Source organism: Virgibacillus alimentarius (assembly GCF_000709085.1).
Classification (GTDB): Bacteria; Bacillota; Bacilli; order Bacillales; family Amphibacillaceae; genus Virgibacillus_B; species Virgibacillus_B alimentarius.
Map to the genome: position 1 here is coordinate 1 of NZ_JFBD01000010.1, position 57,671 is coordinate 57,671.

Annotated in this window: 53 protein-coding genes and 1 pseudogene (1 of these 54 running past the window's edge); 21 read left to right on the forward strand and 33 right to left on the reverse strand. The window is 39.5% G+C overall.

The window, feature by feature from the left end:
* Positions 1-117: 117 nt before the first annotated feature.
* Positions 118-1,008, forward strand: a complete 891-nt coding sequence (locus GZ63_RS0101885; RefSeq protein WP_029266318.1) for a LysR family transcriptional regulator — start codon at positions 118-120, stop codon at positions 1,006-1,008.
* A 97-nt stretch (positions 1,009-1,105) separates the two neighbouring features.
* On the opposite strand, the gene GZ63_RS18570 is transcribed toward GZ63_RS0101885, so the two are convergent.
* The 6 genes from GZ63_RS18570 to mmgD all read right to left on the reverse strand — a co-directional run bounded on the left by GZ63_RS18570 (position 1,106) and on the right by mmgD (position 7,967).
* Positions 1,106-1,747 (reverse strand): APC family permease, encoded by a 642-nt coding sequence (locus GZ63_RS18570; protein WP_264175915.1) that lies wholly within the window; start codon positions 1,745-1,747, stop codon positions 1,106-1,108.
* Positions 1,695-2,447, reverse strand: coding sequence for an APC family permease (locus tag GZ63_RS18575; protein ID WP_264175916.1), 753 nt, complete (start codon positions 2,445-2,447; stop codon positions 1,695-1,697). Before GZ63_RS18575 ends, GZ63_RS18570 begins: the two co-directional genes overlap by 53 nt.
* 45 nt (positions 2,448-2,492) lie before the next feature.
* On the reverse strand, positions 2,493-4,148 hold the full coding sequence (locus GZ63_RS0101895; protein WP_029266319.1) for an amidohydrolase: 1,656 nt from the start codon (positions 4,146-4,148) through the stop codon (positions 2,493-2,495).
* 300 nt (positions 4,149-4,448) lie between these two features.
* Positions 4,449-5,357 carry a methylisocitrate lyase gene (prpB, locus tag GZ63_RS0101900; protein WP_029266320.1) on the reverse strand — a complete coding sequence of 303 codons (909 nt, stop codon included), beginning with the start codon at positions 5,355-5,357 and terminating at the stop codon, positions 4,449-4,451.
* Positions 5,358-5,372: 15 nt separating this feature from the next.
* The gene (locus GZ63_RS0101905) at positions 5,373-6,809 is read right to left on the reverse strand and encodes a bifunctional 2-methylcitrate dehydratase/aconitate hydratase (RefSeq protein WP_029266321.1); all 1,437 of its coding nucleotides are present in this window, start codon (positions 6,807-6,809) and stop codon (positions 5,373-5,375) included.
* A 48-nt stretch (positions 6,810-6,857) separates the two neighbouring features.
* Positions 6,858-7,967 (reverse strand): citrate synthase, encoded by a 1,110-nt coding sequence (gene mmgD / locus GZ63_RS0101910; protein ID WP_029266322.1) that lies wholly within the window; start codon positions 7,965-7,967, stop codon positions 6,858-6,860.
* A 231-nt stretch (positions 7,968-8,198) separates the two neighbouring features.
* On the opposite strand from mmgD, the gene GZ63_RS0101915 reads away from it, so the two are divergent.
* On the forward strand, positions 8,199-9,068 hold the full coding sequence (locus GZ63_RS0101915; RefSeq protein ID WP_029266323.1) for a LysR family transcriptional regulator: 870 nt from the start codon (positions 8,199-8,201) through the stop codon (positions 9,066-9,068).
* 50 nt (positions 9,069-9,118) lie between these two features.
* On the opposite strand, the gene GZ63_RS0101920 is transcribed toward GZ63_RS0101915, so the two are convergent.
* A complete protein-coding gene (locus tag GZ63_RS0101920) occupies positions 9,119-10,015 on the reverse strand; it encodes a c-type cytochrome (RefSeq protein WP_084178910.1) in 897 nt (298 codons plus the stop codon).
* A 40-nt stretch (positions 10,016-10,055) separates the two neighbouring features.
* The gene (locus GZ63_RS0101925; RefSeq protein ID WP_029266327.1) at positions 10,056-10,973 is read right to left on the reverse strand and encodes a c-type cytochrome; all 918 of its coding nucleotides are present in this window, start codon (positions 10,971-10,973) and stop codon (positions 10,056-10,058) included.
* A 370-nt stretch (positions 10,974-11,343) separates the two neighbouring features.
* Between GZ63_RS0101925 and GZ63_RS0101930 the strand changes: the two genes are divergently transcribed.
* Genes GZ63_RS0101930 through GZ63_RS0101940 form a run of 3 tightly spaced genes read left to right on the forward strand, consistent with a single transcriptional unit; the run spans position 11,344 to position 13,934 of the window.
* A complete protein-coding gene (locus tag GZ63_RS0101930) occupies positions 11,344-12,087 on the forward strand; it encodes a metal ABC transporter ATP-binding protein (RefSeq protein ID WP_029266329.1) in 744 nt (247 codons plus the stop codon).
* Positions 12,088-12,948, forward strand: a complete 861-nt coding sequence (locus GZ63_RS0101935; RefSeq protein ID WP_029266331.1) for a metal ABC transporter permease — start codon at positions 12,088-12,090, stop codon at positions 12,946-12,948.
* A 38-nt stretch (positions 12,949-12,986) separates the two neighbouring features.
* Positions 12,987-13,934: a metal ABC transporter solute-binding protein, Zn/Mn family gene (locus GZ63_RS0101940; RefSeq protein WP_029266333.1), complete on the forward strand. Its 948-nt coding sequence runs from the start codon at positions 12,987-12,989 to the stop codon at positions 13,932-13,934.
* A 57-nt stretch (positions 13,935-13,991) separates the two neighbouring features.
* On the opposite strand, the gene GZ63_RS0101945 is transcribed toward GZ63_RS0101940, so the two are convergent.
* The 7 genes from GZ63_RS0101945 to GZ63_RS0101980 all read right to left on the reverse strand — a co-directional run bounded on the left by GZ63_RS0101945 (position 13,992) and on the right by GZ63_RS0101980 (position 23,073).
* The gene (locus GZ63_RS0101945) at positions 13,992-15,452 is read right to left on the reverse strand and encodes an APC family permease (RefSeq protein WP_029266334.1); all 1,461 of its coding nucleotides are present in this window, start codon (positions 15,450-15,452) and stop codon (positions 13,992-13,994) included.
* A gap of 367 nt (positions 15,453-15,819) precedes the next feature.
* Positions 15,820-17,307 (reverse strand): aldehyde dehydrogenase family protein, encoded by a 1,488-nt coding sequence (locus GZ63_RS0101950; protein ID WP_029266336.1) that lies wholly within the window; start codon positions 17,305-17,307, stop codon positions 15,820-15,822.
* Between the two features lie 136 nt (positions 17,308-17,443).
* Positions 17,444-18,337, reverse strand: a complete 894-nt coding sequence (dapA, locus tag GZ63_RS0101955; RefSeq protein WP_029266338.1) for a 4-hydroxy-tetrahydrodipicolinate synthase — start codon at positions 18,335-18,337, stop codon at positions 17,444-17,446.
* An 83-nt stretch (positions 18,338-18,420) separates the two neighbouring features.
* Positions 18,421-19,845: a Na+/H+ antiporter NhaC gene (gene nhaC, locus GZ63_RS0101965; RefSeq protein ID WP_029266340.1), complete on the reverse strand. Its 1,425-nt coding sequence runs from the start codon at positions 19,843-19,845 to the stop codon at positions 18,421-18,423.
* 83 nt (positions 19,846-19,928) lie between these two features.
* The gene (locus GZ63_RS0101970; protein ID WP_029266342.1) at positions 19,929-20,849 is read right to left on the reverse strand and encodes a proline racemase family protein; all 921 of its coding nucleotides are present in this window, start codon (positions 20,847-20,849) and stop codon (positions 19,929-19,931) included.
* Entirely contained in the window at positions 20,850-21,890 is a 1,041-nt protein-coding gene (locus GZ63_RS0101975) for a proline racemase family protein (protein ID WP_029266344.1), read from the reverse strand.
* 1 nt (position 21,891) lies between these two features.
* Positions 21,892-23,073 (reverse strand): NAD(P)/FAD-dependent oxidoreductase, encoded by a 1,182-nt coding sequence (locus GZ63_RS0101980; RefSeq protein ID WP_029266346.1) that lies wholly within the window; start codon positions 23,071-23,073, stop codon positions 21,892-21,894.
* A 160-nt stretch (positions 23,074-23,233) separates the two neighbouring features.
* Between GZ63_RS0101980 and GZ63_RS0101985 the strand changes: the two genes are divergently transcribed.
* The 6 genes from GZ63_RS0101985 (at position 23,234) to GZ63_RS0102010 (ending at position 29,941) form a co-directional block, all read left to right on the forward strand.
* A complete protein-coding gene (locus GZ63_RS0101985) occupies positions 23,234-24,958 on the forward strand; it encodes a sigma-54 interaction domain-containing protein (protein WP_029266348.1) in 1,725 nt (574 codons plus the stop codon).
* Positions 24,959-25,037: 79 nt separating this feature from the next.
* A complete protein-coding gene (locus GZ63_RS0101990) occupies positions 25,038-25,295 on the forward strand; it encodes a (2Fe-2S)-binding protein (RefSeq protein ID WP_084178912.1) in 258 nt (85 codons plus the stop codon).
* Positions 25,292-25,633 carry a (2Fe-2S)-binding protein gene (locus tag GZ63_RS0101995; protein ID WP_029266350.1) on the forward strand — a complete coding sequence of 114 codons (342 nt, stop codon included), beginning with the start codon at positions 25,292-25,294 and terminating at the stop codon, positions 25,631-25,633. The genes GZ63_RS0101990 and GZ63_RS0101995 overlap by 4 nt, the downstream gene beginning before the upstream one ends.
* Positions 25,626-26,843, forward strand: a complete 1,218-nt coding sequence (locus GZ63_RS0102000) for an NAD(P)/FAD-dependent oxidoreductase (RefSeq protein ID WP_029266352.1) — start codon at positions 25,626-25,628, stop codon at positions 26,841-26,843. The genes GZ63_RS0101995 and GZ63_RS0102000 overlap by 8 nt, the downstream gene beginning before the upstream one ends.
* Before the next feature lie 419 nt (positions 26,844-27,262).
* Positions 27,263-28,246 (forward strand): N(5)-(carboxyethyl)ornithine synthase, encoded by a 984-nt coding sequence (locus tag GZ63_RS0102005; protein ID WP_084178902.1) that lies wholly within the window; start codon positions 27,263-27,265, stop codon positions 28,244-28,246.
* Between the two features lie 228 nt (positions 28,247-28,474).
* Positions 28,475-29,941: an aminoacyl-histidine dipeptidase gene (locus GZ63_RS0102010; protein WP_029266356.1), complete on the forward strand. Its 1,467-nt coding sequence runs from the start codon at positions 28,475-28,477 to the stop codon at positions 29,939-29,941.
* Between the two features lie 89 nt (positions 29,942-30,030).
* Here GZ63_RS0102010 and GZ63_RS0102015 read toward each other — a convergent pair whose 3' ends face one another.
* Positions 30,031-31,326: a purine/pyrimidine permease gene (locus GZ63_RS0102015; protein ID WP_029266358.1), complete on the reverse strand. Its 1,296-nt coding sequence runs from the start codon at positions 31,324-31,326 to the stop codon at positions 30,031-30,033.
* A 125-nt stretch (positions 31,327-31,451) separates the two neighbouring features.
* On the opposite strand from GZ63_RS0102015, the gene GZ63_RS0102020 reads away from it, so the two are divergent.
* Both GZ63_RS0102020 and GZ63_RS17790 read left to right on the forward strand, forming a co-directional pair.
* The gene (locus tag GZ63_RS0102020; RefSeq protein WP_029266360.1) at positions 31,452-32,318 is read left to right on the forward strand and encodes a LysR family transcriptional regulator; all 867 of its coding nucleotides are present in this window, start codon (positions 31,452-31,454) and stop codon (positions 32,316-32,318) included.
* Positions 32,319-32,419: 101 nt separating this feature from the next.
* A complete protein-coding gene (locus GZ63_RS17790) occupies positions 32,420-32,587 on the forward strand; it encodes a hypothetical protein (RefSeq protein ID WP_156947660.1) in 168 nt (55 codons plus the stop codon).
* A gap of 169 nt (positions 32,588-32,756) precedes the next feature.
* Here GZ63_RS17790 and GZ63_RS0102030 read toward each other — a convergent pair whose 3' ends face one another.
* Entirely contained in the window at positions 32,757-34,316 is a 1,560-nt protein-coding gene (locus tag GZ63_RS0102030) for a BCCT family transporter (RefSeq protein WP_029266362.1), read from the reverse strand.
* A 372-nt stretch (positions 34,317-34,688) separates the two neighbouring features.
* On the opposite strand from GZ63_RS0102030, the gene GZ63_RS0102035 reads away from it, so the two are divergent.
* The 3 genes and pseudogenes from GZ63_RS0102035 to GZ63_RS0102045 all read left to right on the forward strand — a co-directional run.
* Positions 34,689-35,273 carry an LOG family protein gene (locus tag GZ63_RS0102035; protein ID WP_029266364.1) on the forward strand — a complete coding sequence of 195 codons (585 nt, stop codon included), beginning with the start codon at positions 34,689-34,691 and terminating at the stop codon, positions 35,271-35,273.
* A 237-nt stretch (positions 35,274-35,510) separates the two neighbouring features.
* A complete protein-coding gene (locus GZ63_RS0102040; protein ID WP_029266366.1) occupies positions 35,511-35,789 on the forward strand; it encodes a DUF3219 family protein in 279 nt (92 codons plus the stop codon).
* A 163-nt stretch (positions 35,790-35,952) separates the two neighbouring features.
* Positions 35,953-36,170: pseudogene (locus tag GZ63_RS0102045) on the forward strand (BCCT family transporter); the annotation flags it as partial.
* A gap of 102 nt (positions 36,171-36,272) precedes the next feature.
* Here GZ63_RS0102045 and GZ63_RS0102050 read toward each other — a convergent pair.
* Positions 36,273-36,614 (reverse strand): DoxX family protein, encoded by a 342-nt coding sequence (locus GZ63_RS0102050; RefSeq protein ID WP_029266369.1) that lies wholly within the window; start codon positions 36,612-36,614, stop codon positions 36,273-36,275.
* Between the two features lie 129 nt (positions 36,615-36,743).
* On the opposite strand from GZ63_RS0102050, the gene GZ63_RS0102055 reads away from it, so the two are divergent.
* The 3 genes from GZ63_RS0102055 to GZ63_RS0102065 all read left to right on the forward strand — a co-directional run bounded on the left by GZ63_RS0102055 (position 36,744) and on the right by GZ63_RS0102065 (position 37,814).
* Positions 36,744-37,091 carry a winged helix-turn-helix transcriptional regulator gene (locus GZ63_RS0102055; RefSeq protein WP_029266371.1) on the forward strand — a complete coding sequence of 116 codons (348 nt, stop codon included), beginning with the start codon at positions 36,744-36,746 and terminating at the stop codon, positions 37,089-37,091.
* A gap of 54 nt (positions 37,092-37,145) precedes the next feature.
* Complete coding sequence (locus tag GZ63_RS0102060; protein WP_029266373.1) at positions 37,146-37,346, forward strand: SHOCT domain-containing protein; 201 nt, start codon at positions 37,146-37,148, stop codon at positions 37,344-37,346.
* An 81-nt stretch (positions 37,347-37,427) separates the two neighbouring features.
* Positions 37,428-37,814, forward strand: a complete 387-nt coding sequence (locus GZ63_RS0102065) for a reverse transcriptase-like protein (RefSeq protein WP_029266375.1) — start codon at positions 37,428-37,430, stop codon at positions 37,812-37,814.
* Positions 37,815-37,894: 80 nt separating this feature from the next.
* Here GZ63_RS0102065 and GZ63_RS0102070 read toward each other — a convergent pair whose 3' ends face one another.
* From GZ63_RS0102070 to GZ63_RS18030, 14 genes are all read right to left on the reverse strand, one after another.
* Positions 37,895-38,599, reverse strand: a complete 705-nt coding sequence (locus tag GZ63_RS0102070) for an RluA family pseudouridine synthase (protein ID WP_029266377.1) — start codon at positions 38,597-38,599, stop codon at positions 37,895-37,897.
* A gap of 120 nt (positions 38,600-38,719) precedes the next feature.
* A complete protein-coding gene (locus tag GZ63_RS0102075) occupies positions 38,720-40,432 on the reverse strand; it encodes a sulfate adenylyltransferase (protein WP_029266379.1) in 1,713 nt (570 codons plus the stop codon).
* Between the two features lie 458 nt (positions 40,433-40,890).
* Positions 40,891-42,126, reverse strand: a complete 1,236-nt coding sequence (locus tag GZ63_RS0102080) for a Zn-dependent hydrolase (RefSeq protein ID WP_029266381.1) — start codon at positions 42,124-42,126, stop codon at positions 40,891-40,893.
* 19 nt (positions 42,127-42,145) lie between these two features.
* On the reverse strand, positions 42,146-42,376 hold the full coding sequence (locus GZ63_RS0102085) for a hypothetical protein (protein WP_029266383.1): 231 nt from the start codon (positions 42,374-42,376) through the stop codon (positions 42,146-42,148).
* 90 nt (positions 42,377-42,466) lie between these two features.
* Positions 42,467-43,891, reverse strand: a complete 1,425-nt coding sequence (gene hydA, locus GZ63_RS0102090) for a dihydropyrimidinase (RefSeq protein WP_029266385.1) — start codon at positions 43,889-43,891, stop codon at positions 42,467-42,469.
* A gap of 59 nt (positions 43,892-43,950) precedes the next feature.
* Positions 43,951-45,222, reverse strand: a complete 1,272-nt coding sequence (gene preA / locus GZ63_RS0102095) for an NAD-dependent dihydropyrimidine dehydrogenase subunit PreA (protein WP_029266387.1) — start codon at positions 45,220-45,222, stop codon at positions 43,951-43,953.
* 37 nt (positions 45,223-45,259) lie between these two features.
* Entirely contained in the window at positions 45,260-46,633 is a 1,374-nt protein-coding gene (locus GZ63_RS0102100; protein ID WP_029266389.1) for an NAD(P)-dependent oxidoreductase, read from the reverse strand.
* A 221-nt stretch (positions 46,634-46,854) separates the two neighbouring features.
* Positions 46,855-48,204, reverse strand: coding sequence for a sodium:solute symporter family protein (locus tag GZ63_RS16290; RefSeq protein WP_226374291.1), 1,350 nt, complete (start codon positions 48,202-48,204; stop codon positions 46,855-46,857).
* Positions 48,205-48,677: 473 nt separating this feature from the next.
* Positions 48,678-49,820 carry a M20 family metallopeptidase gene (locus GZ63_RS0102115; RefSeq protein ID WP_029266394.1) on the reverse strand — a complete coding sequence of 381 codons (1,143 nt, stop codon included), beginning with the start codon at positions 49,818-49,820 and terminating at the stop codon, positions 48,678-48,680.
* A 123-nt stretch (positions 49,821-49,943) separates the two neighbouring features.
* The gene (locus GZ63_RS0102120; protein WP_029266395.1) at positions 49,944-51,290 is read right to left on the reverse strand and encodes an aspartate aminotransferase family protein; all 1,347 of its coding nucleotides are present in this window, start codon (positions 51,288-51,290) and stop codon (positions 49,944-49,946) included.
* Between the two features lie 23 nt (positions 51,291-51,313).
* Positions 51,314-52,774: a CoA-acylating methylmalonate-semialdehyde dehydrogenase gene (locus GZ63_RS0102125; protein ID WP_029266397.1), complete on the reverse strand. Its 1,461-nt coding sequence runs from the start codon at positions 52,772-52,774 to the stop codon at positions 51,314-51,316.
* A gap of 104 nt (positions 52,775-52,878) precedes the next feature.
* Entirely contained in the window at positions 52,879-53,373 is a 495-nt protein-coding gene (locus GZ63_RS0102130) for a hypothetical protein (RefSeq protein WP_029266399.1), read from the reverse strand.
* Positions 53,370-54,941, reverse strand: a complete 1,572-nt coding sequence (locus tag GZ63_RS0102135; protein WP_029266401.1) for a sodium/proline symporter — start codon at positions 54,939-54,941, stop codon at positions 53,370-53,372. Before GZ63_RS0102135 ends, GZ63_RS0102130 begins: the two co-directional genes overlap by 4 nt.
* A 1-nt stretch (position 54,942) precedes the next feature.
* Entirely contained in the window at positions 54,943-55,083 is a 141-nt protein-coding gene (locus tag GZ63_RS18030) for a hypothetical protein (RefSeq protein WP_198020897.1), read from the reverse strand.
* 204 nt (positions 55,084-55,287) lie between these two features.
* On the opposite strand from GZ63_RS18030, the gene GZ63_RS0102145 reads away from it, so the two are divergent.
* On the forward strand, positions 55,288-56,895 hold the full coding sequence (locus tag GZ63_RS0102145; RefSeq protein ID WP_029266403.1) for a PucR family transcriptional regulator: 1,608 nt from the start codon (positions 55,288-55,290) through the stop codon (positions 56,893-56,895).
* Positions 56,896-57,082: 187 nt separating this feature from the next.
* A complete protein-coding gene (locus tag GZ63_RS0102150; protein ID WP_051681356.1) occupies positions 57,083-57,412 on the forward strand; it encodes an ATP-binding cassette domain-containing protein in 330 nt (109 codons plus the stop codon).
* Positions 57,413-57,624: 212 nt separating this feature from the next.
* Here the strand turns inward: GZ63_RS0102150 and GZ63_RS0102155 are convergent, their stop codons facing one another.
* Positions 57,625-57,671, reverse strand: the end of a protein-coding gene (locus tag GZ63_RS0102155; RefSeq protein WP_029266407.1) for a 4'-phosphopantetheinyl transferase family protein. 685 nt of this gene lie beyond the right edge of the window; 47 of the gene's 732 nt are visible here — the last part of the coding sequence; its start codon lies off the right edge, out of view — the gene reads right to left on this strand; the stop codon is at positions 57,625-57,627.

A 57,671-nucleotide genomic window follows, 5' to 3' on the forward strand; every position in this document is an offset into this window, starting at 1 on the left:
AAAGCGTCCGCCAGTAGTGAAGGTAACGTAGTTATCAACAATGAGATTTTTGTGAATTTGTATGAGTTAATAGGCTGAAAAGAAAAGCCTAAATATACTATACGAGGAGCTTAAGATATGGAATTTAACCAGCTTAGGTATTTTACAACACTTGTCGAAGAAGGAGCATACATAAAGGCAGCCAAAAGATTGCATATAGCACAGCCTTCGTTAAGTGCCGCTGTGAAAAAACTGGAAAATGCAGTTGGGTTTTCATTACTAAACAGAACAACAAGGCATTTGCGTTTAACGAAAGAAGGGGATATTTTATATCAAGAGGCTACAAGACTCGTCCATCACTTTGACCATGTAAAACAAGAAATGATTCGTCTCAAAAAAGAAGGACCATCGGAACTGACAATAGGTATCATTGAGTCGTCCATGTTCTGGACGCCAACGATTTTAAAGCAATTTAAAGAAAAATATAAAAATGTTCGTATTCAATTAACAGAAATTTTAAGTTTACAGGATGTCGTAGCCGCCCTTAAAAATTATAACATTCACCTAGCGATTACTAATCAATACATGAATAGCAATGAAATGAATGCCTTTCCCATCTACGAAGAGCAATTAGTTGTTCTTTTGCCGCCAGATCATCCTTTGCAATATGAGGAAACACTTCAGATGGATGCATTAAAAGATGAGGAACTAATCATTTGTAAAGAAGGGTTGCAGTCTCGAACGGATATCCTTACCGCCTACTGTAAAGCTGGTATTAAACCGAATATACAGTATGAAGTAGAGCGATTTGAAACTGCTTGTAATATGGTAGAAGAAAATTTGGGAATTACCATTCTTCCGGAAAATTATGTGAAGCAATATAAAAATGCAACGTATCACATCAAAGAAATTTACGATGCCGATCTTCGGCGAACCGTATATGTAGCAGTAATGAAAGATCGATACCTGCCACCACTGGTAAAGCACTTTATTGCATTGATACGGAATTATTTTGGAGCGGTTTATTGAAGGGGACATTTTTGAGGACTGATCCTCACGTTGGATGATACAGTCCCGACCACTTTAGCACATTGACGTGGTGGGACTGTCCCCTACATATCGCTTCCTACATAGCCTCGTCTTTATCCATTCCTGGTAGTTGCTGTTTTAATCCTTTTGTTAAGAATAGTAGATATAAAACACCAAGTCCGAACCAAATGCTACCCAGAACCTTTGATGGAGTATCAAGGTTAAAAAGTAACCACATCGTTAATGCACTTCCAATTAAAGGAATCAAAAAATAAAGGATAATTCCTTTAAACGAACGCTGTTTCTTTTTGCCAAAATATAAAACAATAACGGAGATATTGACAAAAGTAAACGCGATCAATGCTCCAAAATTAATAAAAGATGCTACCAAAGTTAAACTTAAAAACAATGCTGATAATGATAGAAAGCCAATTAGTAAAATATTATTCACTGGTGCTTTTGTTTTTTTACTCAACTTCCCAAAAAACGTTCTTGGTAGCTGTCCGTCTCTCCCCATTGCATATAATACACGCGAAGCACTTGCCTGCGCAGCGGAGGCAGAGCCAAAAACAACAAATGCCGTTACAGCTAAAAAGCCTGCTTCTAATGCATTGCCACCAACTAGTGCCATTATTTCATAAGATGCAGAATCCGGATCCTTAAATTGCATATAGTTTGGCCAAACATTATGCGCTAGATAGGATACGATTGTAAAAATGATACCGCCAATGACGGTCACTAAAATAATAGCTCGCGGTATATTTTTTTTTAGGATTCTTTACTTCTTCTGAAAAGGTCGAAACAGCGTCAAACCCAAGAAAAGAAAAACAGAGTAATGCTGCTCCAGCAACTACATATTCAAACGATTCATTTGGATTGAAAAAAGGTTCTATATTTAGAAGCATTCCCGTACCTGTACCTTGAACAATGGATCGTATAGATAACATACAAAATACAGTCAGAAACAATAAGGATACACCAACGACAAGTAAATTAGCACTAGCACCCACTTTAATCCCTCGAACATTAACATACGTAACGATCACGATTAAGGCGAATATCCACACTTGCATAGGCACTTCCGGAAATGCTGCTGAAAAAAATACACCGAATAATAAAAAGTTAACCATTGGTATAAAGAGATAATCCATTAATATAGCCCATCCGATTAAAAATCCAACCTGGGGTCCAATAACTTTTTGCGTATACGTATAGGCAGAACCTGAAATTGGAAACTCTTTGGCCATTTGGCCATAGCTATAAGCAGTAAACATCATTACAACTAAAGCTAAAATATAAGAACCTGCAACCATTCCATGTGAAATTTGAGAAGCAACACCATAGGTACTAAATACTGTTGTTAGAGCCATGAATGCAAAACCATAAGCTATAACAGAAAGTAAAGAGAGTGATCTTGATAATTTAATATTTTCGTTCACTTTATCTCCCCCTTGTCCTGTGTTTAAATCTCCTGCTAAAATCTATTAAAAACCTTTTAAAAGCATTGAATTCTCTGCAACACGTAATTCATTTTCACTAAAAATTATCTCTCCATCAACCATTGTTAAAATTACTTTCATATCATCTATATTTTTCGCAGGTACCTCGAAAATATTTTTATCCAGTACGATGATGTCCGCAAGTTTCCCTCTTTCTAGCGTTCCTAGTTCATTTTCTCTGAAAACACTGTATGCTGAACCAATGGTATATGCCTTTAGAGCTTCTGCAATGGAAATTTTCTCTTGTCCATTCCAAACGTTTTCTCCAGTATAATCAAATCGATTTACAGCATAATAAATTTCCAGCATTGGATTTAGGACAGTTACCGGGAAGTCGGTGCCAAATGATACCTTTATGTCTTCCCCCTGCAATGATTTACACGGATATAAGTAAGGATGTTTTTCTTTTTTCACCCGTGTCGTATGACTTTCTTTCGGCATCAGAGCTAAGTGGGAAGGTTGAATGGAAGGGATGACTCCTAACTCTTTTAGTTTAGAGATGTCGTTTGGATCAATCACTTCAATATGCTCTAAGGCATGTCGCGAATCTCTAACCCCGTTTACCTTTTGTGCCTCCTCAAAAATATTTAATCCAAAGTTAACAGCCCCGTCTCCTATGGCATGAAACCGTATTTGAAATCCTTCCTTATCCGCCTGTAGTGCTCGCCTTTTTATCACTTCTTTTGGTAAAGCAGTGCTTCCTCTTGTTTTTGACTTATCTACGTAAGGATCTAACATATAAGCAGTATGACTAGTTACAACTCCATCAATAAATTGTTTTAATCCCACAAACTTTAGCTTTTCTGAATCAAACGTATTTTTCATTTCTTTAGCGTTTTCAATGTTGTCATCTAAAATTGGATAAAGATGAATGCGGGCAGATAGCCGTCCTGTCTCATCAAATTGTTTAAACAAACGGAATAGGTCAGGCCCATGCAATTGCTCCACGCTATTAACATATAGATCATTTACTGAAGTAATACCTAATCTCGCAGCCTCTTCCAAAAAAGACTCAAGTAGCTCCGTCTTATCTTGATTAGTCATTGTTAACGCCTTATCAGCTACCAGGCCTGTTGCAGTTTCAATCAATATTCCGGTCAATTCTCCGTGTTCATCTTTTTGAATTACTCCATTAGACGGATTATTGGTCTGATTCGTAACCCCAACCACTTCGAGTGCCTTACTATTCACCCATGAATAATGAAATTCCGCATGGAACAAGAGCACTGGCCGGTCATCAACCATCCGGTCGATTTCAAACCGATCTGGGAAGTCTTCTCCCCACCCTAGATGATCCCAGCCATAACCAATAATCCAATCATTATTTGGTCTTTGATCAGCAAATTCTTTTACTTTTTTAATCGCATCTGCTGATGAAGTGGAACCTGACAAATCAACACTGCCATGTGTTAATAATGCACCGAGCATTAAATGTAAATGAGCATCATGAAAACCAGGCATAATCGTTCGATTTCCAAAATCATATTCTTTTGTATTTGGTCCAATGAATGACTTTATTTCCTCTATAGATCCTACAGCTATTATTTTATTTTCTTTAATTGCAACTGCACCAGCCTTGGTATGCTCCTCTACTCCGGTAAATACGGATTGACTGAAAAATATTTTATCTGCTAGCACCATGTTAATTTTCCTCCTATTATTCAGTAATTAAAGCGCTTACATTTAAGATGCAATTTGCATGCCACCTGACCAAGAATCAATAAAGTTTTCTCTATAAACCGATATAACAGGCCTGCTCATTTATTTAATATTTTAATATTGCGTAATATTTCATTAACTTTTATGAAGTATTGCATATTTCTATTCAATAATGCATAAATGATATTCTTCAACCAAATAGCTTCTATACCAAAAAAAATCCTCCTCACGCCGGCTAAGGTGTGAGGAGGTTCTTTCTATTCTAATGGGCTGCCTTCTATTCTACGAATCACTTGGCAGAATTGTTTTTGCAATGTCTTGATCCAGGGATTCAAAGTCTTCTAAAGAGATCGTTTCATATAATTCTTTTCTTGTTTGCATGTCGGCTACAGCTTCTTTTTGTGTACCTTTTGTTTTGATTAGGTCAAACACGCGTTCATACGCTTTAGCTGCTACACGCATGGAGGTCACCGGGTAGATAACCATAGCGAATCCCATGCTTTCAAATTCTTCAGCGGTAATATAGGGTGTTTTCCCGAACTCAGTCATATTGGCAAGTAGCGGAACTGTTACTTTTTTGGCGAATACACTAAATTCTTCATCTGTTTGTAGTGCTTCAGGGAAAATGCCGTCTGCACCTGCTTCCATATAAGCTGCAGAGCGCTCAATCGCTGCATCCAGTCCTTCTACTGCTCTTGCATCCGTACGTGCGATTACGACGAGAGACGGTGCTACTTCTTTAATTGCTTTAATTTTTTGGGCCATTTCCTCTTTTGTGACAAGTTGTTTGCCATTTAAATGACCACATTTTTTTGGAAGTTGCTGATCTTCTATTTGTACGGCTGCTACATTTGCTTCTACCATTTCACGGGCAGTCCGTGCCACGTTTAATACTCCGCCAAAACCTGTATCAATATCAACAAGAACTGGTAAATTGGTTGCCCGTACGAGATCCCGAGCTCGCTCAGCTATTTCCGTTGAAGTTACCATGCCAAGATCAGGGATACCCTTGCTTGCTGTATAAGCTCCTCCGGATAGATAAAGTGCTTTGAATCCTGTATTTTTTGCGACAAGCGCAGCCATTGCATCATGCGCTCCAGGGATTTGCAGGATAGATTTCTCATTAATTAAGGCTTGAAATTGCTTTGCTAATTTTTCTTGCGATGATGGTTGATCCACGATCCACGCCATACTTGATGCACTCCTTTATTCATTCACAAATAAATCCATAAATTCATGAACACCCAATGTGTTGATTTTTTCTTCCGCACACGCTTCTTCGATTTTCTTTCTCTGTTTGGCTGTATACTTGGTAGCAAGATTTGCTGAAAACTTTTCCACAATTCTTGGGTATGCCTCTTTTCTTCTGAAACGGTGTCCAAGTGGATATTCACATACGATTCTATCAGTTGTCGTTCCATCCTTAAAGTAAACTTGAACAGCATTGGCAATGGAACGTTTATCAGGATCCAAATAATCTGCTGTATATTCTTTGTCTTCCGTAACAATCATTTTGTCGCGTAAGTGATCAATTCTTGGATCACTTGCTACTTCATCTTCGTAATCTTCTGCTGTAACATTTCCTTTCAGCAGGCCAATCGCTGTAATATACTGTAAGCAATGATCGCGGTCAGCCGGATTATGAAGCGGTCCTTTTTTATCAATAATGCGGATCGCTGATTCATGTGTCGTAATTTCTACTTTATCAATTTCATCGATGCGATCCTTAACCTCTGCATGCAGATCTACTGCTGCTTCTGCTGCTGTTTGCGCATGGAATTCAGCAGGATAAGCAACTTTAAATAAAACATTTTCCATCACATAAGCATCAAGCGGACGGCCTAATGTTAATGTTTGCTTGTTAAATAAAACGTCCTGAAAGCCCCATCCTGGTGCAGTTAATGCACTCGGATAACCCATTTCACCTTTTACCGCAAGCTGAGCAAGGAATACTGCTCTGCTTGTAGCGTCACCAGCTGCCCAAGATTTTCTGGATCCTGTATTTGGGAAGTGGCGATACGTGCGCAAACTGGAATTATCGATCCATGCATTCGATAGCGCATTATTAATTTCCTCGCGTCCTCCGCCAAGCATTTTTGTAACGACAGCAGTTGTAGCAATTTTTACAAATAATACGTGATCCAATCCAACTCGATTCAAACTATTTTCTAGCGCAAGCACACCTTGAATCTCATGAGCCTTAATCATCATTTCCAGTACATCGCGGACGACAAGCGGGGACTCTCCCTTTGCAACACGCGCCTGGCTAATATAATCACTCACAGCAAGGATACCACCTAAGTTATCGGATGGATGCCCCCATTCTGCTGCTAGCCATGTATCATTATAGTCAAGCCAACGAATCATGGTACCGATATTAAATGCACCTCTTACCGGATCAAGTACATGGGAAGTTCCAGGTACGCGTGTTCCATTTGGCACAACGGTTCCAGGAACAACAGGCCCAAGCAGCTTTGTGCATTCTGGATAATTCAAAGCCAGAATGCCGCATCCTAACGTATCCATTAAAACATAGCGGGCTGTTGTAAACGCCTCTTCACTGGTAATTTCTTTATTTAAAACATAGTCCGTTATTTCTTCTAGCAATGCATCTACTTTATTTTCTTCATTTACTTTTAGCATACATCTCTTCCTTTCTTATTCAACAGGGCGTATACCGCCCCACTGTTTTTATGCATAAGGTTTCCCTATATAGTTAACACGAGGTCTGAACAGTCGGTTATTCTGATGCTGTTCTGTAACGTGTGCACACAGACCTACAGTTCGAGCACTAAAGAAAATCGGTGTATACAGATCGATTGGGATTCCGAGCATCCAGTAAACAGGAGCTGCATAATAATCCAGGTTTGGATAAAGTCCTTTCTCCTGTTTCATCAATTCTTCTCCAGCTTCACATTTTTCAAGCAGTGAGTAATCTCCTGCTTTTTCACAAAGCTCCTTCAATGATTCTTTCATCACAGCAGCTCTTGGATCCATTTTCTTCATATAAACACGGTGACCAAAGCCCATGATTTTTTCTTTTTTATACAGTTTTTTCGTCAGTATCTCTTCAAAATCAGCTGCAGATTCCGCTTCCTGTAATAGATACATCACAGCTTCATTTGCACCGCCATGTAAATTACCTTTTAAGGAAGAAACTGCGCCTGTTATTGCACCATACATATCTGCGTTAGTAGAGGCAATAACTCTGGATGTAAAAGTTGAATTTGGCATTTCATGTTCACTATACAACAGAAGGGAACGATCGAAAATCTCAGCGTCCTCCTCAGATGGTACCTCTCCTGTAATCATATAGAGAAAGTTAGCGCTATACGAGAGGTCCTTGTGAGGATGTACAATCTCTTTCCCGTTGAGTGCACGGTAACTATTCACTGTAATTGCAGGCATTTTTGCCAAAAGGTCATACGCCCGTTCCGTATCTGCTTCATACGAGCGGTCGTCTATCTGATTGTCATATCCTGCTAACGCGGATAAACCAGTTCTAAGTCCATCCATCGGGTGAATTTGTTTCCTAAGAAGTGAAAAAATATCCAGAATTTCTGTAGGAATCGCATATCTTTCTTTTAGCTTTTCCTCCAGTTTCGTTTTTTCATTTTGATCAGGAAGTTTATCTTCGAGTAAAAGATGTGCTATATCTAAATAATCCTGTTCCTTTGACAGTTCAATCAGATCATACCCTTTGATCACAATTTTCTCTTTCTCTGTATCTAGTAATGAAATTGCAGTTTCTGATGCGATAACTCCTTCAAGTCCCGGTACAAAATTAGATTTCGCTTCCATTTTGCTCCTCCTTTGTCTAAAATACCATTCTTGTTATCTTTGAAATCCCTTTCAACATTCGACAACAAACTGCTCGGTATTTTTCAAAATCTAGCCAAAGACCACATTTTTCTATCATTTCTTTATTTTCCTATAACTCTATTATAAATTTGTCGCAGCGATTTTAAAAGTATATAATATTTATAACTAGCCATCAGTTTTTTCTATGGCTGAATGCATGGAGGAATGATAATGAATTTGCAGGACTGGGAAATGCTCTCTACTTTATATGCCACTAAAAACATCACACATGCAGCACAAAGCCTGTTTTTATCACAGCCAACACTAACTTCCCGTTTAAAAAAAATGGAAGATTATTATGGTGTTTCGCTTATTATCCGGAAAAGAAGAGGGATCACCTTTACCCCAGAAGGACAAAAACTGGCACAGCATGCGAAACATATGCTCAAGGAACAAAGAAATATAGAAGAAACGTTAATGAATATGAAAGACCATGTCGCTGGTACACTCCGGGTAGGTGTTTCGAATTTCTTTGCCTTAAATAAAATGCCAAAACTATTACATCTTTTTAATCAAAAACATCCTGATGTAGAATGTCAGGTTGTAACCGGATGGAGCAGTGAAATGCACCGAAAGCTTTTAAATCATGAAGTACACCTAAGTTTCATCAAAGGAAATTATCCATGGCAGGAACATAAAGAACTGCTTTATGAAGAAAATATATGTATTGCTGCACCATGGCCATTTGCGTGGGAGGATCTCCCCTCCCTGCCCCGAATCGATTATTATACAGATGCGGGAATGAGGGATACCATTGATCATTGGTGGTTTACCAATTATAAAGAAAATCCTTACATTAATATTCATGTCAATGATGTAGAAACATGTAAAGAAATGGTAATTAATAAACTTGGTTATGCTATTTTAGCCAATTTGGTTGTCCATCCATATCCGGAACTTAACGTCAAACCCGTTCACAGTCCTTCCGGCGAACCCATTACTCGCAAAACATGGATGTACTACCATACCGAATCCTTACAATTAAATATTGTGCGTGCATTCGTTGATTTTATCCGTACAATGGACGTTAAAAATTTGTAATGATAATAACAAAAGCTCCCTTGGCATGGGAGCTTTTGTTCCACTTCCTGTCAATGGTTCATCTTCGACCAGTCAAATGTACCTTCCTGAATTTTCTTGCGTTCTTCTTTTGTAATCACATCGTTTGGACGTTCTTCTTCAGGCCAGTCGTTCTCATGACCTTCCCACTCCGGTCGCTCTTTGGACAGTAAAAAGGCTGCAAGGTCAGTTGCCTCCTGATCGGTTAGCGATCCGGCATCATCTTCTGGCATATTATTTTTAATATAATTGGTCATGACTTTCATTCGGCTCAAACTGGCCCCATCGCTAAAAGATTTCGCCCCCCATAAAGCAGGTCCGGACGTCACCCCTTTTCCAGATCCATCAGTAGCATGACAAGACATACAATTCTTTTCTTCATAAAGTTCTTCCCCATTTTCTACACTTGGCTCAGGAATCTCTTCTATTATTTGTATTTCCTGCTCGGATTCTACATCCCAGCCTACCGCAATACCATCCGATATATGTGTCAAATAAGCCACAATGGAGCGCATTTCCTCCCCGTCATACTCTAGTTTTTCCCCGTTCATACTGCGAACCATGCAACTGTTAATACGCTCTTCAATGGTTTGTACCGTACCTGCACGTGGCTGGTATTTCGGATACTGTCCCGTCACACCGACAAGCGTTGAACCTTGAGATGTGCCGCCATCCGCGTGACAACTCATACAAGCCATTTCATTTCCAACTTTTTCAGGCAACATCGTATCCGTTTCATTAAAAATTTTTTCTCCATCCTTAATATACGGTGTCATCGGATCACTTGGATCTAAATCACTTACAGAAGAAGGATCAGAATTAGATGCGGATTTCGTATCTTCAACATTTTTTGTTGTCGTTTCAGAACAAGCTGCAATGACCACTATGAAGGCAAACATATAGAACCACAGGCTCTTTTTTTTCAGCATTTCCTTCCCCCATCCCCTTCTATTTAAATTGATAAGCTCCTTATTTTTCATAATCATACGCTTTCTTAGGTACAATATGATCGATTTCTGTCCAATCAAACGTTCCGTTACGTATCTTTTCTCGGCGTTCCTGTGTAATGATATCGGTAGGACGTCCTCCATCTGACCAGTCTTTATCATGGCCTCCCCAGACTGGGCGTTCACGCGATAGAATAAAGGCACCCAAATCAGCAGCCTCTTGATCTGTTAAGGAACCAGGGTTATGTTTAGGCATATATTCTTTAATAAATCCGGATATATCAGATAAACGGTTCATTCCAGCCCCATCATTAAAGGAACCATCCCCCCATAAAGGTGGTCCGGATGTCATTCCTTTGCCAGAACCGTCTGTTGCATGACAAGACATACAACTCTTTTCTACAAACAATTCACTGCCTCTTTCAATATCTGGTTCTGGAATTTCTTCCATTTTATCAAGTCCCAGCCATGCTGCTTCTCCTTGCTGTATACCTTCAGATAGGTGGGTTAAGTACGCTGAAATAGCGCGCATTTCTTCACTTTCAAATTCCAGCTCCTCCCCGTTCATACTACGGAGCATACATCCATTAATACGGTCTTCAATGGTAAAAATGGTATCTTCACGGGGGCGAAAAGCAGGATATTCCGTCGTTACCCCAATCATTGAAATCGTACTTGAAGCCCCGCCATCTGCATGACAGCTTGCACAAGACAATTCATTTCCGGTTTTTTCAGGTAGTACTGTACTTGTCTTATTAAAAATCTCTTCCCCATATTTCGCGTAAGGTGTCATCGGATCATTTGGGTCCAAATCTTCTAGAGAGGGTAGGTCTTCTGGTATCTCCTTTGTTTCTTGCTTACTCGTTTCTTGTGAACAAGCTGAAACCAATACAATCATAATGAATAGCATAAAGACATAGCCCTTTTTATTACCTTGCATTCTCCATCCACCCTTCCGTCTATTTTCTGTTCTTCTTACATGCCGCTTTCACTCACTATGATTCTATTAATAATTGTGACTAAAATATGACTGATTTTAGAATATTTAAGCATTACATTAAATAGCAGCATACAACAGGATTATCATCTAATGAATAACTTGACATTTGTTCGACAAAATTCGGGGAGTGCCAGGCACCCGCACATATACAGCCAAGTAAACATAGTATAAAAAAAGTTTAAATAAAATATCGTTTAAATGTTTACTTAATCAATAAAGTATTATATAATAATAAAAGTTGCATACGGCAAACATATATATACTAATACAAGTAAGAAAGTACAAGTCAAACTTTTTAGGAGGGTAAAAGATGAACCAAACTATAGACGTGGAAAATCTCCATGTGTCTTATTATGGAAAGTCCGTCATTCATGATGTTAACTTTTCATTTGAACCGGGAAATTTGGTCGGGATTATCGGTCCAAACGGTGCTGGCAAATCAACGATGATGAAGGCTGTGCTCGGACTGACTCCTCGAGATGCGGGGAATGTATCCTTTATTGGTCAATCAGTTGAAGCTGTTCGAAAAAAAATTGCTTACGTGCCGCAACGGTCCAACATCGATTGGGATTTCCCTATCATTGTGAAGGATACGGTATTGCTTGGCACCTATCCAAAACTCGGGTTATTCCGTCGCCCTAAAAAGGCAGATAAAGCATGGGCATTACAATGCCTGGAAAAAGTAGGGATGGAAGATTTTGCTCATAACCAGATCGGTGAGCTATCCGGTGGTCAGCAACAACGTGTTTTTTTAGCCCGGGCGCTGGCGCAACAAGCGGATTATTTCTTTCTGGATGAACCATTTGTAGGGATTGATGTATCAAGTGAAAATGTCATCATTAATATCTTGAAAGACTTAAAAGAGGAAGGCAAAACAATCTTTGTCGTCCATCATGATTTAGGAAAAGTCGAGGATTATTTTGATGAATTGATTTTAATTAATAAAAACTTAATTGGCGCCGGACCAGTAAATGAGGTATTTAAAGCAGATATACTGCAACAAGCCTATCAAACTCCATTTTCTGTAATGTCTGGTATGGGGGTAGGTGTTTAAATGGATTTCTTCCAAGATATGATAAATTATGAGTTTTTACAAAAAGCGCTTATCACCTCAACCGTCGTAGGAATTATTTGTGGTGTAATCGGTTCTTTCATAGTCTTGCGTGGTATGGCCTTGATGGGAGACGCTCTTTCACACGCTGTCTTACCAGGTGTCGCCATTTCCTACATGGTGGGAATCAATTACTTTTATGGAGCTGTGCTCACAGGTATATTAACAGCTCTTGGCATTGGTTATATTAGTGAAAACAGCCGTGTTAAAAATGATTCCTCGATTGGAATTGTTTTTTCAGCCGCTTTTGCTCTGGGTGTTATTTTGATTACCAAAGCACAAAGTGCAACAGACTTACAACAGATTTTATTTGGTAATGTGTTATCTGTTCGATCATCTGATATGTGGCTAACCATTATCATAGGGGCGATCGTGCTTCTGGCTATTTTACTATTTTATAAAGAATTACTAGTTTCCAGTTTTGACGAAACGATGGCTGCTGCTTACGGTCTGAAAACAAAAGTGATTCATTATGCTATCATGGTGCTTTTGACCCTCGTTACGGTAGCATCCTTGCAGACTGTTGGTGTTATCCTGGTTGTTTCCATGCTGATTACACCGGCAGCGACTGCCTACTTATTAACAAACCGGTTATCAACGATGATTGCCCTTGCAGCATTTTTTGGGGCAATATCGGCAGTCAGTGGTATATACATTAGTTTTATTTACAATATGCCAACCGGTCCTGTCATTGCTCTAGCGACAACAGCAATTTTTGTGGCAACATTATTACTTTCACCAAAACAAGGTGTGCTTTGGCGGGCGCTTCGAAAAATTAAGCAGCGCCAGACCATTAGTGGATAATAGAAATAGATATAAGATGAATAGGAGGAATAGAAAAAATGAGAAAGTTTATTGTTGGTATTGCCATGCTAAGTATGGCAGCATTTTTCCTTGCAGCATGCGGAAGTGACGACAAGGCATCAGGAGAAGGTGGCGATGGTAAGCTTAAAGTTGTTACATCGTTTACAATTATTGAAGACATGGCAAAGGAAGTAGGCGGAGATAACGTTGAAGTTACGAACCTTGTGCCAACTGGAACAGATCCACATGAATATGAGCCAACGCCAGATGATATTAAAGCAGCAACAGATGCAGATGTATTATTTTATAACGGTTTGAATCTAGAAGGTGGAGAAAAGGGTTGGTTCTTCAAAATGCTTGATTCTACCGGACAGGATGAAGAAAATGCTTATCTTTTAACAGAAGATGTGGAGCCTATGTATATTGGTGGGGGAGATAGCGAACATGAAGAAGAAATTAATCCACACGCATTTATTGACCCTGGTGTAGGGATCAAAATGACGGAAGCTTTACGTGATGCTTTTGTGGAGGTAGATCCTGACAACAAAGAGGAATATGAAAAGAGTGCGGAAGAATATCTTAAACAATTAAAAGAAATTGATAAGGAATACGAGGAAAGAATCAATGAAATTCCGGAAGAAAACCGTGTTTTTGTAACAAGTGAACGCGCATTCCAATACATGACATCACACTATGGTTTAAAAGAAGGCTGGATTTGGGAAATTGATACAGACGAAAATGGATCCACAGAACAAATTACAAGCCTCGTTGAATTTTTAGAAGAAAATGAAGCACCTGTTGTTTTCACAGAATCTAACGTTGACCCTCGCCCTATGGAAACAGTTTCTAATGAATCAGGGGTTCCAAACTTTGAAGATCCGATTTATTCTGATGAAATTGGCGGAGAAGGTGCTGATACGTATCTTAGCTACTTAGAATATAACATTGATGTGATCGCTGAAGGTTTAGGCGGAGACAAAGAATAAGCAACAAACAGCTGCTTCTGAAAGTGCATGCAGCTGTTTGTTATTTTTTCTATGATTCTATTCATCTCTTTTCGGCTTGATCTCTTTATCTCCTAGAATAAGATAATTCAATTCTTCCTTTGGTATGCGGTTGAATTCTTTTCTTTTTGCAAAGTAAAAAATAATTCCAAGCAATATCCACAGACCTAATGCGATTCTAGATTCGATGCCAAGAAATGCAGGCGATCCAGGTATTAGTAAGAGACAAATAAAGATCAAACTTGCGATAACGCCAATCCCGGAATATGTCTTTTTAAATGGCGAAACCTCATGTTTAGAAGGAATGAAATCTTTATCCTTTGACCATTTGAATAATTTGAAAGCTGTAAAACATGTATATAAATAGGCAATGGATACTCCGATCGACGACATATCAACAACCCACGTTAACGCCTCACGTCCGAACCAAGGAGCTAGCATCGATACAACTACTGTAAAAATAACAGCAATGTAAGGTGTCTCATGCTTCGGATGCAATCTAGAAAAAGCAGACGGTAAAATTTTAGCGCGTGACATCGCAAACAATAGACGGCTTGTCGCAAGGATAAATCCGTTTAAACCAGTGAAGACTCCCATCGTAAGTGCTGTTACCAAAATAATTAGTCCCATCGTTCCCACTACATCCTGGATTGCAAATCCTGTCCCCCAGATATGATTTTCAGCTACTAGATCTTGCCACGGTCCTGTCATAGACGTTGCAATAATCATCAAACTGTATAAAATAGCAGCAAATAGTAAAGCTAAAATAATCAAAGTAAATGCCTTTTTAGCTGGAAAATCAAACTCCTCAGCGGCCTGCGGGACGGCATCAAAGCCAACATAGGCCCACGGTGCAATAGCAACAATAGAAATAATTGCAGCAAATGCTGTTGTATTAGTAGGAAAAGAAGGATGGATATTGGATAAACCTGCTCCCGGTTGTCCTCCTACCATAAAGGTTAATGCAATAACACCCACAACCATCACGCAGGCGAAAATGAACTGGATTTGACCAGACAGCCCTGTTCCTTTTGTGTTGAAATAACCGAAGATCCCCAGTGCAGCAGATGCAATAATGATTTCCATTCCGTAAACATCCCAACCTGCAATGGTATAAAGATGGAGATTTTCAATCACAGCGGGGAAAACAAATTTAATCATGAGCGCAAATGCAGAGGCATTGAGTGCCACAATACAGATATATCCCAGGGCTAAAAACCATCCACTAATGAAGGCGTGTGTCCTGCCCAAACTAATATACGCATAGGCAAACTCCCCTCCCGAAACCGGAAAACTTTTAATGAGAAAACCATAACTTACAGCAATCAGCATCATTAATAATGCACCAATACTAAAACCAATAATCACTCCTAAGGGACCTGCATCAGCCATCCACGTTGTCGGCTGGACAAATGCTCCCCATCCAATCGCAGAACCTAAAGCAATCGCCCAGACCCAATGCGGCTTAAGTGTCTTTTTTAGCGTCTGTCGCTCTTCCATGCTTTTCCTCCTTCAAATTAAATTCTTGTCTGATGTTTATTCCGTGGAAGTGTATATATGTCAGCTTCCCCCCTGTAAAATCAATATGATAACGCTTTCAAAACCCATCTCCCCTCTATTAAACCAAACATATACGACAAATACCATATGTATTAAAGTTAAATCTATTATATTTTATAATGAATCCCATTACAAATTTGAATAAAAAAGTTTTTACGATTTGATAAAGCGTGCAAAATATGGTGTTTTGGCTTCTTTTACACTGGCAACCATTTTTCTACCTTTAAGACGTAAATAATTAGTTCAACTAAAAAAAGGAGGCAGCCCCCATGCGAATCGTTCACATGGGGGCTGCCTCCCTTCTCGTTTACTTTACTTTTACTAATACACTTTTAACCTCGGTATAGTTAGCTAGGCCGTATTCTCCGCCCATTTCTCTTCCGACACCGGACTTTTTATATCCGCCAAATGGCATTGTTTCAAGCTCCAAGCCGAAGTCGTTCACCCATACAGTACCCGCTTGCAATTTACCTGCAATATAATGGCCTGTTCGAATGTTTTCTGTCCATACACTGGCTGCTAAACCATATTCACTATCGTTTGCCCGCTCAATTACCTCTTCTACATCATCAAAAACGAATACCGACATAACTGGGCCAAAAATTTCTTCTCTTGCAATGGTCATGTCATCCTCGACATCAGCAAAGATTGTTGGCTCTACGAAGTAACCTTTGTCAAATGCTTTTTTTCCGCCAGCGACCAAACGTGCGCCTTCTTCCTTTCCTTTGTCAATATAATCAAGCACCGTTTGCTGTTGTTTCGCTGAAACAAGTGGTCCCATTTCTGTCTCAGGATTCATTCCTGGTCCTAGTTTCATTGCTTTTGCACGTTCTGCAAGTTCTTCAACAACACGGTCGTAATGCTTGCGATGAACAAATACACGCGTACATGCACTACAGTTTTGACCATGGTTATACATTGTCCCGTTAAAAGAACCTTCAATGGCTTCTTCGAGATTTGCATCTTCTAAAATAATGCTTGGGGATTTTCCTCCGAGCTCTAGTGTCACATCTTTAATATCATCCGCTGCTTTCTTCATCACACCTTTTCCAACAGCCGTTGATCCCGTAAAAGCAACTTTTGCGATATCTTTATGTGTGATAATCGACTCTCCTGCCACACTGCCTGAACCAGGAACAATATTAACAACCCCGTCCGGGAAGCCAGCTTCCTTAAATAATTTTGCTGCATAAAGTAAAGACAATGGCGTCTCACTAGCTGGTTTAATGACAACCGTACAACCTACCGCTAAAGCAGAACCAAGTTTCCAACTGGCCATTGCAAGCGGGAAGTTCCATGGAATGACCTGACCAACCACACCAACAGGCTCATGCACAATATAATTAAAATAATCAGGAGATACATTTACCGTTTTTCCTGTGATTTTTGTTGCCCATCCAGCATAGTACCGGAAATGCTGAACGGTTCCGTCCACATCATCTGCAAGTGCTACCTCGTACGGCTTGCCGTTATCCATCGCCTCAAGCTGGGCAAGCTCTTCTCTGTTTTCATCGAGCAAATCAGCAAACTTATAGATGAGGTGTGAGCGTTCAGCTGCTTCCATTTTTGTCCATTCTCCATGCTCAAATGCATCTTTTGCAGCAGCAACCGCGACATCTATATCTTCCTCTTGTGCTTCGCTCACCCTTGCAATGACTCCCTCCGTTGCCGGGTCAAGAACATCGAATGTTTTCCCACTGATAGACTGTACATATTCTCCGTTAATATAAAGACCTTTCACATCTTGCAAAAATTCCTTTACTTTTGGCTTTAAAACAATTTCTTTTGTTGCCAATGAAAAAACCTCCTTAATTTAATTTCATCCTCTGTCAATCTATGAACAGTAACCTTCTTAACCGATTAAATAGACTACGCTAAGAAGGCTCTTTTCCTATTGAACTTCTTTCATGCAGTCGTAGAAACTGAAGGTGCTATTGTTGAATGGTTTCTAAACTGCTTAAAATCCCCTGAAGTTTCGCCTCTTCTGCTTCCGTTAATGGAAGTCTCGGTTTACGTGATGGACCACCTGCAAGACCTTGCAGTTCCATTGCTCTTTTTACAATTTGAACAGGCTTTCCTTCCCCCTCAAGCAAGTTGCATAATGGAAGGATTTTATCATATAATTCCCATGCCTTTTCGATCTTATTTTCCTTTACACTGTTATATAGATCCGTTGCTAAACGTGGTGCTATATTTGCTGCGACAGAAATCCAGCCAGTTGCCCCAACTAAAAACGACTCTAAAGCTAAATCATCTGCACCGCAAAATGTTTTAAGAAATCCTTTTCCTTGTCTAGTAATATCGCGAACTTTACTAATATCACCGCTCGATTCTTTAATATGCGTGATGTTTTCAACCTCGCGGGCAACATCTAAGATCGTTTCTGTTCCAATATTAATCCCTGACGTAAATGGGTTATTGTACAGCATGATCGGAAACGTTACAGCATTAGCAACTGCTTTAAAATGTTCATATATCTCTTCATCTTTTGGATGTGCGTAATACGAATTGATGATTAGGGCAGCATCCGCACCAACAGCTTCTGCTTGTTTCGTATATTCAATGGCATCTTGTGTTGTTTCAGCAGCAGTTCCTACTACAACCGGTATTCTCCCATTTACTTGTTCAACCGCTACTTCAGCTACTTTATAGCGCTCTTCCTTTGTTAAACTGACAAATTCTCCCGTACTGCCATTCACTGCAATACCTGCTACACCTACATCGATAAAGTATTCAATATTTTTCTTCAGTCCCTCATAGTCCACTTCAAAATCCTGTGTCATCGGTGTAATTAATACTGGAAATGCTCCTTCTAATTGTTTCATTTTAAAATTCCTCCTTGGATGTATTTTTGAAATTTATATTCGACAAAATTCGAGTGGTGCCAGGCACCATCTAAAGGCACCATCTAAGGTAATGCTCTTTCTGAATCTTGTTCTTCTGTCTTTTCTTCTGGCTTTGTGTACCAGATAAATTTATTTGTAAAGCCATATAAAATGGAGATGGCTATTACTAAAAAGTTGAACCATAGAAACGGAAGGTATGCTATGGTAGAAACGCCAAGTGTAGTCGCCATAAACACACCGCCATCTGACCACGGGACCATTGGTGTAGTTACTGTTCCGCCTGCTTCGGTATTTCTGGAAAGTATCCGGCGGTCGATGTTCAGGCGATCGTAATTTTCCTCTGTGATTTTACTTGCGGTAATAACCGATACATAGGCAGCTCCACCAAAGAAATTACCGAAAAATCCTGCTAGAATGGTAGATATCGTTGTTTTCCCTGCATTGTCTGCCCAAGAAAGCAGCTTAATACAGATCACTTTCAGGATACCGGTCTGCTCCATTAATCCACCTACGCCCAGTGCAAAGAGAATCAAGGCGATGACGTCCAGCATGAAGACAATGCCGCCACGGTTTAAGAGATTATCGATAAAATCTACACCCGAATCAATCGAATTTCCGGAATATAGACCCTTGATCGCATCAAGCAAGGCAACATCTTGAAAAAGATATGCCCATATCGATCCGAGTAGTGCACCAAATAAAATAACTGGAATAGACGGTTTTTTTAATATCAGTAACGCAATAACGATGGCAGCCGGAATTAACATATACCAGTTAATATGAAAAAAATCGTTTAAGGAAGCCATTGTTGCTTCCGCTTGCTCGATTGTTCCACTGCTGTCAATAAAGAAAAATCCTGTGATTAAAAATAAGATCCCGGCAATAACAAACGCTGGTCCGCTGACAAATAGCATCGATTTAATATGTTCAATGACGTTTACTTTTGATAGCGATGCTGTCATTACCGTCGTATCGGATAATGGAGAAAGCTTATCACCGACATAACAGCCGGAAATCACTGCACCAGCCACAAGCGCAACCGGGAAACCAAAGCTGATTCCAATTCCCATCATCGCTATACCGGCAGTTCCGGCAGAACCAAACGATGTTCCAGTCGCCAGTGAAGTGATTGCACAAATGATAAATGCAGCCAGTAGAAAAATACTTGGGTGGATAATAGATAATCCGTAATAAATAATACTGGGTACAATCCCGCCGGCTATCCATGTGCCAATCAAAGCTCCAACGCAAATTAAGATTAGTACGGCTTCCAGACCATCTGTGATACCTTTTAATATTCCTTGTTGCATTTCTGCATACGAATATCCAATTCGGAGTCCAACAATCATAATGACAAACCATGTCGTCAAAAGAGCCAGTTGAATGGGAATCTCAAATTGAACTACGAATAAGAACATAATAGAAACAAAGGCAATCAATACAAATAGCACTTCTCCCAGGGTCGGTAATCTTTTATCCGTACTCATTTTGCACGCTCCTTTTTACTCGTTTTTTTGTTATGAAAGCGGCAATATTTTTCATAAACGTCTATGAAAAACACTCCCTGCCATTATTTCAATAAAAATCCTTCTTGAAGCGGGTCTGTGTGATCATAGATGAATTGATGCATTCCTGTAACAAATCCTTCCGTTTCCATCGACATGAGATGCTTTGAACGAGGTACGAATTGAGCAGTTAGCTCACTGTCAAAAATACTGTAATTCGTAAGTTGCTCAAGCACATGATCTATGCTTAAAAATGCACCGAAAATGGCAAGTGTGCTATCCGCCCCTGGTGAACGCAGGATCGTTCCATCTTTTTCAAAAGTAACCGAACGAACCGTATTCGCTGATAATCCGCTAGCATCTACCATGACAATTCCTTCAAATGGAATGGCCTCCCCTTTTAATTTTTCAGACACTTCTTTTCCCCATTTTTGGATATCGGAAAGATAATCTAGACTGATTTTCTCTACGATTTCAGGAAGTGAAAAGATCGCATAATTTCGTGATGCATCGACTTGCATAAGTGTGAATTCCGGTGTTTTCTCAATTACTTGGCATGCTTCTGCCTCAAAAGAAACAGATGTTACTTCCTGATTCTCCTGTTTCACTTTCACGCGATAAATCCCATGAACGGTTTCGATGGTATATGCTTCATTTTCTTTTTTTGCTATATTTCCTGTTTCAAGCAGCGCCGTGACGGATGCTACCAGTGCCCCGTAATTGAAAGTTCCGCTACTAGTGTGATTGAAAAATAGGAGCCCATAATCTGCAACTTTCGACGGGAGAATGATACAGCCATTCATTCCACGATGCCCTCTAGGTTCGTTCAATAAAAAATCCCGTTCCCTTTGAAAATGGTCATGTAAAATGGCATCATTAAGCTTAATATCTGATTCCTTTAAATCAATCGGCGAATGGATCACAATTCGAAATGCTTCCCCAGCTACATGTGTATCAATGGTCGTAAACATTTTTTCGATATTCATTTATACACCCTCCTCTTTTCGTTTGTTGTCCATTGGAGGAATGAGTAAAAATCCTTCTTTCAAGGGGTCACGTTCGTTGTAGAAAAACCGGTGCATCCCCATGAGCCACGCAGATCCAGTCACTTCTGAAAGAACGGCTGGGTAATCGTTTACATTTGTTGTCTCAAGGATGCGTGCTTTAAATAGTGATCCGACAATACTTTCATGGACAAATGTTTCATTTATGCCAATTTCATGCTGATGGAACATCGTAGCGATTTTTGCCGACGTCCCTGTACCACATGGTGAACGATCAATGCCTCCCGGAGGAACAACAACTGTATTTTTCACATCTGCATCGGGGTGTACAGGATCGGTGTAAAATTCAATATGTGTCAATCCATTGATAAATGGATGTTCCGGATGGATAACATCTTCCCTTTCATTGATCGCGTTTCGAATGGTAATTGCTTGATCAATAATGGTTGAAGCATTTTCTTTTACCAAGTCCAGTCCAAGTTTGCGTGCATCGATAATTCCATAAAAGTTTCCACCATAAGCAATATCACATGCTACTTCGCCAATTCCTTCTACATCGATCACAATCGATTTCAATAGGAATGCAGGTACATTCGCAAAACTCACTTCTTCTGCTTTTCCGTTTGTTACTTTCACCTTCGTTTTCACGAGCCCTGCAGGAGTATCCAAATTGATCTGTGTATATGGTTCCATCACTTCGATCAGGCCTGCCTCGATCAGTGCGGTGCAAAATCCAATCGTGTCATGGCCGCACATCGGAAGGTAGCCGCCTGTCTCGATATAAATCACACCTACATCTGCGTCCGGATGACATGGGTCGGTAAGCAGTGCACCCGACATCACATCATGCCCTCTTGGTTCATTCATTAAAAATTTTCGGATCCAATCATAATGCTCCTGCATATACAGCATTTTCTCAGACATCGTTTTCCCTTTCAGTGGAGGCAGTCCACTGATCACTGTTCGCGTTGGATTTCCTCCTGTATGTGTATCAATGGTTGAAAATAGTCGTTGAAAATTCATGCTAGTTGAACACCCTTTCTTTAAAGCGATCATAGCGAAGTGGTTCTGTCGGGATACATGTCTCCTTTTCCTGGAGCATTTCCTGTATCACTTTTCCTGTTACAGCCGCAAGACTAATGCCGTCCCCTTCATGTCCAGCAGCAACATAAAATCCAGGAACCTCATCAACATGGGAAATGATCGGCAGATGGTCTTCTGTCCAAGGCCTCAGCCCTGCATAAGTTCGAATGACTGTCATATCCGCAATCTTCGGATAAAATCGAACCGCTCGTTTGGCAATGTATTTCGTTACATCATGATTTACTTTCGTATCAAATCCTGCAAATTCCCTACTACTTCCAATTAAGAAGTTTTGACTTTCGGTTGGCTCAAACACAAGCGCAACACCGTATTTTTCTGTTTCAGCATCCACTTGCCTCTCTCCACCAAATTTGGAAATCAGATAACCAAATTCCATTACTTTTCTTAAGCCGACTGGGTGCTGTCTAGAAGCAACAATCAGCTGTCCTTTTCTGGGCTGGATTGGAATCGAAACATCTACCATTTTTCCAATCACCGGCGCCCATACACCACAAGCATTGATCACTTTATTTGCTGTAAAAGTTTCTTTACTTGTTTCAATCACAAATTGATTTTCAGGATGCTTATAAAGATTTTTCACTTCTGTTTTCGTATGAATTTTCGCACCCTGCTTTTTCGCATTGTGAAACAGAGAATACGTCAACATATAAGGATTGACTGTTGCATCGGTTTGACACTCTAGTCCTCCGTATAAATCATCCGCAAAATAGTTTGATTCGTTCCGTAAATCCTGACGATCCAGCATGTTAAAATCCAGCCCTGCTTCCTGCTGCTGGTTCACCCACTTTTGTGCTGCATCCATTTCCGCATCATTTTCACAGACAAGAATGCTTCCTGGGTTCCGGTATTCAAATGGAATTTCTAATTCCTTGCTAAGTTCATGTACCAGCTGCTGGCTTTTTAGTGACATTTGACTATCAAAGCCAGGATCTTTATCGATCGCTAAAATATTTCCATCGCATCTTGAGGATGTGCCACTAGCGAGCTCATTTTTTTCAAGAACAGTGATATCAAGGCCTGCTTTTGAACTGTAGTAAGCAATGGCTGCTCCGATAATTCCTCCTCCGATGACGACTACATCGCGATGGAGTGCATTTTTCATAAAAAATCCTCCTTTCCCTTTTTATAAATGCAACTTCCATGCCAAAACATAAATTGCGAGAATAATCCAAAGTATCTTGCATTTCTTGTCGTTTTATGTAAAAATAATTTGAAAGTGTAAAAATATTTTTACACAAAACTCTTATGGAGGTTTATATGGGATGGAATTTTTACAAACGAACTTAAAGAAGTTTATATGTAAGGATTTTCGATTACTCTCTGAAAAAAATGAAGCACATTTAAAAGAAAAAGTAAAAGCAGCCTCCCCTAAAAGTGTTTTTATCCAGCAGAATGAGCACATATACCGTGTAAACGAACAAGATGATGTAAACCACCTTGTATTTTCAGCGTGTCGGGAGATATCCATCCATACAGATTTAGCGACAATCATTGATTATTTTGCAGATTTTGACACGCTTTTAGTTCATGATCAAGGAAGATACATTGGCTATCTGCATGACACTACTTTTTTTAAACAACTGGCAAAAGCTCATTTGGAAGTTCAAGCCTACTTCCAAACTGTCCTGGACACGATTGATACATCCTGTACCGTTATTGACGCTAATGAAAACGTTTTAATCTGGACAGAAGGTGCTGAAAAGATCTTTTCTGTAAAACAACCGGACATCCTCGGGCAACCGATAAGGGATTTTTTCCAGACGAACAGACTGGCATTACTGCAAACACTGAAAGATGGTACCTCCTTAAAGCATAGCCAGCATCAAGCGCGTGAGGATCTTGTTGTTTTAATTAATTCAAAACCGGTCTATCTGCACGATAAAATTATCGGAGCAGTCGTTTCCGAAACAGATATTACTAGTCAAATCAAGCTGAATAATGAATTACACCAAGCAACTGAAAAAGTATTTCACTTGGAGAAAGAAGTCAGTAAACTAAAACTCGCGGATGATCCATTTAAACGGATACGAGGAAATAGTTCCGCTCTAAAACAGACGCTGGACATGACAAAAAAAGCAGCCACAACGGAGACCAATATTTTAATTTACGGGGAAAGTGGGGTCGGCAAGGAACTTTTCGCAAAAGCAGTTCACAACATTCGTGAAGGTGAAAATGCACCATTTGTTGCTATTAATTGCGGAGCGATTCCTTTCGAATTATTTGAAAGTGAAATCTTTGGTTATGAAAAAGGTGCCTTCTCTGGAGCCCATCAAAAAGGTAAAAAAGGAAAGGTAGAACTTGCAAAGGGCGGCACATTATTTCTGGATGAAATCGGTGAAATGCCTCTGGAGATGCAAGTGAAAATCCTTCGCTTATTGCAAGAAAGGAAGTTTTATCCTGTTGGCGGAACAAAAGAAATAGAGGTCGATTTTCGCGTTGTAGCCGCGACAAATCGTGATTTAAAGGAACTTATCAGAGAAGGTAAGTTCAGAGAAGACTTATATTACCGCTTAAATGTTGTTAGCTTGGAAATCCCTCCACTCCGGAAAAGACCAGAGGATATTATTGAGTTAACCCATTACTTCCTATATGAAATATCCATTAAATATAACCGGCCCATCCACGGAATTTCTCAGGAAGTGATGCAGGCACTCCTTTCCTATGATTGGCCCGGAAACATTAGGGAACTAAAAAATGTTGTCGAGCGCTTAGTTGTATTTTCGGAAGAAGGAGAAATCAAAAAAGAAGTGCTTCCATTTGAGGTTGACCACATGGCCCAAGCAAGTAATGGAAATGGAGTAAATGCTTCTATTTTTTCAGAAAAAGAAACTCGTTCATTAGCAGAGCGTCTACAAGAATTGGAACGAGAAATTATTTTAAAGGAATTGAAAAAAACAAATGGAGAAAAATTATCATGTGCAAAAAATCTTCAAATCACAAGGGCGACACTTTATAATCGAATGAAAAAATTAGGAATAAAACCTTAATGCTCATTTTTTGGCGTGATTCTTGCATGTATTTCTAACAAGACACAAAAATGAGGTGATTCATTTGCAGAAAAACAACATGATAATTTGCAGGTGTGAAGAAGTAACGTATGCTGACTTAAAAAAAACAAAAGAAAAATATAATTGTACAGCTAGAGAGCTGAAGCTGAGAACAAGAGCAGGAATGGGATATTGCGGCGGGAGAACCTGCCGGAGCGCAGTTGACAAAATTGCCAGCAGTTTAGAGAAACAAAAAGAAAAGGACATCATTCCTTTAAAATATCAGCCGCCCGTACGTCCTGTTAGCTTTGCGGATTTAGGAGGGGAGCATAAATGACAGACCGAAGAATTCTGGATCATCCGATACTTGGCGAACAAAAAAGTCAAAAAGAGATTTCTTTTACCTTTAACCAAAAAGAATATAAGGGATTACAAGGCGAACCAATTGCAGCAGCTTTGTTAGCGAACGGTGTCCGCACGCTCCGTTATCACGAGGAAAGCGGGACACCACGGGGAATTTACTGTAATATTGGACATTGCTTTGAATGCAGAGTAATCATCAATGGAAAACAAGGCCAACGAGCTTGCCTGACCCCACTTGAAGAAGGCATGGTAATTGAGAGTCCAGCGCCGCTCCCTACTCCAGTTCGAGATTGGAGGTATGAAAATGCATAACGGAATCATTATCGGTGCCGGACCTGCTGGCTTAACAGCAGCAGTCACTTGTGCTGAAAATGGACTTGATGTCATTGTTCTTGACGAATACATGAGAGCCGGCGGCCGGCTACTGGGACAGCTTTATGAACAGCCGGATGGCAAATGGTGGAACGGAATCAAAGAATCGGAGCGACTCTTTCAGCAAGCTGTTGATCTGGGGGTGCAGTTCCGTTTTGGTACCGCTGTCTCCAATATTGAGTATTTGGATGACATGTGGGTCATTTATACGGAGAAAGAGGTGCTGCAAACTTCTAACCTTTTACTTGCAACAGGTGCGGCAGAGTCCCCTGTTCCTGTACCAGGATGGACACTTCCTGGCGTCATGTCAGTTGGAGCTGCACAGGTCATGACAAATGTTCATCGTGTGAAGCCTGGCGAACGCGGTGTTATTATTGGAATCAATGTACTTTCAGCTGCAATTGCCATGGAACTTCAGCTTGCTGGTGTGGAAGTAGCAAGCCTTACATTGCCAAGAATGTCGGAAGTTACTGACGTGGAAGCACATCCAAAAGAAGTGATGGATTCGCTCCTTCACGTTTCCCATATGGCCCCTTCTCCGTTTGTTAAATTAGGAAGTAAATTCATGAAAGGTGACTTCATGAAAAAAATGGGCGCTGCCTTCTATCCAAAGAATGGTGTGAAAATGTGGGATATTCCTATCCAACTTCGAAAAGCTGTGATCGAAATTTACGGTGAAAATCAAGTAGAAGGGGTAACCCTAGCAACGATTAATTCAAAAGGGGATGTTGTCCCCGGCACTGAAGAAAACATTGCTGCTGATTTCGTCTGCATCGCCGGCGGATTATATCCACTGGCAGAACTCGCAGCGATTGCCGGCTGCCCCTTTTATTTAGTGGAAGAGCTTGGTGGATATGTTCCTTTGCATAGTGAAGAAATGGAAACAACGTTAGATGGACTATATGTAGCAGGAAATATAACAGGTATCGAAGGAGCGAAAGTAGCCGCAGCACAAGGACATGTAGCGGGACTTTCCATTGCTAGAAATAACGGTATTCGTAGCTTAGACTATAAGATCATGGATGCCATCCAACATGTGAAAACAACCAGAGATCATGCCTACATTCAATTCCATCCGCAAATTCAAAAAGGAAGATCCAAAATACAAGACCAGTGGAATACCTATCAACGAAACGTTCAGGAAGTTTGAAACTGGCCGCGGGTGCCTTCTGGCGGGTGCCTGGCACCACCCGAATTTTGTCGAATGATTTTAGACGAGGGGCAGGCCTGATGCCAAACTTTGCATCAGGTCTGCCTCTCTTTTCACGTTCATTCGTATAGCATTAAAATCACAAAAATCAGAATTATGTTATACTAAATAGGAAGACATGATATCGGCTCTTCCTCAAACGATCTATTCTTCAATCTAACATTGATTTTGTCCCTATATCTTCAAAAGAGGAATCATAAATCACATTAAACCCTTGCTTAAGCCGATAAGCAAGGGTGAATGATATGATGGGAGGATTCGATTAAATGTATGAACTGCAATTATTTTCATCCTAGCTTTTTATGAAAGCTAGAAAATCTAGATGGATTTTGTTTTGAAAATTAATTGGAGGGATTTATTTGATTAGAACAGTAGGATTTCCATTAAATTGTAAAGAAAATGAACATAGACAGGCAATGATCCTTCAAGATATTGCGAAAATGGATCATAAGGACAAGTTATTTTTTGAAAGAGGATACGGGGAATCGTTTGCCGTGTCCGACAAGATGTTGCGAAATGTAGGTGTCCATGTCGTTAGTCGAGAAGAAGTATTAAAGCAAGATATTATTTGTGATCCAAAAGCCGGGGATGCTGATTATATTGAAAAGCTTTCCGACGGACAAATTGTATTTGGATGGATTCACGCCGTACAAAATAAGAAACTTACCGATACATTTTTGTCAAAACGGCTGACTGCTATTGCTTGGGAAGATATGCATGAAGAAGGAAGACATATATTCTGGAGAAATAATGAAATTGCGGGTGAAGCGGCGATCATGCAGGCGTTTACCTGTCATGGAAAAATGCCGTATGATACAAAAGTTGCGCTCTTAGGAAGAGGAAATGTGGCACGTGGTGCGTATAAAATATTAATCAGTCTTGGTGCAGATGTAACTGTGTACGATCGAAGAACGGAAGATTTATTCCGAGAAGAAGCAGGTAAGTATGATGTGCTTGTAAACGCGATTACTTGGGATGTCAGCCGTACAGACCACATTATTTATAAGGAAAATGTAAAAAAGATGAAACAAGATTCCATGATTATTGATATAAGCTGTGATGAAGGATTAGGGATCGAAACGAGCATTCCAACAACAATAGAAAACCCGACATACATAGTGGACGGTGTTCTTCATTATGTCGTCGATCATACGCCAAGCATCTTTTACAAAACAGCTTCCAAATCCATTAGTAAAGAAGTTAAAAAGTATTTGCCCCTTATCATGAAAGGGAAGGAGAAACAAAATGATCTATTACGCCCTGCAATTATCTTAGATAACGGACGTATATACGATCACAAAATCCTAGATAACCAAGAGCGAGAAAATGTGATGAAAATTTAAATTTATGGGCCAGATTACATGTGAAGTTTTAACATGTAGTCTGGCCCTTTTCTAGTGAAGTGCCTGGCACCACCCGAATTTTGTCGAATAATTTTAGTGTGGATCAGACATTATGTAAGCGATTTCCATAAAGTCTGATCCTCTTATTTATGATAAAATAAAACATAAATCAGATGCAGTACCTTGTTGTTGCAATGTTTACTTCATGGAGCTAGAAAGGGTGATAACATGTATGAAAATTTAGAAGAGCTAAGGCAAGAAATCGTTTTTTCCTATTTTGAACAAATAACAAAAATACCGAGATGCACTGGCAATGAAAAGGGAATCAGTGATTATCTAGTCGATTTTGCAAATGTACGAGACCTGGAAGTCATTCAAGATGATGCATTAAACGTCATCATCAAAAAGCAAGCAACCCCCGGTTACGAACATGTTCCAACAGTGATCCTTCAAGGGCATATGGATATGGTTTGTGAAAAGAACAATGATACGGAACATGATTTTAATAAAGATCCGCTGCAATTAAGAGTCGATGGAGATATGCTTTATGCAACAAACACAACATTAGGAGCTGATAATGGGATCGCTGTCGCGTACGCGCTTGCATTACTGGGTGCACAAACCACCCCACATCCGGCGCTGGAAGTTGTCATCACAACCGAAGAAGAGACAAGCATGGGCGGTGCCTTTGCAGTTGATCCCGATCATTTTGAAGGAAAGGTTTTAATTAATTTGGATTCTGAAGAAGATCATAAATTATTAGTCAGCAGTGCGGGAGGAGTAAAAGCAATTCAACGCGCTCCGATCACCTGGGAAGAGACCGAGGACGACTTGACAGGTTTCCGCATTACAGTTAGTGGACTAAAAGGTGGCCATTCAGGGATGTCGATTCACGAAGAACGCGGCAATGCCGCTAAAATAATGGGGCGTTTTTTACATCAATTAACGGATGTTCCTTACTTGATGCAAGAGATAAACGGAGGTTCTGCACCAAACGCTATTCCCCGTGAGATGAATGCGGTCATTTTAATTCATCAGAATAACATTCAACATTTAAAAGATAAAATAGAAGCATGGAACAGACTATTAAAAAATGAACTGCATGCTTCCGATCCAACTATTTTAATTAGCTTGGAAAGAATGATACCGGATACTTCCAACGTTTTTTCACAAGATACGAAACATAAAACGATTACTTCCTTAATGCTTATTCCTAATGGCGTTCAAAGCATGAGTATGGAAATAAAAGGATTGGTAGAAAGCTCGACGAATCTGGGAATTGTATCCACATCTGATAAGGAGATCGTGTTTGAAAGTGATATAAGGAGCTCCATAAAAAGTTTGAAAGAAGATATTGTTGCCAGATCGAAACTTGCCGCAGAATTGGCGGGATGCCATTTTATGACTGACTTGGATTACCCGGAATGGCCATATAATCCCAACTCCAAGATCAGAAAGGTGTTTGAAAAAGTCCACAAAGAAAAATATAACACAGATGCTGAAATCATTGCTGTTCATGCAGGAATTGAATGCGGTATTTTCATCGATAAAATTCCAGGACTTGACGCCATTTCCATCGGCCCTGATATTTATGATGCCCATACGCCAAATGAACACATAAGTATATCCTCCGCTCTGAATACTTGGAATTACTTGCTCGCTGTGTTAGAAGCAATGAAAGAGGCAGACCTCTAAAGGGTGCCTGTCACTTCCCGTATTTTGTCGAATAACATTAAAAAGGGAGAGACCCATATGAAATGTTCACATGGGTCTATCTCCCATTTTTACGCACTCTTCCATTGTTTCTCCTTATCAATTTTCCTTGTCAACAGCGCCTCGCACACGACGGCGATGATGGCTCCAAATACGAGGCCGTTACTTAATATAGATGCTAGCGTTGGTGACATGTTGGTGAATGCCTCGGACGGGATAAACATTACCCCAATGCCTCCAAATAGGGAGACACTGACAATTCGGTATAAGATTTGTTTGTTTTCCACCGAATCGAATTCCTGAAATGCCAAGCTGATAATACTTGAGAAAACGGGCAGAATCGCTGCATATCCGACAGCTTCTGGTATCGAAGCAACAAAAGCTGTAATCGATGGCACGAAGCTTATTGCGACAATTGCAAGCGATCCGAGCAGGAACGGCAGTTTACTTGTTATTTTGGTTGTCATAATAAAACCCGCTGACCCTGAAATCGGGACGGCTCCAATTGCAGAAAAGCATCCTCCAAGCAATTGGTTCACACCTGAAATAATCCCTGTTTCTTTCAGACGATTTTTTTCATAATGTACCTTTTCACGTTCCATAACATGTTGAACAACCTTTACAGAAGCCAGCATATTGGCGAGTAATAAAAAGGTAATAAAGACAACCATAATGACCATATTTGGTTCAATCGATGGTGTACCAAAAGCAAATATCTCCGGAAGTTTAAACGTTTCCGTAACGTTAATAATTGGTTTTGTTAAATCAAAGAGAGAGAACATAATCCAACCGAAGACGATCGTAAATAATACGGAATAATGCCCAAATCGTGAAAGCCTCATAAACATATAGGAAAGCACAACAATTCCAAGAGACAGTGCTAATACTGTCGGCTGAATAACATTAGAATCCCCGTTTAGTCCGGACATCCCTTGTAGAAATGATCCGCTTAATTGAGCGACCATGAGGATTAAATACACTCCAACCACGGTTGGGCTGATGTAGCTTGCTATTTTTTCAACCCATCCGAATAAACTAAATACAATAAAAATAATTCCACTTAAGATAAACGCGAACTGCAGTGCTCGAAGTGTTTCCAAATGGGAACCAAATAAAACAGGGCCAAGGCCTGCATACAATGAAAAAACACCCCACCAAAGACCAGCTGGTCCTTCTTGGATGGGGAGTTTATGTCCAAATAATGTTTGTAAAATACCAGCCATACCAAGTACGAATAATGTTCGTTGCACAAATTCCACGGTTAAACCTGGACTCAATCCGTAGCTTGAAGCAACGGCAACAGGGACTACAATACTTCCCATCAAAATAAATAACGCCCATTGCAGGGACGACAAAAATTTTTTCAATATGATTCACTCCTATACGGCAAATCTTACTTAAGATGATTTTTAAACGCTCTTGCTATATTATACGGGATAGAGCTATAATGAATCAAATTAATATATTTCATGATTAAGATGAGGTGTTACTCATGACTATTACACAATTTGAAATTTTTGTCCAAGTGGTTGAATCAGAGAGCTTTACAAAGGCAGCTCACTATTTAAATATGACACAATCAGCGGTTAGTCACGCGATAGCAGGTCTTGAAAAAGAACTCGGCTGTCAGCTCTTTATTCGTAATCGGCGCAAAGGATTATATTTAACAGCAATCGGTGAACGCATTCTCATCCATGCGAGGGAAATTCTCAGACGGGTCAGTAGTATTTCCGAAGAAGTCGATGCAATCACTGGAATAGAAAGTGGCACCATCCGTCTTGGAAGTTTTCCAAGTGCGTCTGCACATCTATTACCTAAAATGCTCGCTTTTTATCAGTCTCATTACCCAAAAGTTAAGCTGAGTCTCTTTGAGGGAACCTATCATGAGGTGAATGAATGGCTGTTATCCGGAATTATTGATGTTGGCTTCTCCTCCCTTCCCCACGAAAATTTAGAATTAACCCCGCTAGTAGAAGATAAAATGGTTGTTGTCCTTCCAGTAGGCCATCCTTTAGAAATAAAAGATGTTGTGTCGTTAGAGGAGGCTACAGGGGAATCATTGATTTTGACAAAAGCAGGATCGGAGGAAATTGTAAAGCGCATGTTTGATAAAGAAGAATTAAAGCCAAATATTGCATTTGAGGTACAAGGCGCTTCCACCATACTGAACATGGTCAAAGAAGGACTCGGCATCACCATCGGGCCTGAATTGGCATTACCGATGAATGAACCCGGCATCACCATACGCGACATTCAACCTATGTCATGGCGGACATTAGGACTTTCCTGCCCTTCTGTAGAAGAAGCATCCCCTGCAGTACGAGCATTCATTGAACTTGCACAGAAATTGTTTAAGTAGAATGGAAGTGGCGCCCCTGGGAGGGTGCCTGGCACTCCCCGCATTTTGTCGAATATTTTTTTATCACACGGAGAATATAAGGGGGAAAAGGAGGGTTTTTCATGCCACATACACAACATCTTCAAGAATGCATTAATGAATGTGAAAGCGCGCTGTCGCATCTTGATCATGCAATGGATATGATGGAAAATGAACAATCGAAGCAAAAGTTAGAGCATGCTAGTCAGGATTTAAACGAATGTATTCGGGCGTGCGAAAATGAATTGTAAGAGATGGTTTTCATCCATATAAGTTGAATGCACGGTACACCTAAAAAAGCAGAGACAACTAATAAAAACAGCAGACTGCCTTCAATTTATAAAGGCGGTCTGCTTACTTGATTTACCATATTATTTAGATATCAGATTGTTAATTAAAACTGCCACTGTTTTTACTCATTTATTCTTCTTGAATGTACTTTCTCTTTGTTGTGCTTTCCAATTGTTCCTTTTCAAGCTCCTTACATACGTGTGGTGCAGTCCAAAAGGTTGTTAACATCAATAAGGAAACAGGAACAGCTGTGACAACAATAAAGGATTGCAACGAATTAACGCTATCTTCACCGATCGTTAATAGAACAGTTGCTACAACCCCCATTAGAAATGCCCAGAATACACGTAATAATTTTGACGGGTCACCATTTCCCGTAATCGCCATCGAAATCGTCAGGGACATAGAGTCCGTTGTTGTTAGCACAAAAATAACGGTTGCCAACAAGAACAGAAAGCCTAAGATTGTACCAAATGGAAGCTGATCAGCTATAGCAATCATCGCTGCTGGTGGGCCGTCACTACTCAACGCTTCAGATATGGAACCAGGATTTTTTATTTCCTGAAAAATTCCTGTTCCACCAACTACCGTGAACCAAAAAGCTGTCACAATAGGTGCAATGACTGCAACAGCAGTAACAATTTCCCGAATTGTACGGCCTCGGGAGATACGGCTGACAAACATTGCCATCATCGGTCCATACCCAATGAACCAGGCAAAAAAGAAGACCGTCCATCCCCCAAGCCATGCCCCATCACTACGGAAGGTATTCATGCTAAAGAAGTTTTGTACGTATAATCCAAATGATTCTAGATACGAATCAAAAATAAATAACCCCGGACCTAGCAATAGAACGACCACCATAAGGAACAGAGCCAAAATAACATTGTAACTACTCAAAATCTGAATACCCTTATGGATTCCTGTAACTGCGGAAACACCAGCAACGAATACAATGACAATAATGATTAAGGACTGGATATACACATTATCAGGAATCCCAAACAAAGCACTCAGTCCATAACCAGCCTGTAAACCAAGGAATCCAATTGGCCCAATGGTGCCCGCAGCTACCGATACAACGGAAAAAGCATCTACAACAGTACCAAGGACACTTTTCTTCATAATTTTTTCTCCAAAAATGGGATAAAGTAATGCTCTTGGCTTTAATGGCGCCCCGCGGTGGTAATGGGCATACATGAGTACAAACGTACCCAACGTACCAAGAATTGCCCACGAGAGAAAGCCCCAATCAACAAAGCTAGCTGCAAGTGCGGGCGTAACTGCTTCTGTACTGCCTGGCTCGATACCGGAAAAATGCGGTGGGACCGTTAAAAAGTGACTCAACGGCTCAGCAGCAGCCCAGAACACACCACCTGCCGCAAGTAACGTACACATAATGATGGAAATCCATTTAAAAGTACTAATTTCCGGTTTATCCAGCTTTCCTAAGCGAATCTTCCCAAATTTTGAAAACCCAAGAAACAAAGCAATTAGGAATGTCCCTAACATAAGAATTTGATAAACCGAACCAAAATACTTCACAGATAAATCAAATAGATAATTTACAATATTTGTGACCAATTCCTGATTGGTCCATGCGAAAATCACAAAAGCAATCAACGCTCCACCACTTAGAAACAGCACTGATTTGTCAATCGATTCGCCTTTCTTACTTAAATTCTTCAAAAATTAGTTCCTCCTAGTTTTTTTAACTTGTATCTATAAAACAACACAAAAATTCTCACTTTCCCCCAAGCAATTATTTAGAACGCGAGAATGAAAAGACATTTTCAAATGAGTATACAGCGTATTACTATATAGCTTTTTTTAAGCCATGTCAATTCTAAAAAGTTAAAAATTAACGAGAGAGTGAGACTGTAACTCTTGCAGTTTTTTGATGCATTAATAAAACCATAATTGATATTAATAAAAACTCTCTTCTAATATTATAAGAATTCTTTACCCATATTTGAAATTCAGTTACACTCATTCTAATCCATCTTTCGTTTTTAAATTAATGAAGATTTTTAAACGATTTATTTCAGGAGGAGATAAAACATGAAATCGTTAGCAGTATTTTGTGGATCAAGTAATGGAGCTTCGGATGCTTATATCGAAAGCGCAACAATGCTTGGGAAAGAACTGGCAAAAAGAAATATAGCACTTGTGTATGGCGGTGCAAGCGTTGGGTTGATGGGTGCAGTTGCAGATTCGGTTATGGAAGCAGGTGGTAAAGTGATTGGTGTCATGCCTGACTTTCTTGAAAAAAAGGAGATATCTCATGAAGGCTTAACGGATCTCATCATTGTGGATTCCATGCATGAACGAAAAGCAAAAATGGCAGATCTAGCTGATGGATTTATCGCTTTGCCAGGCGGTGCGGGTACATTAGAAGAGTTTTTTGAGATTTTTACATGGGCCCAATTAGGCCTTCATCAAAAACCTTGTGGGATTTTAAATATCAATCATTACTATGATCCGCTTGTTCATTTGCTGAACCATATGACGGATCAGCAATTCATGCAAGAAAAATTCCGTTCGATGGCGCTTGTAGATACCGTACCAAATAGACTGCTTGATCAATTCCTTACATATGAAGCCCCTTCAGCAAAGTCATATCTAACGGATAAAAAGCAAAGCTGATTGGGACAAGAAAGAGCAATATATCAGGATGCAAGCGCACCTTGATATGTTGTTTTTTTGTATTTCTAGATTATACGCGGTCACATAAAGAAGTAGAGAAGAAAGACAAAATAGTTGCGGTCATGACGCTTTAACTTTATATCGTTACAGTGCGCAACCAATGATTTTATACTAGAATATAATCAAAAGGGAGATTCTATTATAAAGGCAAGGAAAATTTGAAAGGATGGGATCGCTTTGGTAAACCAAATCATTTTAAATAATTATAGTATTTCGGTAAAAGATTACGAGGAAAAAAAGGCGAAGGATGGCGATGTTATCTCCGTTACATTTGACGTGGCTAGCGAAGCCTACCATGACGTGACCACACTTCTGTATGAAGGAACTTTTGATGTCAAAGTACCTGAAAGGGATCTCAAATTTAAAGGCACGATCCAGGAGTATTCAACCTCAATCACAAACCTTTATGAAAAAGGCAATGTAGGTGAATTTCAGCTGTGTTTGAAGGGGGTCTGAGCCCGCCCCCCTGCTGTATTTCAAAGTCCATCTCCATTATAATGTTACCCTCATTCAGATGTATGCGCAACTGCCTCATGACAGGAAATGCTCCTATTCGAAGCCCCTTTTTTAATTTTCCGCAAATTCAGTTCACCATATCTATCATGCTAGGAAAATATGGCCATCAAGGAATTTGCGAATTATTACAGTAGCAATCATAACTGCGCTTGCGCTACTGCTTATGAAAGTCGGGGACTTGCAACGCTAGAAGTGCTGTTCGGGCTCATGGGAATACCAATTATCATCATCCAATTTTTAACCATCTACGCAGCAAAAAAGATGATCGACGAAGACAAGGCATGGAAATATAATGTACGAGCTGAACACCGGAGAAGATAGAGGGGAATATTCCCCTTCCTCTGCCTATTGCTTTGGCTAGCGTCTTCCCACTGTCCTTTTTGAATAATAATCGACAAAAAAATTGGGAGGTGTCACTCCCAATTAACTATTTAAAAAGACAACCACCAAAGATAGGACGAGCAAAATAGCTGGCATCTTTGTTTGTGATATTGGATCTTTTGCGCGTACATGGGCTAAAATAGCAAAAAACATAATCATCGCAAGCCACATGCCGGATAAAAATGCAAGTTGTGGATACCAAATGCCAACAATGATTCCTATCGCTCCGATCCATTCAAATAAGCCTGTTACGATCCGAAACCATTGTGGCAGCCCAAAATGATTAAACCCATCAACCATTTCCTTGGAAGTGAATTTCATCCAACCGAACATGATAAAACCCAACCCGAGTAGGATTTGTACGATAATTGATAAAATATACATATGAATTCCTCCAATACAATTGTTATATTATAATTATGGAGGATATAGGAACTATTTTGAAGTACGCACAAAAAAGTGCTATAGTATCCAAAATGATACTATTGTAGATTGATTTAGGAGGGAAATGGTATGGAGGATAAAACCTGTCACGGGGTAGAAGTCGCTATTGATGCAATGGCTGGAAAATGGAAGCCGATTATTCTATTTCACTTAATGGAAAATAAAGTAATGCGGTTTAACGAACTAAAACGATCCATTCCGAACATTACGCAGAAAATGTTAACTTCACAATTAAGAGAGCTTGAATACCATCATATTGTTCATCGAAAAGTGTATCCACAAGTTCCTCCAAAGGTCGAATATTCCCTTACAGATTACGGACAAAGCATTATCCCGATTCTTAAATCCATGCAAAAATGGGGAACTTCGCATTTTGAACACTTAAACAAAAATGATAAGGAACAAGCAAGAGAATAATCGTCTATCGATTCGTAAATTCAAAAGTATAACGGAAAAAGAAGGAGAAAAAGAATGAATAACATGGATGGTAGCTTTTTTGGCATTACCTGGTTAATTATCACGGCTTTAGTCATTATTTCGGTAATCATCATTTTAAAAAATAAGAAGAAACCGGCGTGCAGCGAGTCTATTTGCATGATCAATGATCGCTACCGACGTGGAGAAATTACGGAGGAAGAATATCGAACATTACTGAAGAAGATAAATGAATAATTGCGGGGTCTATCCACTTCCCTAATATTATTCGACAAAATTCGGGTGGTGCCAGGCACCTTTCAGAAGGGTGTGCATATATTGATTGAAGTCTATACAGACGGAGCATCCAGCGGAAACCCAGGCAAGAGTGGGGCTGGCGTGTATATGAAAGCAAACGGAAACATATATGAATACGCCATTCCGCTTGGGGTGCGCTCCAACCATGAAGCGGAATTTCAGGCGGTCATCGAAGCATTGAAAATCTGTCAGGAACATTTCCCAGATGAAATATTGTCCTTTCGCTCCGATTCCCGGATAGTCGTAGATACGGTAGAAAAAGACTTTACGAAAAATAAAACATTCCTTCCACTACTTGAGGAAATTAAGAAAGAATCCAATTCTTTCCCGTATTTCTTTATCAAGTGGATCTCAGAAAGTCATAATAAACATGCCGATGAATTGGCTAGAAAAGCAATCAGGATATAAGATGAATGGAATTAACAACAAAAAAAGCTGTACAGAGAAGTTCATTCCCCGTACGGCTTTTTTTCTTTACACTATATTGATTATTCGACAAAATTCGGGTGGTGCCAGGCACCTGTACTCCACTGTGTCCATGGGTGTTTTTTGGGTGGCTTGGAGTGGAAGGTGACGGGTTCTTTTTTGACTGGGTGTTCAAATTGTAAATAGTGTGCCCATAGCGCAATTTGTTCTCCTATTTTATTGGTATGACCCCCGTATTTTTGATCTCCGTAAAGCGGACAGCCTGTTTCAGCGAGCTGGACACGTATTTGATGCGGTCTGCCTGTATGAAGTTCAACAGAAAGTAGGCTCATATCCCCTGTTACGTCGAGTACTTCATAATCTAACACTGCTTTTTTAGCTTGTTTATCGCCGGGGCTGGTAGTAAACACTTTATTCTTTCGACGATTTTTAACTAAATAATGTTCCAACGTCGCTTCTCTTTTGAGAGGAACTCCACGAACGACGGCTAAATATTTTCGATGAATGACCCTTCTTCGCAGCATGTCGGATAGTCTGGATGCAGCTTTAGATGTTTTGGCAAATACGATCGCACCACCTACTGGCCGGTCCAGCCGATGGACAAGCCCAAGATACACATTCCCCGGCTTCTGATAGCGGATTTTTAAATCCCTTTTTAAGAAATTGTGTAAATCATCGTCTTCGGTCTTATCCTTTTGCACGGGCATATTTACAGGCTTTTCGACAACAAGCAAATGATTATCTTCATATAAAATTGGTATATTCATAAAGCAAGAACTCCTTTAAAACATCGTGCATCCATCATATCACAAGTAGATAGGCGGACATAGAAATAAGAGACACCCTTCCAGGTGCCCCTGCTTCTAACGATATTCAACTGTTCATCCTTAGCTTCGATAACGATCATATGGCATTGGATTCCACGTTCTATATTTTATCGATTCAGAGCGCAGTGATGATGGTGTATCTTCAAAAATTTTCCGTGCTACTTCCAACTCACGCTCGGCTTCTTCCTTATCCTGGTACATATATTCATCCGAAGCAGTTTCTGGTGCTTTATCCACCTTTTCTTCCAAATAATCAATAACCATTTGCTGCTGTTTCCTGACCGATTCACGAGCATCTGCAACCCACTCTGGCTGCACCTCACGCCTGATGTCCGAAGCATAACTAAATTCATCATAAATTTCTTTGTAAATTCGGTCCGCATTGGATCGAACATCCGTTATAGCCGCCTCTAAGTCATCAATTGTAAGTTGTTCTACCTCTAAAGGCTTCTTGCGCTTTGGTCCGCCCAGTCTTGAATATTCCAAGTAAGATGGAAATATACTTTTGATGGCTTTGCCTACAGGGTTAACGGCTTGATGATGCTCATCGACCCCTTTTGGCTGAATACCTTGCATCGCAATCCGAGCAGATTCCGGTCTCACAATCTCCTTTGGAGGCAAGACTCCATAACGCAGCAATTCCCTAACACCAGTACCAGAAATGTTAATCCGGTATTGTTTATCATGTGGGCACGTTTGCTCCGTTGACGGGCTGTCACAACGCGTGCAATAAAATACTTCGTGGAACAATCGAATATCAATACCTAATTCATCTTCTGTAAATTTATCAAAAACAGAATGGCTGGCATATTTATCATAGAAATCCCCGATCCCAGCATGATCCCGGCCAATCAAGGCATGCGTACAACCGTAATTTTTCATAATTAAAGCATGAAGAACGGCCTCACGTGGACCGGCGAAAATATACGTAACCCTTAGTGGTGCAAGTACAGAGCGTTCTTTCGGATAATACGTATCCATCACACTGCGGTATGCTAACATACGGAACTCAGGACGTGTATATTCGCGCTTTGCCATCTCCACAAGCGGCTGAACGAGTAATCCATCAAGCTCTTCCAGCGCATTTCGATGGATATATTCGTGACCGCGGTGCATAGGATTGGCCCCTGTAATAAATCCACCAACGGATCTGAAATTCTTTTCCTCATAAAAAAGTTCAAATGTATCTTTCGGCTCAAGTCTTAGCTGCTCAAAAGGACCCCAGTGCACGCGACGAAGCATCGTAATTGGTCCGCCTAAAGCAGTATCCCCCATCCGACGGTAAATCGAATCAACACCTGGGTGACTTCGATCAGTCGTTCCAAAAAGGTGAGAAGCACGAAAATCTCGATCATAAGCAAAAATGTCTTCCAATTTGAGAATCGCAACCGGCTCTTTCGTGTCGTCAGCAAGACAGACTTCATCGCCAACGGACAGCGAATCAATGACCTGCTTATTACGGTCTCCTGTTGGTGCAAAACTAAGTGGCGTCGGCCAAATCAGACCATTTTTTAATCTGCCCTCTGTCAGAACTGATTTATAATCTTCTTTATTCATAAAACCTTCATTCGGAGACAGAACACCCGTGGCAATCATTTCGAGCGTAATGACAGCTTCCATATCAACAACGATCATTGGCAACTGCTTTGCTCTTTCCATCTCCTGATCACGTTTTTTGCCTGTAAGCAGACGGTTAACCAATTTCCCACCATGCGGTTGTTGGGGGTAACTCGCCATTTTCTCTTGATTCAAAACAAATGATTTTTGACTCATGACATCTCCTCCTTGTTTCAACTACTAACTTCCCGGTTTCCAAAACTTACTCAAAAGCAATCTTGAAAAATAGTAGTCTATCTATGTAAGACCACTATTATCATAACATAATTTGTAACCGCTTTCAGTAGTGAACTATTCGAAAAGGTGAAATATTTTGTCTTTTAATGACTGATTCTCCTCGATTTACGTCTGCATTAAAGGAAGTCCGATTATATGTTCAAGCACTAGATGAATCTTACTCCTTTATTCGAATTATATACAGGGTTCTTTGTAATTCCCCATATAATTATATGCAAGCAAACAGCAAAAAAGTACGATCTATTTCAATCCCACCGCGCAGACAAACAAATGATCAATAGGAGGATGAATCAATAAAAAGCCAGGTATAAACGCTTTTCTAGTAAAAATGTGTAAGCAGGAATGGATTCCATTCCCGCTCACACATTTCTCACTGCTTAATTTATTGTTAAATCCAGTACTGTTTGTAATACGACATTTACTCCTTTTTCACAGTCCTCCCATGACGTAAGTTCGTCTTCCGCATGGCTTTTTCCATTTACACTCGGAACAAAGACCATTGCAGATGGAATATACGTTGAAATAAATTGTGCATCATGTCCGGCACCACTGACCATGCGTTTATATGGATAACCTATCATTTTTGAAGACTGCTCAAGTGAACGAACAAGATTTTCATCAAACCAAACTGTATCTCTGTCCCACAGCTTTGTTGCTTTGACTTCGCACTTCTCTTTGCCGGAAGATTCCGGGAGCGTTTGAATAATTTCTTCGACCTGTTTAATCGTTTCTGTATCTTGATGCCTTGATTCAAGGGTAAAGACAACTTTATTCGGGATAACCGTGTGAATATTTGGGCTAACGTTCATTCTTCCAATGGTATAAACAAGACGATCATTAAGTTGCCTCATTTTTTGACGTAGTTCTGAAATTAAATGATTTGCTGCAAATAATGCGTCTTTTCTCAGTGGCATTGGTGTTGTACCCGCATGATTAGAATCTCCGGTGACCTCTATTTCATAACACACCATACCGACAACACATTCCACAACTCCAATCGCAAGTGACTCACTTTCCAGAACAGGTCCCTGTTCAATGTGTAACTCTAGAAACGCGGCGGCTTCCTTTAAACGATTTTCTTCCTTTCCTTCGAACCCGCTATTTTTGAGTGCTTCCCCAAATGAAATACCATTTTTATCGGTTGATTTTAACATTTCTGATTTATCAAATCGCCCGGAGATAACGCCGGAAGCCATCATTGAAGGTTCAAATCTTGCACCTTCTTCATTCGTGATATTAGCAACCACTACTGGAACCTTTGGTGTAATACCATTTTCCACCATTGTTCTGACTACTTCAAGACCTGTCACGACCCCAAGTACACCATCAAATCGGCCTCCTTTTTCTACTGAATCCAAATGAGACCCTATGACAACTGGCGGTTTATCATTTTCCATTCCTTGTAGTGTTGCATACATATTTCCCATATCATCCTGTGTAACTGTCATGCCAAGCTCCCTACACAAGGAACTAAAATACTTTCTTACTCTGATATCCTCATCTGAAAATGCTAGGCGTGTGACCCCATTATTTTCTGTCCTTCCAAAGTCAGCAAATAACTCCAACGTCTGTTTCAAACGTTCACCATTAATCAGGATTTTTTGCTTTTCCATATTTTTCCCACCATTCATATTAAAATGCGGCTTCGCGCTTTTGCTGCTGTTGAATATACAAAGTCGTGAAGTATTTCCTGCTGTCAGGATGTGTTAAAAGCATTGTTTCCCTTTTAGGATTTTTGACTTTATTTTCAAATTCCACAATATCTCCATCTAGCGTCCCATGCGTGCTAATAATGATATAACCGCCTTTTATTAATTTGTCTATTTTAAGTTTTTCTGTTAAAAAAACATCATCGTTTGACAATGAAATATCCCCCCTTAATGGCTTACCTCTTCCCTCTCATCTTCCATATCTTAAACGATCAGGCAGTTTACACTTCAACCTACATATAAATTATTTAACTAAATTCCCTGCCTTTTCAATCTTTTCATGAGCATCACGAGGAAACTTATCGCATTTCAGAAATTTACCCATTCCCGGCTTTCCAACGAACCGTTTATCTTTGATCACATACTCCCCGCGGGAAAGCACAGTTATTGGTTCGCCTGTTACCTTCATCCCTTCCAGCGCACTGTAATCCACATTCATCTGATGTGTATCAACAGAAATCGTACGTTCTTTATTCGGATCAAACAAAACAATATCGGCATCACTACCCGGTGCGATCGTTCCTTTTTGAGGAAATAGACCAAATAGCTTTGCGGACTTTGTAGAGATAATGTCTACAAACTTATTCAAGGAAATCCGTCCTTTTTTCACACCTTCGGAAAATAACACACTAAATCTGTCTTCAACAAATGGTCCTCCATTTGGTATCTTGGAAAAATCACCTTTACCGAGTTCTTTCTGGCCTTTAAAATCAAATGAACAATGATCAGAACCGATCGTCTGCAATTGACCGGTCTTTAAGGCATCCCATAAAATCCCTTGGTTTGACTTATCCCGTAACGGCGGCGACCAAACATACTTGGCTCCTTCAAAGTTTGGTTTTTCAAGATTGGATTGGTCGAGAACAAGATACTGCGGGCAGGTTTCACCGTATACATGGAACCCTTTGCTACGCGCATCTGCAATCTGTTCAACCGCTTCCTTACATGTTACATGCACCACATATAATTGAGAATCCGCAAGGGCGGTAAGTTTCGCAGCTCGACCTGTTGCTTCACCTTCTAGTTCCGCTGGGCGCGTTAAGGCATGGTTAATTGGGTCGGTATTTCCTTCTTTCAGCGCTTTCTCTGTTAAATAGTTAATAACATCCCCATTTTCCGCATGAACCATCACCAGACCACCATGTTCCTTGGCTGTAATTAATGTCTGAAAAAGGGTCTCATCATCAGCCTGCAAAACATTTTTATAAGCCATAAATATTTTAAAGGAGGTAACACCTTCTTCCTCAATCACCCGTGGCATTTCTTTTAATATACGTTCACTTGCTTCAGCAATTTGTAAATGAAATCCATAATCAATAACGGCTTTCCCTTCGGACTTCGCATGCCAATTGTTGAGCGCATTTTTTAGTGAACTTCCCTTTTCACTTAGGCAAAAGTCAATAATTGTCGTTGTACCTCCATGTGCCGCCGCGATGGTACCGCTTTCAAAGTCATCCTTTGTCACTGTTCCACCAAAGGGCATTTCCATATGTGTGTGAGGATCTATCCCTCCCGGCATAACATAATATCCTGAAGCATCAATAACCTCTGCATATATATCACTTAAATTTTGACCAATTGCTCTTACTTTTTCATCCTCAATCAATACATCTGCAGTATAGGTATCCGTTGCTGTTACAATTGTTCCATTTTTAATCATTTTTTTCATGAGTGAATCCTCCTTATTTTTAGTAAAGAGACGAAAGCAATGATTCATTTAATGAGTTATTAATTTTTGCTATTAAGCGTTTGAAGTGCTGACTGGCGTTTATTCCATGACAATGGTGGCTCTGTCGGTATAAGTTCCACCATGTCAATTGCCCCATCAACCGGACAAACAATGGAGCAAAGATTGCATCCAACACAGTCATCTTCTCTAACTTGTAAATAATCATTGCCCTTTTCATCGGTCAGTATATCGATACATTGATGTGAAGTGTCTTCACAAGCAATATGGCACTTATTACAATTAATACATATGTCATTATTAATACGTGCAACGATCTTATGATTTAAATCCAAATTGCTCCAGTCGGTATATTTTTTCACTGAGACACCGATGATCTCATTTAAGGAAGAGATCCCCTTATCATCTAAATAATTATTCAACCCTTCATTCAGATCATCAATAATACTGAACCCATGATGCATTGCGGCTGTACAAATCTGTACGCCTCCTGCGCCCATCAATATAAATTCAACAGCATCCTGCCAAGTTGAAACCCCACCAATCCCTGAGATTGGAATATTAATATCTGGTTGACGTGCACATTCCCCGACCATATTCAGAGCAATCGGTTTAACCGCTGGACCGCAGTACCCTCCATGTGCTCCCATTCCGTTCACATTTGGGATCGTATTCCATGTATCCAAATCTACACCTATTAAACTATTGATCGTATTGATCATACTTATCGCGTCGGCTCCACCCCGCTCCGCTGCTTTTGCCGTTGCAGTAATATCTGTGATATTTGGTGTCAGTTTAGTTATTACCGGTACTTCAGCAGCTTCTTTCGCGTATAAGGTTGTTTTTTCCACTAAATCTGGATGCTGACCAACTGCTGCTCCCATTCCTCTTTCCGACATGCCATGCGGACAGCCGAGATTCAACTCAAAACCATCTACCCCTACATTTTGAACACGTTTAACAATTTCATGCCACTTTTCCCGTTTGGGTTCAACCATTAATGACGCAATGATGGCCCGGTCCGGGAAGCGTTTTTTTGTGTCATAAATTTCTTTTAAATTGTCTTCAATCGGTCGGTCAGATATCAATTCAATATTGTTAAATCCGGCAACACGCTGACCATTAAAATGATGTGCACCAAAGCGCGAAGTAACGTTCAATACAGGTTCACCAAGCGTTTTCCATACTGCACCACCCCATCCAGCTTCAAATGCTCGCTGTACCTGATACCCAGTATTTGTCGGAGGTGCAGATGCAAGCCAGTATGGGTTTGGCGATGTAATCCCAGCAAAGTTAATACTTATATCGGCCATTTTATTCTCCCCCTTTTCATACATCTACTTTCTCATTTCAGGCACTCTCTGTACAAGAATCCTTTAATTGCTGATGGATGGCATATGCCGTCTCTTTTCCTTGTTGTGCGGCAGAAACTACCATTGCCTCACCAATTCCCTTTCCAAAAATAACGTCACCTGCAGCATAAACTTTCGGATTTGATGTAACGTATGTTTCAGGATCTACCTTTACCACACCACCGTTATGTTCTAAATCAAATGCTTCAATGATGTGCATATGTCTCGTCTGACCAATCGCCTTAACGAGAATATGAACATCAATTAAAAACTCGGAACCTTTTACTTCAACTGGACGCGGGCGTTCACCATTCCCCATCTCTTTTAGCTCCATTCGTACACACTCTATCTGTTTCAAATGGCCCCCATGATCACTAATAAGACGTTTAGGTGCAGTCAGCCATCTAAATTCCACACCATCTTGTTTTGCAAATTCATATTCAAATTCATAGGCGGTCATTTCTGTTTCAGTACGGCGATAAAGAATCTGAACGTTATCCGCTCCTAGTCTTACTGATGTTGTAGCACCATCTATCGCTGTATTCCCTGCCCCAATTACAACCACATGTTTGCCGGCAAACTCTTTTGGATAATTTTTATTCTTTGTCTTTTCCACAAGCTCAATTGCATCGTAGATCCCACCTAAATCTTCTCCTTCTATGCCAAGCATCGGTACTGTCGACATACCTGCAGCAAGAATAACCGTATTGTAATTATCGATGAGTTCATCAGCTATCATATCTTTTCCAATTTCTGTATTTGTACGGATTTCAACCCCTAATTGCTCCACCTGTTCCACTTCCCATAATGAGATATCTTTTGGTAGCCGAAAAGGAACAATACCGTGTGTGTCCAACCCTCCCGCCTCTTCTTTCCTCTCAAAAATTGTCACCTGATAACCTAGTCTTGCAAGTTCACGAGCCGCGGATAAACCTGCTGGACCACTACCAACAATTGCAACACTTTTACCATTTTTTTCACCTGCGTTAAATAATACCTGCTCATTTTTAATGGACCAGTCAGTGGCAAAACGTTGCAAATCACCGATCATGATAGGTTTTGTAGAGTTATTTAACACACAGGCTCCCTCACATAATTCCTCTGTCGGACAAACCCGAGCACAACTTGCACCTATCGGATTAGCTTCCATAATATTCTTTGCGGAACCTTTTAAATTTCCCGATGCAATCTTCTTAATAAAGCCGGGAATATCAATTCCGGTCGGACAGGCTTTAATACAAGGCGCATCATAACAATAAAGACATCGGTTCGCTTCATCTAATGCTTCTTGCGCATTATAACTAGGCTTGGACTCATCAAAATTCTTTGCTAGGTCTTCAGCTGACAGCAAATTTTGCAGTAAATTTCCCATTGATGGACCTCCTTTTGAGAGTTAAATAGTAAAGAAATCAAGAGCATTAGTTAAAATATTTTATATGCTATATTAAAATATTTTCACTAATGCTTCACTAAAGCCTACTCCTTTTATTATAATTTTTAGAATTAATTATATGCTAGACAAAGTGTAAAAATGCTTTAAAGACGATTAGACACTTTGTATTTATACGATTAGTGCTGATATAAAAACACTCATTACTCATTTTTAAAAGATAGAATGGCTTTTTCAAAGCGTTCTACCACTTCTTGATCCCTTGGTGATGTTGTTAAACTTACTATAATAAAAAAAGCAAAGTTAATTAAAAGCCCCCACATTGCTGGATCTAACCCGAGTGGACTTGATAATCCCGGAATAAAGGTAAACAAAATAATGAACAAAATACTTACAGTTAAGCCAGTGATAGCGCCATATGCATTTGATCTTTTCCAAAATAGTGCACCGATTGTGGGGACAATAAGTTGTGCTGTACCACCGAATGCAATCAAGCCAATAGTAACTAAGAGACCTGGAGCAAACAAAGTAAGAAAATAAGCTAATATAGAAAATATAAGTAGAAAATATCTTCCCATCTGTATTAATTTACTCTGAGATGCTAATGGGTTAGCATACCTTTGATAAAAATCTTTTGTCATTACAGCTGATACTGCGTGAATTTGACTGTTAGCCGTTGACATTGCTGCCGAAGCTCCACCAGCTAGTATTAGCGCGCCGATAATAAATGGTGCATACTCCATAACCATTAAAGGAAGTATTTGATCCGCATTCACTACACCTGGCATTTTCAATACTCCAGTCCAGCTAACAAGCACAGAGCCAATATAAGTAATCGCTACAAAGGAAATTAAAAATGGCATTAAGTTAAATAATTTACCATTTTTTACAGCGTACATACGTAACCAAAGTTGAGGGCCCATTAGAGCTCCAATCGCAGTAATAAAACATAAAGAAATCCATGCACTGTATCCGGAGGACCCCTCAGGTCCTGGGAGAGTAAGATGTTCCGGATTCGACTCCAACATTTGTTTAAACAGAGCTATTGGTCCTCCAACTGTCTTGGAAATATAAAAGCCAACAAAAAGCAATCCGAAAAACAATAGTGCCCCGTATATAATATCTGTCCATGCTACTGCCCGCATTCCACCAATCCAAACATAAATTATGATAACTGTATAAAACAGAAGAGCGGCTAACCAGAAAGGAATAATTCCGCCAGAAGCCACCTCTATTAAATATGCACCACCTGTTAGTTGAATTTGTAGATAGGGTATAGTGAATATAATAACTATCAAACCAACAATAATACGTACTTTTTCATTATTATAGAAATCCCCTAATAAGTCAGAAGGCGTTACATAGTTAAACTTTTTTCCTAAATACCAAATTCTTTTTCCTACAAAAAAATACAAAAAACCAAATAATATATTCCACGCAAAAGCAGTCAAGTAGACTGGCCCCTCGATATAAAATGAGGCATTAGATCCAAGAAAAGCGAATGCGCTCCACCATGTGGCTGATACAGTAAAAAAAGCAGCTACAGATCCCATATCTCTCCCCTAAATAAAATAATCATCACTGGAACCTTTTGACTTTGCCGATGCAATAAATCCTATTATTAAAGGGAGGATCATAAAAAGAGCAATAATAATAACTCCAATAGTCATAAATACTCACCCTTAAAAATTTACTTTTATTTTCCCCAGTTCAATTTATACGCAATAAAAAAGATAGTGGTACAAAAAGCCCACCAAAACAACACCCAGGCAACTAAGAAGGGAAGGCCAAAAATCATTGGTTCTATGGAATTAGCAAGTAAGATAAGAGGACTCTCTAACATAACTAAACCAATAACGGGCGCCACAATAAAAAAAATCCGTAATCCATTTCTTTTCAAATTAATCTTCCTTTCTGTGTTAAATATAAAACACGGGAGATCTACTGACACAAAAAGATATCAAACAATTAATGAAAACACATGGAGTTAAACACAGACTATCAGTCTTATTTGGTCCTAATTTATTTAATATTCAAGTGCTAACATTTTAAATATCTCAACGCATTTCTCAATTTCTTCTATATATACCCACTCGTCAATTGTATGGGCTTGTTCAAGATTTCCTGGGCCAAAACAAATTGCATTTTTATTATTTAATTTCCATGAAACCACAGCTGCATCAGTGTATGCTACATATCCACCTTGAACAGGTTCGGTATTTAGAATCCTTTTATATCCCTTTGATAGCAATTTAACCACCTCAGCATAGTCAGGTACTTCAACTGGCGGGCGCTGTAGACCAAGATTATTAATCTCCACTTTAGCTCCTGGTATTCTTGCTAGACCACGATTAACTGACTTTTCTATAATTTTATTTGCAGTTTTATCATCCAAAGGCGGAACAATTCTAAAGTCTATTTCAGCTCTTGCTTGGTCAGGAACTACATTCGTTTTGGTCCCACCTGCTATCTTTCCAATGGATAACAAAGATTTCCCTAAATATTTGTTATCAAAAGGAAGACCATTCACAACTGATTTGATTTCACATAAAATTTCAGCCAATGCATGGTTCGCATCAACTCCTCTTTCTGCATGACCGCCATGTGATGACTTTCCGTATGTTTTTATTTCATACCACATAACACCACGGTGAGCACGAACAATTTCCAAATTTGTTGGTTCCGGTGCAATAGTCATCGTTGAAGAATCTATATAATTGGATTGTAAAAATTTCATTACACCTTTCATTCCAGGTCCCTCTTCGTCAACAGATACCACAACAATAAAATCCCCGGGTAACGATGGTTCTTTGCTTGCTTCTTTTAAGGCATAAAGAGCCGATGCAAGACCAGACTTCATATCAGCGGATCCACGTCCAAATAGTTTATCACCTACTATTTCGCCGCCAAATGGATCTTGTGTCCATTCCTCACCGGCCGGTACAGTATCACAGTGAGCAATTAATACAATAGGAGCACGTTTTCCCTTTCCGGGAATTCGAGCAATAACATTGTTTCGATTCAGCTCAACTTCCTGTAATTGATAGGGAATATCTTCTTTTTCAAGCCATTCACAAATAAATTCAGTTACTCTTTTTTCGGTATTAATAGGATTTCCGGAGTTTATTTTAACTAACTTTGAGGTAAGTTCAACAGCCGAATGTAGCATTAAAAGTCCTCCGTTTCTTTCTTGTTATCTATCGTTATAACCTAATTTTGTACGACGAACCATTTTATACGAGAAAATCAGTCATTGGAATCCTGATTTTGGAACCAGGATTCCAATGACTATTTAAAGTTGTGCAAAAGCCTTCTTCACCGTATTCACTATAAACTTTAAATCGTCATCTGTTATACTAAGCGGTGGACTAAGTTGTAATATATTATTAAATCCGGCAACCGTATCGCCATTCTTTCCAATAATCAATCCTTGTTTCTTACAAAAACCAATGATTTTATCAACCTTTTCTACGGCAGCTGGTTCTTTTGTATCCTTATCTTCAACCAATTCAATCCCCATCATTAAACCTTTACCACGAACATCGCCAACATTCGGATGATCTTTTAGATCAGTCATCTCCTCCAAAAGTTTTGCTCCTAGTTTAGCAGAGCGCTCCACAAGATTCTCTTTTTCAAAAATTTCAATATTTCGAAGCGCAACCGCACAGGCTGATGGATTTCCCCCATATGTGTTAACATGACGGAAATGATTATATTCACCTTCTTCTTTAAATGCTTCGAAAATCTCTTTTTTTACAGCGGTTGCTGATAATGGCAGGTATGCACTTGTAATTCCTTTAGCCATTGTGACAATATCCGGTTTTACACCATAATGCTGAAATCCAAATCGTTTACCAGTCCGACCAAAACCGCAAATTACTTCATCAACGATTAATAAGGCACCATGCTTTTCACAAATTTCCTTGACACGTGGCAAATAGCTTTCATGTGGTATCAAAACACCGCCACCTGTAATAATAGGTTCCATAATGACTGCTGCAATTGTTTCATCAATTTCCCATGTCATGACTCGATCAATTTCATCCGCACATGCTAGACTTTGTTCTTCCAATGTACCTTTATACGGACTTCTGTACATATCTGGTGGTGTAACGTGAAGAAATCCTTGTGCCAAGGGCTCATATCGGTACTTTCTTTGTGCTTGACCTGTCGCAGCAAGAGATCCCATCGTATTTCCATGATACGCTCGATATCTGGCAATAAACTTATGCCGACCACCCTCTCCTTTTTGCTGATGGTACTGACGAGCCATTTTAAACGCTGTTTCATTTGCCTCCGATCCACTATTGGAAAAAAAGATCACATAGTCGTCGTTAAGCCATTCATTTAGCTTTTCGCCAAGCTCGATTGCCGGAATATGACTTTGGGTCATAGGAAAATAAGGAAGTGCTTTCATTTGATCGTATGCTGCTTCGGCCAGTTCCTCCCTTCCGTATCCAACATTTACACACCATAAACCAGACATTCCATCCAGATATTTTTTTCCATTCATATCTGTTATCCACGCACCATCCGCTTCAGTAACTACCATGGAGGATGCACCAGCATTGTAGCGGCGCATCGCATGCCAGATATACTTAGCATCTTTACTTAATAAATCATTTGATTTTGTCTCCATGTTATTTCCTCCCTCTCCTGTTTCTACAGGCGTGATGTAATCATTTTCTTTTTCGTATAAAATTCCACCCCATCTTTTCCATTCGTGTGCAAATCACCATAAAAGGAGTCCTTCGCTCCAGAAAAAGGGAAAAATGCCATTGGTGCAGGTACGCCTAAATTTACTCCCAACATGCCAGCATCAATTGTTTCCCGGAAAGTTCGAATATTGCCTGCATCTCTTGTGAATAAACACGATCCATTTGCAAATTTTGATTCGTTTGTAGTTTCAATCGCTTCTTCTAATGAATCAGCACGGACAATAGATAATACCGGAGCAAAAATTTCTTCTTTCCAAATGGTCATATCCGTTCCGACTCCATCAAATATCGTCGGCCCTACAAAATATCCATTACTATTATTTGCTTTATCTTTTCTTCCGTCCCGTACTAGTTTCGCCCCTTCGCTTATACCCGTTTCTATATAATTGACCGTTTTATCCTTATGGTTATCGCGAATAACAGGTCCTAAAAACACACCATCATCAAGGCCATTACCGATTTTAATTTCATCTGCTGCTTTTACTAATTTTTCTACCAGTTGATCACCGATCTCACCAACCGCCACAACAACAGAACAAGCCATGCAGCGTTCACCGGCTGAACCATACGCAGCACTAATGATCTGTTCTACTGCCTTCTCTACATCGGCATCAGGCATAACAATCGAATGATTTTTTGCTCCTGATAACGCCTGCACACGCTTACCATGAGCAGCTGCTGTTTCATATACATGTTTTGCTACCGGTTGTGAACCAACAAACGAGATTGCTTTAACATCCTTATGTTCTAACAAACCGTTAACTACGTCATGTGCACCATGAACAATGTTAAGCACACCACTTGGCAGACCAGCTTCTATCAATAATTCTGCTAGGCGATTTGCTAAAATTGGCGTTCGTTCGGAAGGCTTCATTACAAAGGTATTACCACACACAATTGCAAGTGGGAACATCCAGCAAGGTACCATCATTGGAAAATTAAATGGCGTAATTCCCCCTACTACACCAACTGGATAACGGAACATTTCGGAGTCAATATCACTCGCAATGGTTGATAGTGAGTCGCCCATCATTAAACTCGGTGCTCCTGTTGCAAATTCAACACACTCAATCCCGCGTAATACTTCACCATAAGCCTCCTTATAGGCCTTTCCATTTTCTTGAGTGACAAGTTTTGCCAGTTCCTCATGATTTTCAACTAAAAGCTGTTGGTATTTGAATAGAATTCTTGCTCTTTTTGGAACAGGTGTTTTACTCCAGGTTTTGAAAGCTTCTTTCGCAGCACCTACCGCATTATCTAAATCTTCTAAAGTTGAAATAGGTACTTGCGCGAGTATTTTTTCTGTTGCTGGGTTTGGTACATCTTGATATTGTTGCGTATTTGAATCCATCCATTTCCCACCTACAAAGTTTTTAAGTTTTTGTGTTTTTATTGATACATTCATATTTTATTCCTCCTATTATTGTTCAACTATTCTGATTATAATTTTTATAAATGATCGATTCATTAGACAAAAGGTTAATTGATTTTATTTTTTATTGAACATCTTCACAATGGATGATACTTGCCAGTTACTGCATCAACAGTTAACATAAATTTATTTTCTAAGTAGATATCTCCCCCTTCTACAATCCAATATGGGCGATAAAATATTTCCTTCATTGTCAATATAATCGGTGGTGGGGAAAAAACCTTCATTTTATATGAAATTGTGTCATAGACAAACTTTTTAGCAATTACTTTCGCATCCGCGGATTTTATTTTTCCCGGAATAATTGCATCCGTTTGTATTGCTTGTTTTTCAAAACAAGGAAACGTATTAACAATTGCTCCGATTCCGTTAATCCCGTCAATTGTACAACCAATCATCCCGCCCTTTGGATGAAAAAGACTTTTTCTTTCTAATTTATATTCAAAATAGTAGTAGGGATAGAACACCAATTGATTAACATGAAACAAGTTATTCGCATCTGTTTTTTCAAATACAAGTTTTAATTCATGATGATCAAAACGCACATTTTCGGAATAAATGATCTTATTCATCGTTGTACACCTTGAACAGATGGTTTATGTTTCATAAAGTCTGAAATAACTCTTGCCTCAGGTGCAATGTCCTGTGCTATATTCTGCTCCACTTTTTTTGGTAACCTCCGCGGGCCTTTTGCTTCTTCAAATATTTCTTCCATATCGGAAGTAGGTGGATTTCCAAATAAATTACCAATTATCATCCCGATCACTGAAATAAACAATCCCGCAAGAAATGGATGAAGACCTGTAATAGCTTGCCAATCAAGTGCTGTCCAAAGAATATTCGTTATTCCTCCTCCAATCATGGAACATAGGACACCCGTGCTATTTGCTTTTTTCCAATATACAGCGGCAATATATGGCACCATGAAACTATTCCCCATCGTCCCAAACGCAAAAACTACGAGATCAAATACTTTAGGGGGTTGAATCACAGCGACTAGTATTCCTGTTATTCCCGCGAATAAAATACTCAGGCGTGAAATTAAGATCATTTTAGTAGGATTGGCCTTTTTGTTTATAAACCGCTGGTATACGTCACGAGACAAAATCGTTCCCGCCTGCATTAATATAGAATCTGACGTTGACATAATTGCTGCCATCACAGCTGAAAGTAATAATGCAGCAACAACGCCAGGGAAAAATGTATAGGCAAGCGTCGGAATAACCATTTCCGGATCACTTAGATTAGGTAGAAGTACAATCCCAACTAAACCTAATAGATATGGTGAATAAGCAAAAAGCTGATTATATATCGCTGACCATAATGTTGCTGACTTAACTGTTTTTGTACTTTCCATTGACATATGTCGCACGACAACATGGGGAAGTCCCATATACCCGATCATATAAATTAAACTTGAGCCTAAAATAACTCCCCATTGTCCGTAATAAATATAGTCTTCCCCCCAAATACTTAAATAAGATGGATCCATTTCTCCAAGTGATTGATTTAAGCCTGAAAGCCCACCGACATGTACGAAGGCTACAACTAAAATACAAGCTACTCCCACAAGCATAACGAGTGCTTGAAAAAAGTCTGTCCATACTACTGCCAAATATCCGCCAGCAACTGTATAAATAACAATTACACCAACGCCAACAACTACTGCCCACTCATACTTCCATCCCGTCAAAGATTCTAGTGCTTTACCAGCCGCTAAAAACTGTGCAAATACGTACGCAAACAGAAATACAGTTGCGATGATTGACCCTACAATCCTTACTGCAGCACTTTTAAAACGCTTTTCCAAATATTCAATTGGCGATAATGCCCCTAATAGCTCTGACATACGACGCATTCTTTTTCCTAATACGGATAAATTAATGATTCCTCCACCAGCATCCCCGATTGCATACATCATTGCGTACCAACCATGTTGAAAAGCTAATGCAGGTCCACCGAGGAACATAAAACCACTCATCGAAGTACTTTGCATTGTTAGCGCAGTAACAGCTGGTCCTACTTTTCTATCCCCCAATAAATAACTATTCGGTGATTTAGATGCCTTCCTAGAAAAATACAAACCAACACAAAGCAATAAAAATAAATAGATTAGAAAAATAAGAACATCGTCTTTCATATTAATTTTTCACCTCGCCTTCAGATGGATCTTCTAAGTCATCATCTCTCTTATTTCTGAAATACATAAAGATACCTAATGCTAACCAAATAAAAGGCCATGGAACAATAAGCCAAAAGGATTCAACGGGAAAGTTAAACAAGATCTGTACCTCCTTCCTCCACACTCGATTAACCTTCATCTTGTCATTTAATTGATATGAGATGAATAGATAATTAGTACAACCTATTGGTGATAAACTAATCATCTGAATACATATTATAATCAAACTATTCAGTTTTCATTAGACGAAATGTTAAAATAAGATAGCGCTTTCATTGACATATTGAAATTGGGGTGATAAAAGATGGAATTAACGATTAGAGCCATTTTACAACGGTCTGACTTTCAAGACACGGAAATAGTAGCAGGCAACAAAGGCTTGAATCGAAAAGTGAAATGGGTGCACATTGTTGAAATTGAAAATTTCGGTCATTTGCTTCATGGTCGGGAATTGATTTTGTCAACGGGGTCAGAATGGGCAAATGATAAAGAAAAAAGTTTATATTATTTACAACAGTTGCTAGATTTTAAAGCATCGGGGCTTTGTATTGATCTTAACGGGCGTAATCAAATTCAAAGTTTGCCCACCGAAATGTTAAAACTGGCCGAACAAAATGACTTTCCTATTATTCTTTTTAATCAAGAGGTCAAATTCATAGATATTACTAAAGATATTCATGAACTTTTACTTGGGTATCAAGAAAATTTTTGGTGGGAGTTGGAAAATTTAAATAAAGATTTCAACCATATTTTAGTGTCCAATGGTCCCATTGAAGCGTTTTTGAAAAAATTACATTTAACAACTAAGAAGCAAGTCGTCCTTGTTCATGATACGGGAGAATATTGGTTTTTCCCTTCTCCCACATCCAGCGTAAAGCAAAAAATAAAAACAGAATTAAAAACGAACAAGAACCATATGGATTACGATTTCACATCAATTTATTTTTTAAATGAACAAATTGCACAGCTCTACACCATAGAAGACACGAACATTTCTTTATTCAACCAACTTGCCATCAAGCGTTGTAGTGAATTTCTCGCGCAATATTTTTGGAAGCACCGTCAACAAACGGAAATTCATAAAGTTAAAAAGAATGAATGGATACTCGATGCCTTGCGTGGGGAAATATCCAGCGAGGAAACAATGATGAAAATGCTTCAAGAAAACACTTCAATACAGTTGAATGAAGTAAGTATCGCTGTCTTTCCATCTGCATCTAGCTCAATTACTAAACAAAACGATGAAAGTTTTTTTACCGAGACACTGATGTTCATTCGTACTATATTCAAAAATGAAGGGTACCACTTACTAGCAACTAAGGACCATAAACGCAATCATTTTATCCTATTATTAATAAATCAACGAAAACAAAAAAATATGTCCCACCGACTAAAGAGGGCTCTAAATAAAATAAACAATTTGAATGTCAATCCTTCGGTTTCTGAAAATCTAAAGTGGTTAAGTTTCGGTAAAACTGTGAAAAACTATGATCAAGTCCAAACAAGCTATCAAACCGCTTTATCTACGCTACATTTTCAAAAAAACATACAAAAACTAGAAGAGCCATTTTATCATAATCTTGCTTTATATCGACTAGTGGAACAAATATCTGATACAAATGAGCTAGAGGAGATAATTAACGATTATATCGGTCCCCTCCTAGATCACGATTTTAAAAAAGGGACAGAACTTTTAAAATCACTTCAAATTTATTTAAAAAACCTGGGTTCAAAAAATGAAACTGCACGCGAATTATTCATTGTACGTCAAACACTCTATCACCGATTAAATAAAATAAAAGAATTACTCGGAGAGGACTATATCCATCCCGAGAACAGAGTAATGATTGAATTTGCTATCTATGCAAAGAACTATTTGGAAATGAACGGTTTAAAACCACTAAGAGTATGATTGCTAATGATGCTAAAAAACCCTTGATTTCTCAAGGGTCTTTTAGCATCCAATCTTATTGACTTTCGTTAGGCAAACAAAGGACAACCGCAGTCATTAACTTATTCATGTCTCATAGGACACGGCAATATTATTCGACAAAATTCGGGGAGTGCCAGGCACCTAACGTAATGATGTATGTTAAAAAATGGATGTGGATGAAGTCATAAAAAGCCTTCCAAATGGATTAAACAGTAGACTTCAGGATAGTGGGGCGAATCTCTCCAGTGGACAAAAACAGCGGTTGTATTTGGCTAAAACACTTTTAAGCAACCCTTCTAACATCATTTTAGATGAAGCAACGAATCATCTCGATGCGAAAACGGAAGAATCCATCTTGGAAGCTTTAACTAAAATAAAAAATGAACAGAAACTTATTTTAATTATGATCAACCACAATAAAAATATGTGGAATTATGCAGACGAAACAGTTGAATTAGGTGAATACAGACGAGAGAAACACACACAAAAAGCTTAATAGAGAGAAATATTAAGCTTTTTGTGTGGATCTATAAGTCATGGAATTGACCACAGGGCACCCTGGGAAAGTCTGATTGTACGGTTAAAATGGCTGGTCCATTTTACGTAAGTAACGAATCAAAATCCCTCCTTGCTGTAGCTCAATCCTCTTTTATATTTATCTAGATGTAAATAGTTGCCCTAAGGAAAATTTAGATCAAAAAGTATACGTTATATTAATTTAGCTGAAAACGGTGTGGTGTGTGATTCGGACGCTG

Bases quoted from the DNA above. Each gene is read 5' to 3' on its own strand.
- GZ63_RS0101885 (WP_029266318.1), top strand. From the start codon at position 118: ATGGAATTTAACCAGCTTAGGTATTTTACAACACTTGTCGAAGAAGGA.
- GZ63_RS0101895 (WP_029266319.1), bottom strand. From the start codon at position 4,148: ATGGTGCTAGCAGATAAAATATTTTTCAGTCAATCCGTATTTACCGGA.
- prpB (WP_029266320.1), bottom strand. From the start codon at position 5,357: ATGGCGTGGATCGTGGATCAACCATCATCGCAAGAAAAATTAGCAAAG.
- GZ63_RS0101905 (WP_029266321.1), bottom strand. From the start codon at position 6,809: ATGCTAAAAGTAAATGAAGAAAATAAAGTAGATGCATTGCTAGAAGAA.
- mmgD (WP_029266322.1), bottom strand. From the start codon at position 7,967: ATGGAAGCGAAATCTAATTTTGTACCGGGACTTGAAGGAGTTATCGCA.
- GZ63_RS0101915 (WP_029266323.1), top strand. From the start codon at position 8,199: ATGAATTTGCAGGACTGGGAAATGCTCTCTACTTTATATGCCACTAAA.
- GZ63_RS0101920 (WP_084178910.1), bottom strand. From the start codon at position 10,015: ATGCTGAAAAAAAAGAGCCTGTGGTTCTATATGTTTGCCTTCATAGTG.
- GZ63_RS0101925 (WP_029266327.1), bottom strand. From the start codon at position 10,973: ATGCAAGGTAATAAAAAGGGCTATGTCTTTATGCTATTCATTATGATT.
- GZ63_RS0101930 (WP_029266329.1), top strand. From the start codon at position 11,344: ATGAACCAAACTATAGACGTGGAAAATCTCCATGTGTCTTATTATGGA.
- GZ63_RS0101935 (WP_029266331.1), top strand. From the start codon at position 12,088: ATGGATTTCTTCCAAGATATGATAAATTATGAGTTTTTACAAAAAGCG.
- GZ63_RS0101940 (WP_029266333.1), top strand. From the start codon at position 12,987: ATGAGAAAGTTTATTGTTGGTATTGCCATGCTAAGTATGGCAGCATTT.
- GZ63_RS0101945 (WP_029266334.1), bottom strand. From the start codon at position 15,452: ATGGAAGAGCGACAGACGCTAAAAAAGACACTTAAGCCGCATTGGGTC.
- dapA (WP_029266338.1), bottom strand. From the start codon at position 18,337: ATGAAACAATTAGAAGGAGCATTTCCAGTATTAATTACACCGATGACA.
- nhaC (WP_029266340.1), bottom strand. From the start codon at position 19,845: ATGAGTACGGATAAAAGATTACCGACCCTGGGAGAAGTGCTATTTGTA.
- GZ63_RS0101970 (WP_029266342.1), bottom strand. From the start codon at position 20,849: ATGAATATCGAAAAAATGTTTACGACCATTGATACACATGTAGCTGGG.
- GZ63_RS0101975 (WP_029266344.1), bottom strand. From the start codon at position 21,890: ATGAATTTTCAACGACTATTTTCAACCATTGATACACATACAGGAGGA.
- GZ63_RS0101980 (WP_029266346.1), bottom strand. From the start codon at position 23,073: ATGAAAAATGCACTCCATCGCGATGTAGTCGTCATCGGAGGAGGAATT.
- GZ63_RS0101985 (WP_029266348.1), top strand. From the start codon at position 23,234: ATGGAATTTTTACAAACGAACTTAAAGAAGTTTATATGTAAGGATTTT.
- GZ63_RS0101990 (WP_084178912.1), top strand. From the start codon at position 25,038: ATGATAATTTGCAGGTGTGAAGAAGTAACGTATGCTGACTTAAAAAAA.
- GZ63_RS0101995 (WP_029266350.1), top strand. From the start codon at position 25,292: ATGACAGACCGAAGAATTCTGGATCATCCGATACTTGGCGAACAAAAA.
- GZ63_RS0102000 (WP_029266352.1), top strand. From the start codon at position 25,626: ATGCATAACGGAATCATTATCGGTGCCGGACCTGCTGGCTTAACAGCA.
- GZ63_RS0102010 (WP_029266356.1), top strand. From the start codon at position 28,475: ATGTATGAAAATTTAGAAGAGCTAAGGCAAGAAATCGTTTTTTCCTAT.
- GZ63_RS0102020 (WP_029266360.1), top strand. From the start codon at position 31,452: ATGACTATTACACAATTTGAAATTTTTGTCCAAGTGGTTGAATCAGAG.
- GZ63_RS17790 (WP_156947660.1), top strand. From the start codon at position 32,420: ATGCCACATACACAACATCTTCAAGAATGCATTAATGAATGTGAAAGC.
- GZ63_RS0102035 (WP_029266364.1), top strand. From the start codon at position 34,689: ATGAAATCGTTAGCAGTATTTTGTGGATCAAGTAATGGAGCTTCGGAT.
- GZ63_RS0102050 (WP_029266369.1), bottom strand. From the start codon at position 36,614: ATGTATATTTTATCAATTATCGTACAAATCCTACTCGGGTTGGGTTTT.
- GZ63_RS0102055 (WP_029266371.1), top strand. From the start codon at position 36,744: ATGGAGGATAAAACCTGTCACGGGGTAGAAGTCGCTATTGATGCAATG.
- GZ63_RS0102060 (WP_029266373.1), top strand. From the start codon at position 37,146: ATGAATAACATGGATGGTAGCTTTTTTGGCATTACCTGGTTAATTATC.
- GZ63_RS0102070 (WP_029266377.1), bottom strand. From the start codon at position 38,599: ATGAATATACCAATTTTATATGAAGATAATCATTTGCTTGTTGTCGAA.
- GZ63_RS0102075 (WP_029266379.1), bottom strand. From the start codon at position 40,432: ATGAGTCAAAAATCATTTGTTTTGAATCAAGAGAAAATGGCGAGTTAC.
- GZ63_RS0102080 (WP_029266381.1), bottom strand. From the start codon at position 42,126: ATGGAAAAGCAAAAAATCCTGATTAATGGTGAACGTTTGAAACAGACG.
- hydA (WP_029266385.1), bottom strand. From the start codon at position 43,891: ATGAAAAAAATGATTAAAAATGGAACAATTGTAACAGCAACGGATACC.
- preA (WP_029266387.1), bottom strand. From the start codon at position 45,222: ATGGCCGATATAAGTATTAACTTTGCTGGGATTACATCGCCAAACCCA.
- GZ63_RS0102100 (WP_029266389.1), bottom strand. From the start codon at position 46,633: ATGGGAAATTTACTGCAAAATTTGCTGTCAGCTGAAGACCTAGCAAAG.
- GZ63_RS16290 (WP_226374291.1), bottom strand. From the start codon at position 48,204: ATGGGATCTGTAGCTGCTTTTTTTACTGTATCAGCCACATGGTGGAGC.
- GZ63_RS0102115 (WP_029266394.1), bottom strand. From the start codon at position 49,820: ATGCTACATTCGGCTGTTGAACTTACCTCAAAGTTAGTTAAAATAAAC.
- GZ63_RS0102120 (WP_029266395.1), bottom strand. From the start codon at position 51,290: ATGGAGACAAAATCAAATGATTTATTAAGTAAAGATGCTAAGTATATC.
- GZ63_RS0102125 (WP_029266397.1), bottom strand. From the start codon at position 52,774: ATGAATGTATCAATAAAAACACAAAAACTTAAAAACTTTGTAGGTGGG.
- GZ63_RS0102130 (WP_029266399.1), bottom strand. From the start codon at position 53,373: ATGAATAAGATCATTTATTCCGAAAATGTGCGTTTTGATCATCATGAA.
- GZ63_RS0102135 (WP_029266401.1), bottom strand. From the start codon at position 54,941: ATGAAAGACGATGTTCTTATTTTTCTAATCTATTTATTTTTATTGCTT.
- GZ63_RS0102145 (WP_029266403.1), top strand. From the start codon at position 55,288: ATGGAATTAACGATTAGAGCCATTTTACAACGGTCTGACTTTCAAGAC.
- GZ63_RS0102150 (WP_051681356.1), top strand. From the start codon at position 57,083: ATGGATGTGGATGAAGTCATAAAAAGCCTTCCAAATGGATTAAACAGT.